Origin of the sequence: Ruminiclostridium hungatei, assembly GCF_002051585.1 — a bacterium.
Classification (GTDB): Bacteria; Bacillota; Clostridia; order Acetivibrionales; family DSM-1351; genus Ruminiclostridium; species Ruminiclostridium hungatei.
Map to the genome: position 1 here is coordinate 225,706 of NZ_MZGX01000001.1, position 49,651 is coordinate 275,356.

Annotated in this window: 40 protein-coding genes, 2 tRNA genes, 1 rRNA gene and 1 riboswitch (1 of these 44 cut by a window edge); of the genes, 34 read left to right on the forward strand and 9 right to left on the reverse strand. The window is 43.7% G+C overall.

Annotated features, from left to right (window positions below):
* The 7 genes from CLHUN_RS01195 to CLHUN_RS01225 all read left to right on the forward strand — a co-directional run.
* On the forward strand, positions 1-82 hold the 3' portion of the coding sequence (locus CLHUN_RS01195) for a hypothetical protein (RefSeq protein WP_133051076.1). The gene continues 221 nt to the left of window position 1, outside the view; the window shows 82 of its 303 coding nt (coding positions 222-303); its start codon lies beyond the left edge, outside the window; its stop codon occupies positions 80-82.
* Between the two features lie 51 nt (positions 83-133).
* The gene (locus tag CLHUN_RS01200) at positions 134-322 is read left to right on the forward strand and encodes a hypothetical protein (protein ID WP_080062742.1); all 189 of its coding nucleotides are present in this window, start codon (positions 134-136) and stop codon (positions 320-322) included.
* 27 nt (positions 323-349) lie between these two features.
* Positions 350-562, forward strand: coding sequence for a hypothetical protein (locus CLHUN_RS01205; protein ID WP_080062743.1), 213 nt, complete (start codon positions 350-352; stop codon positions 560-562).
* Complete coding sequence (locus CLHUN_RS01210) at positions 559-837, forward strand: hypothetical protein (RefSeq protein WP_080062744.1); 279 nt, start codon at positions 559-561, stop codon at positions 835-837. Before CLHUN_RS01205 ends, CLHUN_RS01210 begins: the two co-directional genes overlap by 4 nt.
* A 223-nt stretch (positions 838-1,060) precedes the next feature.
* Positions 1,061-1,885, forward strand: a complete 825-nt coding sequence (locus CLHUN_RS01215) for a recombinase family protein (RefSeq protein ID WP_133051077.1) — start codon at positions 1,061-1,063, stop codon at positions 1,883-1,885.
* 297 nt (positions 1,886-2,182) lie between these two features.
* Positions 2,183-2,374, forward strand: a complete 192-nt coding sequence (locus CLHUN_RS01220; protein WP_080062746.1) for a hypothetical protein — start codon at positions 2,183-2,185, stop codon at positions 2,372-2,374.
* Entirely contained in the window at positions 2,375-2,959 is a 585-nt protein-coding gene (locus CLHUN_RS01225) for a tyrosine-type recombinase/integrase (RefSeq protein ID WP_080062747.1), read from the forward strand.
* A gap of 35 nt (positions 2,960-2,994) precedes the next feature.
* Here the strand turns inward: CLHUN_RS01225 and CLHUN_RS01230 are convergent, their stop codons facing one another.
* From CLHUN_RS01230 to CLHUN_RS01240, 3 genes are all read right to left on the reverse strand, one after another.
* Entirely contained in the window at positions 2,995-3,258 is a 264-nt protein-coding gene (locus CLHUN_RS01230; RefSeq protein ID WP_080062748.1) for a hypothetical protein, read from the reverse strand.
* Positions 3,259-3,269: 11 nt separating this feature from the next.
* Entirely contained in the window at positions 3,270-4,517 is a 1,248-nt protein-coding gene (locus tag CLHUN_RS01235; protein ID WP_080062749.1) for a DNA polymerase Y family protein, read from the reverse strand.
* 417 nt (positions 4,518-4,934) lie between these two features.
* Positions 4,935-5,010 (reverse strand) — tRNA-Trp (locus CLHUN_RS01240).
* Positions 5,011-5,266: 256 nt separating this feature from the next.
* Here CLHUN_RS01240 and CLHUN_RS01245 point away from each other — a divergent pair.
* The 13 genes from CLHUN_RS01245 (at position 5,267) to cls (ending at position 17,317) form a co-directional block, all read left to right on the forward strand.
* Positions 5,267-6,013: a DUF881 domain-containing protein gene (locus CLHUN_RS01245; RefSeq protein ID WP_080062750.1), complete on the forward strand. Its 747-nt coding sequence runs from the start codon at positions 5,267-5,269 to the stop codon at positions 6,011-6,013.
* Complete coding sequence (locus CLHUN_RS01250; protein WP_080062751.1) at positions 5,991-6,692, forward strand: DUF881 domain-containing protein; 702 nt, start codon at positions 5,991-5,993, stop codon at positions 6,690-6,692. The genes CLHUN_RS01245 and CLHUN_RS01250 overlap by 23 nt, the downstream gene beginning before the upstream one ends.
* A 145-nt stretch (positions 6,693-6,837) precedes the next feature.
* Positions 6,838-7,764: a delta-lactam-biosynthetic de-N-acetylase gene (gene pdaA / locus CLHUN_RS01255; RefSeq protein ID WP_080062752.1), complete on the forward strand. Its 927-nt coding sequence runs from the start codon at positions 6,838-6,840 to the stop codon at positions 7,762-7,764.
* Positions 7,730-8,170, forward strand: coding sequence for a sporulation protein YqfC (gene yqfC, locus CLHUN_RS01260; RefSeq protein WP_479692011.1), 441 nt, complete (start codon positions 7,730-7,732; stop codon positions 8,168-8,170). Before pdaA ends, yqfC begins: the two co-directional genes overlap by 35 nt.
* 68 nt (positions 8,171-8,238) lie before the next feature.
* Positions 8,239-9,435 carry a sporulation protein YqfD gene (gene yqfD / locus CLHUN_RS01265; protein ID WP_080062754.1) on the forward strand — a complete coding sequence of 399 codons (1,197 nt, stop codon included), beginning with the start codon at positions 8,239-8,241 and terminating at the stop codon, positions 9,433-9,435.
* 3 nt (positions 9,436-9,438) lie between these two features.
* A complete protein-coding gene (locus CLHUN_RS01270; RefSeq protein WP_080062755.1) occupies positions 9,439-10,416 on the forward strand; it encodes a PhoH family protein in 978 nt (325 codons plus the stop codon).
* Between the two features lie 76 nt (positions 10,417-10,492).
* On the forward strand, positions 10,493-12,763 hold the full coding sequence (locus CLHUN_RS01275; RefSeq protein WP_080062756.1) for an HD family phosphohydrolase: 2,271 nt from the start codon (positions 10,493-10,495) through the stop codon (positions 12,761-12,763).
* A gap of 34 nt (positions 12,764-12,797) precedes the next feature.
* Positions 12,798-13,286 (forward strand): rRNA maturation RNase YbeY, encoded by a 489-nt coding sequence (ybeY, locus tag CLHUN_RS01280; protein WP_080062757.1) that lies wholly within the window; start codon positions 12,798-12,800, stop codon positions 13,284-13,286.
* A gap of 41 nt (positions 13,287-13,327) precedes the next feature.
* Complete coding sequence (locus CLHUN_RS01285; protein ID WP_080062758.1) at positions 13,328-13,714, forward strand: diacylglycerol kinase family protein; 387 nt, start codon at positions 13,328-13,330, stop codon at positions 13,712-13,714.
* Between the two features lie 66 nt (positions 13,715-13,780).
* Positions 13,781-14,173 (forward strand): cytidine deaminase, encoded by a 393-nt coding sequence (locus tag CLHUN_RS01290; RefSeq protein WP_080062759.1) that lies wholly within the window; start codon positions 13,781-13,783, stop codon positions 14,171-14,173.
* A 30-nt stretch (positions 14,174-14,203) separates the two neighbouring features.
* Positions 14,204-15,100, forward strand: a complete 897-nt coding sequence (era, locus tag CLHUN_RS01295; RefSeq protein ID WP_080062760.1) for a GTPase Era — start codon at positions 14,204-14,206, stop codon at positions 15,098-15,100.
* Between the two features lie 19 nt (positions 15,101-15,119).
* Positions 15,120-15,863, forward strand: coding sequence for a DNA repair protein RecO (gene recO / locus CLHUN_RS01300; protein ID WP_080062761.1), 744 nt, complete (start codon positions 15,120-15,122; stop codon positions 15,861-15,863).
* A 26-nt stretch (positions 15,864-15,889) separates the two neighbouring features.
* Entirely contained in the window at positions 15,890-17,317 is a 1,428-nt protein-coding gene (gene cls / locus CLHUN_RS01305; RefSeq protein WP_080062762.1) for a cardiolipin synthase, read from the forward strand.
* Between the two features lie 94 nt (positions 17,318-17,411).
* On the opposite strand, the gene CLHUN_RS01310 is transcribed toward cls, so the two are convergent.
* Positions 17,412-18,854, reverse strand: a complete 1,443-nt coding sequence (locus CLHUN_RS01310) for an MBOAT family O-acyltransferase (protein ID WP_080062763.1) — start codon at positions 18,852-18,854, stop codon at positions 17,412-17,414.
* Positions 18,844-19,914, reverse strand: coding sequence for a hypothetical protein (locus tag CLHUN_RS01315; protein WP_080062764.1), 1,071 nt, complete (start codon positions 19,912-19,914; stop codon positions 18,844-18,846). Before CLHUN_RS01315 ends, CLHUN_RS01310 begins: the two co-directional genes overlap by 11 nt.
* 223 nt (positions 19,915-20,137) lie before the next feature.
* On the opposite strand from CLHUN_RS01315, the gene CLHUN_RS01320 reads away from it, so the two are divergent.
* The 4 genes from CLHUN_RS01320 to CLHUN_RS01335 all read left to right on the forward strand — a co-directional run bounded on the left by CLHUN_RS01320 (position 20,138) and on the right by CLHUN_RS01335 (position 25,135).
* Positions 20,138-20,617, forward strand: a complete 480-nt coding sequence (locus CLHUN_RS01320; protein WP_080062765.1) for an HD domain-containing protein — start codon at positions 20,138-20,140, stop codon at positions 20,615-20,617.
* Positions 20,618-20,686: 69 nt separating this feature from the next.
* A complete protein-coding gene (locus CLHUN_RS01325) occupies positions 20,687-22,474 on the forward strand; it encodes an ABC transporter ATP-binding protein (RefSeq protein WP_080062766.1) in 1,788 nt (595 codons plus the stop codon).
* Positions 22,471-24,207, forward strand: coding sequence for an ABC transporter ATP-binding protein (locus CLHUN_RS01330; RefSeq protein ID WP_080062767.1), 1,737 nt, complete (start codon positions 22,471-22,473; stop codon positions 24,205-24,207). Before CLHUN_RS01325 ends, CLHUN_RS01330 begins: the two co-directional genes overlap by 4 nt.
* A 130-nt stretch (positions 24,208-24,337) precedes the next feature.
* A complete protein-coding gene (locus CLHUN_RS01335; RefSeq protein ID WP_080062768.1) occupies positions 24,338-25,135 on the forward strand; it encodes a hypothetical protein in 798 nt (265 codons plus the stop codon).
* 55 nt (positions 25,136-25,190) lie between these two features.
* Here the strand turns inward: CLHUN_RS01335 and CLHUN_RS01340 are convergent, their stop codons facing one another.
* Positions 25,191-25,802, reverse strand: a complete 612-nt coding sequence (locus CLHUN_RS01340) for a DUF2812 domain-containing protein (protein ID WP_080062769.1) — start codon at positions 25,800-25,802, stop codon at positions 25,191-25,193.
* Between the two features lie 56 nt (positions 25,803-25,858).
* Positions 25,859-26,179 carry a PadR family transcriptional regulator gene (locus CLHUN_RS01345; protein WP_080062770.1) on the reverse strand — a complete coding sequence of 107 codons (321 nt, stop codon included), beginning with the start codon at positions 26,177-26,179 and terminating at the stop codon, positions 25,859-25,861.
* A gap of 333 nt (positions 26,180-26,512) precedes the next feature.
* Here CLHUN_RS01345 and rrf point away from each other — a divergent pair.
* Positions 26,513-26,629: ribosomal RNA gene (gene rrf / locus CLHUN_RS01350) — 5S ribosomal RNA — on the forward strand.
* Between the two features lie 6 nt (positions 26,630-26,635).
* Positions 26,636-26,711: transfer RNA gene (locus CLHUN_RS01355), tRNA-Asn, on the forward strand.
* A gap of 180 nt (positions 26,712-26,891) precedes the next feature.
* On the opposite strand, the gene CLHUN_RS01360 is transcribed toward CLHUN_RS01355, so the two are convergent.
* Positions 26,892-28,061, reverse strand: coding sequence for a class I SAM-dependent rRNA methyltransferase (locus CLHUN_RS01360; protein ID WP_080062771.1), 1,170 nt, complete (start codon positions 28,059-28,061; stop codon positions 26,892-26,894).
* Positions 28,062-28,063: 2 nt separating this feature from the next.
* Positions 28,064-28,267: a DUF896 domain-containing protein gene (locus CLHUN_RS01365; protein ID WP_080062772.1), complete on the reverse strand. Its 204-nt coding sequence runs from the start codon at positions 28,265-28,267 to the stop codon at positions 28,064-28,066.
* Positions 28,268-28,470: 203 nt separating this feature from the next.
* On the opposite strand from CLHUN_RS01365, the gene CLHUN_RS01370 reads away from it, so the two are divergent.
* From CLHUN_RS01370 to CLHUN_RS01405, 8 genes are all read left to right on the forward strand, one after another.
* Positions 28,471-28,935, forward strand: a complete 465-nt coding sequence (locus CLHUN_RS01370) for a chemotaxis protein CheW (RefSeq protein ID WP_080062773.1) — start codon at positions 28,471-28,473, stop codon at positions 28,933-28,935.
* Between the two features lie 192 nt (positions 28,936-29,127).
* Positions 29,128-29,211: riboswitch (cyclic di-GMP riboswitch) on the forward strand.
* A 26-nt stretch (positions 29,212-29,237) separates the two neighbouring features.
* The gene (locus tag CLHUN_RS01375) at positions 29,238-33,152 is read left to right on the forward strand and encodes a fibronectin type III domain-containing protein (RefSeq protein ID WP_080062774.1); all 3,915 of its coding nucleotides are present in this window, start codon (positions 29,238-29,240) and stop codon (positions 33,150-33,152) included.
* Between the two features lie 51 nt (positions 33,153-33,203).
* Complete coding sequence (locus CLHUN_RS01380) at positions 33,204-36,446, forward strand: fibronectin type III domain-containing protein (protein WP_080062775.1); 3,243 nt, start codon at positions 33,204-33,206, stop codon at positions 36,444-36,446.
* A gap of 50 nt (positions 36,447-36,496) precedes the next feature.
* A complete protein-coding gene (locus CLHUN_RS01385) occupies positions 36,497-37,456 on the forward strand; it encodes a hypothetical protein (RefSeq protein ID WP_080062776.1) in 960 nt (319 codons plus the stop codon).
* Between the two features lie 17 nt (positions 37,457-37,473).
* The gene (locus CLHUN_RS01390) at positions 37,474-38,400 is read left to right on the forward strand and encodes a hypothetical protein (protein WP_080062777.1); all 927 of its coding nucleotides are present in this window, start codon (positions 37,474-37,476) and stop codon (positions 38,398-38,400) included.
* Between the two features lie 63 nt (positions 38,401-38,463).
* Complete coding sequence (locus tag CLHUN_RS01395) at positions 38,464-48,603, forward strand: RHS repeat-associated core domain-containing protein (RefSeq protein WP_080062778.1); 10,140 nt, start codon at positions 38,464-38,466, stop codon at positions 48,601-48,603.
* Between the two features lie 8 nt (positions 48,604-48,611).
* Positions 48,612-49,139 carry a hypothetical protein gene (locus CLHUN_RS01400; protein WP_080062779.1) on the forward strand — a complete coding sequence of 176 codons (528 nt, stop codon included), beginning with the start codon at positions 48,612-48,614 and terminating at the stop codon, positions 49,137-49,139.
* A 138-nt stretch (positions 49,140-49,277) separates the two neighbouring features.
* The gene (locus CLHUN_RS01405) at positions 49,278-49,628 is read left to right on the forward strand and encodes an RHS repeat protein (RefSeq protein ID WP_165755619.1); all 351 of its coding nucleotides are present in this window, start codon (positions 49,278-49,280) and stop codon (positions 49,626-49,628) included.
* The last annotated feature ends 23 nt before the right edge of the window (positions 49,629-49,651 follow it).

The window sequence follows — 49,651 nt, forward strand, 5'->3', positions numbered from 1 at the left end:
GTTTGGCGACAGCATCAAATGGTTTGCGGCTCCTATCGGAACTGACGATAACAGGCTGATTATGGAATTTAAGCTGCTATAAGGCTTTATCAGCGGCCCGGCAAATCCGGGCCTGAAAGGAGGATATAATAACATGAATATCAAAAAGAAAAACCTGAAGGACCCGCCTGATTTTTGCTTCTGCTGCGGGAGAAGACTGGAAATCACGGAATACGTTCTTGATCTCGGAACAGCTGGGTCTACATTTGAACTGTGCAGAAGCTGCCTTAATAGGCTTAAAATAAAGGCAGAAAAAGCATTAATTAAGGATGGGCCCGGTTAATTCCGGGTCTAAAAGGAGGTTTATCAAGTGGCACAAGAAAAACTCTATCATTGTTGCAATACCTGTAAGCATAAAGCGAATAATTTTTATGATTGCACTATCCCGAAAGAATGCCTTAATGGGTTTAGCGCTTACGAGCCAAACGAAGAAATGGCGAAGCAAGAAGCGGAAGAGGCTTTATCAGTACTCAAAAATATGCCGAGCCCGGCGGTAATTCCGGGCGGAAGGAGCAGATTATGATACGACAAATGGAAGTAATAAATAGATATCCATATGGAGTACCAACAGCCACAAGCTTTATCAAGGTAACAGGCGAGGATGGCGTATTTTATGACATTGTTAGGTCATTCGACAGCCAGAAACACAGAGGAATGTTGCAGGATGAAGGCTATGAAGCCGAGGTTGTGCCACCAAAGGTTGTGCCTTCCTGTACAATGAGAGATTTTACAAATGGTCTTGGAAGTTATATGCCTGTTGTGTTTAGAGATGGCGGGGATTTTTACCATAAGCCGTAATGCAGATTGGTATATATGGGCATCCAACAGGATTTACCCTCTGGCAAGTTCCCAGCTTCGGCAACTTTATCAAGCACACTGATAGAGGCGAGAGGGCAGTAATGGGTTTATCAGCGGTCCGGTTAATTCCGGGAAAGGGTATATAATAATTTCAATCCACACTTTTCCCGTGACAACCTTGGTTTACCAAATTCATAATTTTATTTCAAGGAGGAATTGCAACGTGAGAGCAGCTATTTACACACGCGTAAGCACCGAGGAGCAGGCTCGTGAAGGCTATTCCCTGGCAGCCCAGGAAAAAGTTTTGCGTGATTATTGCGAGCTTAAAAATATAGAGGTTATAGAAGTATATTCAGATGAGGGCATTTCCGCAGGAACTATGATAAAACGTCCGGACATGCTAAGAATGCTTTCAGATGCGAGGGAGTATAAATTCGATTTTATTCTTGTTTGGAAATTGACCAGGTTTAGTAGAAATTTAAAGGATTTGCTTAATACTTGTGACGAACTCGAAAGACACGGAGTTTATCTGCAAAGTTTTTCTGAAAACTTTGACGGCAAAACACCCGCAGGACGACTAATGCGCGGAGTGTTGGGCCTTATGGGGCAATTTGAAAGAGAGGTCTTATCTGAAAATGTTATTCTCGGTTTAACTGAGCGTGCATATGGGGGTGCAAGGACATGCAGTCAACTTCTTGGCTATGATGTAATCAAAGGTGGCAGTATGACTGTTAATCAAACTGAGGCAGAGATAGTCAAATTTATTTTTAGTACATACCTGAAGTACAAAAATTTAACTGAGGTTGCGTCATTATGTCGCCAAAAGGGTTTCCGTGGCAAACGTGGCAGGAAATTTGATGCATTCAAGATTGAGGTAATACTTACCCGTTTTGTATATGCGGGGTTTTACAATTGGCATAATAAGCCACTAAAAGGAGATTTCGAGCCAATCATTAGTATCAAAACATACAACAAGACACAACAATTGTTAAAGGCTCAAGGTTCAATCGTCGGCAGAAATCGTAAACACGAACTCGTATTTTTGTAGTGATGGCTTTAGATTCTCACTCATAGGTTTATCTGTGCTTAAAATAATTCGGGGCAATTCCCCACGCGCGCGTACTACACATATTTAAGTTTTTATATTTATTTTATTATATATTACTAAGGGTATATACCTTCTCCTTCTCCTAACCTACTATATTTAAATATAGTATATATTATATATGTAGGTTAACGGCGTTTTGCGGTGAAATGCGGCGTTCTTCGGTGATGTTCGGTGATTGTCGGTGATGTTCGGCGTTTTGCGGTGTTACAAATATTTACAGTGAAAGGATGTGATTCTATGACGAATGCACAGGCTCAGGGATATGCTGTTGTAGCGTTAAGCCGGTTAATTGCAGCAGGACGCATTAAAGGCAATCGGGCAGAATTATGCCGCCTGCTCGACCGGAAGATGTATGATCTGATGGATATCATGTTTGAAGAAGAGGCCGAGGAAAAAGCCGGAAGAATTTTAGAGGGGAGAGTGGTTTAAATGCTTAAACTACCAAAAATTATTGACCAAAAGTCTGTCAAAAAAATGCTGGCACAGATCAACGCCGACTGCCCAACCGGCGCCAGAAACTATGCAATAATCATTATGATGTATCGTGCTGGCCTGCGTGTACAGGAGATATGCGATTTAGGTTTATCTGACTGCAATTTTGAAACGGGGCTAATATACGTCCAGCAGGGCAAAGGTGGCAAGGACCGGTATGTGCCTATGGATGATGACATTGAAAAATCATTAAAGGCCTGGTTTGCTGTCCGGCCAGAAAGCCAGTTAGTATTTTGCACGCTTGAAGGCGGTCAGTTGATGCAGAGATACATTAGGGAAGTCTGCTACAGAATATCTGAGAAAGCCGGCGTATTTATCCAGGACGGCGCTGTAAAAAAGCCTGTAAGCCCTCATAAGCTTAGACATACCTTTTTGACAGAGGTTTTGAGAGAAGGCACTGTAAACATCCGAGAGGTGCAGGAGCTGGCCGGACACAGTAGCTTAAACACAACAATGGTATATACCCATGTGGTTATGGATGAGCTGCAGGAGAAAATTAAGAAAAGGAAGGGAATTACCTGATTTAGTCGACATGAGAGAATTCCCAACGCTTGGAATTACATTTTGTATAGAAACCACTTGCAAGAAGCAATCTCATACTTCAACTCATATATTTTTTCTGTATTGTCAACAACGCTTTGACATTTATATAAATACATACGGTTTCCTGCAATCTTCTCTTCCTCCACAGTTATGATTCTGCCCACTCTTATTATAATGCAATCATCACCGTCGGATGCAAACTTAAATTTAACAGGATTAGGTTTTCCTGCCGTTGTAAACCACGCTATCATTTCTACCGGCCTCATTAAAACTTTCATTCTGCACCTACCTATAATATACTGGTCATCATTGTATACTCTTCTGCCGGAACTCCTCCACTTACAGGAGAATATCCGGAATGTAAAAAACAGGAACGAAACACGGACCGGGTTCCATGCTGCATACGGATACTATCTATGGCAGCATCCAGTTGCTTTTTCTTCTCATCGTATTTTTCAAATAATGACAGCTGTACAAAATCATTTCCGCAAAACTCACTAACTCTTACTCCAAGTTTACGTATATTTTGCCCTTGCCATAACTGATTGAAGAGCATGCATGCAGCCTGATATATATCATTAGTACAATCGGTAGCAGCGGCGAATTTGTGCTGGTGCCCGCAGTGTACAAATTCATTACTGGTTATTGATACAGCAACCAAACGTGCACAGTATTTTGCTTGCCTGAGTCTCATACAAACGGTTTCTGTGAGGGATAATAGCACTTTATATGCATCTTCTCTGCTGTCTACATCATGTCCGATAGTTGTGGAATTTCCAATGCCTTTCATAGGCGGACGGCCGTCAGAAGCAACATCTGAGCTTTCGATTCCGTTTGCATACTCGCGCATAACTTTCCCGTAACTTTTAAAATAATACGACAGAACTGAAGGGTCTGCCTGAGCTAACTGCCCAATAGTGTATATCCCAAGTTTATGCAATTTAGGGATAGTAGCACGTCCTATTCCATACAGGTCACCTACCGGTAAGGGCCACATTTTTTTAGGTATTTCATCCTTCCACAACGTATGTACCATATCCGGTTTCTTTAAATCTCCTGCGATTTTAGCAAGCAGTTTGTTGTTGGATATACCGATATTTACTGTAAATCCCAACTCCTGCTTTATCCGGTCCTTGATTGTATGAGCAGCAGCAGCAGGGTCGGGCCAAATACGCTCCATACATGTGAAATCCAGAAAGCATTCATCAATACTAAAAATTTGGATATTAGGTGAGTACTCTTCTAAGAGCCGTATCATAGCTGCACTGCATTGCATATAGAGGTCATACCTGGGTGGAACGACGACTATACTTGGACACCGTTGCCGTACTGCATAAAGAGATTCACCAGTCTGTATTTGATAAGCTTTAGCTGGAATGCTCTTGGCCAAAACAATTCCATGCCTGGAAGTCTCATCGCCGCCCACGACAGAGGGTATCTTCCGGAGATCAACAGTATCTCCGTGTTGAAGTCTCCATGTGGCCTCCCAAGATAAATATGCACTATTAACATCGATATGAAAAATAATCCTATCCATAAAATTAGCCACCATTCCAGAACGTTTGTTCGATTTTATTATATGATGGGAAGGTGAAATTATCAATAGAATTAAATACCATAGGAATAATTACCAGAAATGAGCAAACAAAAAGCGGCAGCCGTAGCTCCGCTTTTTGCTCCCATCCCTTAAAACCTCAAGAGAGAAGGAATCCTGTTTTTGGGATAATAAAATTATAACAAAGCTTGTATTGTTTGGCAACATATAGTAGATTTATAATATAAATTGCATAAGAACAGTTAGAGAAATAAAAGAAAATTCGCAAAGGAATATTTGATGTATTCAGATGTATTTTAATGAATAGCCTGTCAACAAAGCGTCAACAAGCAACTTTATGTGAATTAAACTGATAACATAAGAAAAGCCCAGAACCATTGAAATTCTGGACTTTTTACTTGGCAGGGGAGACAGGACTTGAACCCGCAGCCGACGGTTTTGGAGACCGCTACTCTACCAATTGCGCTACTCCCCTAAGACGAATATTAGTATACAATACAGCTTGTACACTTGTCAATGGCTAAACTGAGAATTAGACTGAATTAAACTGAGAACCTGGTTTGGCGAGAAAGAGGAAGCTAATTTCCAATTTTCGACTCTGTTATTTCCAGTATTTATAAAAATATTGCTCCTTGGCTTGAAAAAGGGTATTATTAAAAGTAGAATATTTTAAGAAATAAAACGGCAGAATAAATGGTTTGGCAAATTAAGAAACTTAAAATGAGGCAGCTATGAAATTTAAGGACAATTTATTTATTCTATTTATAATATTTTTACTGCTGGGTACTCTGGCCACCATCCAGATCAGGAGTACCATGGGTATGCAGCGTCAGAACGCTGAAATCCTGGATCTGAACAAATTAATGGGACAGCTTGATTCCAGAACAAAACAGGGAGAAGCCTACAAGGCGGATATAGCCAAGCTGGAAAATGATATGGAAGCCTTTATAAAAGCTTCTTCCAATAACATTGCCAATGCTGAATCCAAGCAGGAGCTTGATAAATTGAGATTGATATGCGGCCTTACGGATGTGAGGGGTAATGGAGTGGTGGTAACCCTGAACGATGCAAATGAAGCGTATGCCGCAAGAGCAGGGGATGATTCCGTTATGGATTACATTATCCATGACCTGGATATCCTGCATGTTGTGAATCATTTGAGAATGGGCGGAGCACAGGCCATAGCCATAAATAATGAACGCATAATTTCCACCAGCGAGCAGGTATGTGCAGGGCCTACCATAAAAGTCAACAGCAATCGATACGCGGTTCCATATGAAATAAAAGCAATCGGTGATTCTGATGAGCTTTACAATACCCTTAAGGACAGCGGAATCCTTGATGAAATGACCACCCTCGGCAAGAGAGTGAGCATAACCAGGGAAAAAGATATTGAAATTCCCAAGTTTTCCAACGACATCAGCAGGTTGATTTCAAAATTGGAGGTTGTAAATAATGAAAGCAAAAAGGGTAAGTAGAAATATATCGATAGCATTAATATGCGTTATTTTGGGGCTGGCATTGTCCTGGCAGTTTCAGAGCATCAGGAACAATGCGAAGGTAATGAATCTCGAAAGCCAGAAAAAGGATGACCTTGTAGTCAAAATACTTAACGAGCAGAAAAACAACGAAAACCTGCGGGCAAAGCTTACCGAACTTCAGACGCAGCTTGACAAATTTGAAAATGCAAGAGGAAATTCCGATGAAAACTTAAAACTGCTGACGGATGAAATCCAGAAGCTCAGAACGGTTGCAGGCTTGACGGATGTCAAGGGCAGGGGTGTCATAGTGACCTTCGCAAAGGAAGACGCCATAAATGTGGAGGATGACGACCTCCTGTTCGTGCTCAATGAACTCAGGGCCACAGATGCACAGGCACTGGCCATCAATGACCAGCGGATAATTGACACCACTGAGGTAAGAGTTGCCGGAGGGTACATCATGGTTAACGGCAGGCATGTAACACCGCCTTATGTCATAAAGGCCATTGTTGACCCGGATAATGCAGTAAACGCGTTGAATATGATAGGGGGCTCCCTTGAAAAAATAAGGCTTTTTATTGATGTGAAGGTTGAAAAATCCAATAATCTTGAAATTCCCAAAATAAGTGAGGAACTCATAAGAACGGACAAATTGAAGCAGGCGGAAAAGGATTGACAGGCATAAGCCGGGGAGCTCGGGAGTGTGATAAAACATCATGCTCCCGGGCTCTTTTTTTGTTCTCAAATACACAGAAAGCTTATATAAATAAATATGAATATTTTTTTATAATGCACTAATTACGTCAATGGGGGTAATTGAATTGAGGATAAAAAAGATAATGGCCATATTTGCAGTATTGATTATATGTGCTCTGCTATTTGATTATTTTGTTATACACAAGGACAGTACGGGCATAAATTCAGGACTGTCCGACCTGGGAGGCGTATACAGTGCCAGCAGCAGGAATGTTGACTATTCCACGGAGCTGACAGGCAAGGTTATAGACGAAGTAAGTTCCGCCATGGAAGACGATTCCTCCAGGCAGACAGTATTTTCCTACGAGCAGAAAAGGTGCTGGGGAATTTCACGCCAGCCCAACGGCCAGACTCCCAGAGCCGATCCGGGTGCTGATGACATACTTAAAAAATATGGAGGAAAATACGTGGGAGATGTAACCAGGAACATCATTTACCTGACCTTTGATGAAGGGTATGAAAACGGCTATACCTCCAAAATTCTGGACACTCTCAGGGAGAATAACGTGAAAGCCGCATTCTTTATTACAGGCCCGTATCTGAATGAGCATCAGGATTTGGTCAGAAGAATGGTAGAGGAGGGCCATACTGTGGGCAACCATACCATCCATCATCCAAGCCTGCCTGAAAAGGATGATTCTCAGATAGAGGAAGAAGTCCTTGGTCTGGAAAGAGCCTTTTCAGAAAAATTCGGTGCAAAGATGAAATTCCTCCGTCCACCCAAGGGGGAGTACAGTGAACGCAGTCTGAGCATCACAAGCAAGCTCGGCTACTGCAACCTCTTTTGGAGCTTTGCGTATGATGACTGGCACAGGGATAAAATACGCGGGCCTGAATATGCGTATAAAAAGGTTATAAGCAATCTGCATAACGGAGAAATATTACTGCTGCATGCTGTATCAAAAGACAATGCAGATGCACTGGACATGATAATAAAGGGCTGCAGGGCAAGCGGCTTTGAATTCGGAAATGTGGAAGAACTGGCAGATTGAGTGCGAAGTACATAGCTGCTTTAAAATTTTAGGTTCTACTGTAAAGAGAGGCAGGAATCCCATGAAAGGTAAAGCTTTGCACAAGGGAAAGAATATGGCGGGGGCAGGGAAAAAGGATAAAAAGCTGAAACCGGTGAAAAAACCCAACCTTAAGGAAAGAGTCACCGAGGTGCTGGAGCTCCCGAAGGAAATAGTTCTGAACATGCCCAAGCTGACCATGCTGGGCAACGGAGATCTGATTGTTGAAAACTATAAGGGTATTTTGGAATACGACGAAGGAATCATAAGGCTGAACACAGCTTCCGGAATCATCAGGGTAACCGGAGCAGACATTTACATAAAAGAAATAACAATGGAAAGCATTATGATTTTCGGGAATATTCAATCACTGGAATTTACGAAATAAACGGATTTACCACTATTTGCTTGCGTGCGGACAATTTGCAGCCGGTTGGTGCGCAGATAGGAGAATACATGTTAATTTGGAGATTATGGAATTATATAAACGGATATGTTATTATTATTGTTGAAGGATACTTTTTGGAAAAGTTTATTAACATATGTACCCATAGAAATATACGCCTATGGAATGTAAAGTGGCAGAAGAACAGCAGGGTGTCCATGAAGCTCAGCATTGCCGATTACAAGCAGATAAGGCCTGTTGTCAGAAAGACCCGCTGCAAGGTACATATAACAAAACGAAAAGGAGTTCCCTTCATTTTAAACAGGTATAGAAACCGGAAGGCTTTTGTAATAGGCTCGGTTGTTTGTATAATTGCCTTTTTCCTGATATCCTCCTTTGTATGGGATATATCGGTATACGGAAACACAAATGTATCAACGGAATCCATACTTGAAAGATTAAAGGAAAATGGTATAGAAAACGGCGTCCTGAAATTCAAAGTCAATACCGATGAGGTTGCTGAAAACATGATGCTGCAAATAAACGACCTGGCCAGGATAAGCGTGGTACTTAAAGGAACCAGGGTTTATGTGGACGTTACGGAAAGGACCAAGCCTCCCGTATTGATTGACAGGCGTATTCCATGTAATATAGTGGCCGCCAGGGATGGAGTCATTTATTCCATAGTGGCCAAGGAAGGACTTGAAACCGTAAAAGTTGGTGATACTGTTACGAAGGGCCAGTTGCTGATTACAGGGAAAATAGACAATGTCAAAAATCCTGAACTGCCTCCGCTGATTGTGCATTCAATCGGAAGCGTGAAGGCCAGAACCTGGTATGAAGCAACTGCAAAAGTGGAACAAAACCTGGTGACGGCAAAAAGGACGGGTATGAAAAAGGAACAATACTCCCTTATTTTGTTTTCAAGAAAATTCAAATTATTTCATGGAAAGATTCCATATAATAATTCTGAACATGTGGAAGTTAAAAAAAAGCTGACCCTTGGAGCAAACTTTGCTCTGCCTTTTGAAATGCTGGTAGACGAGTATTATGAATATGAGCTTGAAAACAATAAGATAGACGTGGCCACCGCAAAGAAGCTGGCCTCGGAAAAGGCGGTTGAACTGGCGCAAAAACAGATTCCCATGCATGCAGAAGTGCTTAAGAAAAACATAGTGGAATACGAGGACGAGAATGGCAAAGCGGTCAGAGCAATAATAGAATGTATAGAGGATATAGGAATTACACAGGAGATTGGAGGAATGTGATACTTGGCTGACATTACAGAGAAGAGCATAGATTTTTACAGTATAGAGTACGCAATGAATATTTTCGGAAATTATGACGAAAATATCAAGATTATAGAAGACGCCTTCCAGGTGAAGGTGCTTACCAGAGGAACCTCCATTGCAATAAGCGGGGAGGCCGGGAATGTTGAGAAGGCTGAAATAATAGTGACAAAGCTTTTAAACATTGCAAAGCAGGGAGAATCCATAACAAGACAAAATGTTTTATACCTGGTTGGCCTTACAAATGAAAATAAGATAGAAAAGGCTGATGAAATCATACAGGACTATGTCTGCCTTACAGCAAAAGGAAAGCAGATTAAGTATAAAACCCATGGACAAAAGCTGTATTTTAATGCCATAAAGAAAAATGACATAGTATTTGGTATAGGGCCTGCAGGAACAGGAAAAACCTTTCTGGCAGTTGCAATGGCTGTCACGGCCTTCAGAAACAAGGAGGTTGACAGGATTATCCTCACAAGGCCGGCGGTGGAAGCAGGTGAAAAGCTTGGCTTTCTCCCGGGGGATCTTCAAAACAAGGTTGACCCGTATTTGAGGCCATTATACGACGGCCTGTACGAAATAATGGGTGCCGACCTGTATATGAAATACCTTGAAAGAGGCATGATCGAGATAGCGCCTCTGGCATATATGAGAGGAAGAACTCTTGACAATTCCTTCATTATTCTTGACGAGGCTCAGAATACAACTCCTGAACAGATGAAGATGTTCCTTACCAGGATAGGCTTCAATTCCAAAGCTGTCATAACCGGAGACATAACCCAGGTGGATTTGCCGGGAGACAAAAAGTCTGGTCTCAGGGAAGTTACCGGCATATTAAAGGATGTGGACGGCATAGAATTTGTTTACCTCACCGAAAAGGACGTTGTAAGACATGAGCTTGTACAGAAAATAATTGTTGCATATGATAAACATGATAATAAAAGCAGCACAAAGCCCTAGCCGGACAGTATTTTGTCCCGCTGAACGAAAAGAGCACGAAAACAAGTGGTAGTGGATTTTTCTGGGGGATAAGCAAATGAAGAAAAATAAGAAGAACAGCAGCAAACTTAAAAGGATTGCCCGGAATATTAATGTTCAAAGAATATTTCTGGTAATGGTCACGGTTATAATAGCATTTCTGATTATTGAATCAGGTGCTCAGCCCACAAAATACAAATTGAGCGTGGGAGAGGTTTCACGCTATGATATTACCGCGCCAAGGGACATTGTAAACGAGGTCCTTACAGAGCAGAACAGAATAGCTGCCATGGAAAACGTACAGCCTGTTACAAAGGAAGACACAAAAGCCTTTGGTGAAGTGTTTTATAAAAAGGATGATTTTTTCAAGGCTGTCAGCAGTGCCAGGTCAGGCGTTGATAAATATTTAAAAGACATGGGAGTGTCGGCAAAGGATGAGAATTTTTCTCAATACCTGAAGGATGCCCAGAACAGTGCTCTTTCATCCTTTTCGGCACAGATAAAAGGGCAGGGCATCAACCTGTCCCAGGATCAGATGAGCTATCTCATAAACAAGGCCGCCGACAGCGACCTGGAAACCTTTGAGGAGCTGACCCGTCAGCTTATTTCAGAATCCATGGCCGAAGAGGTTACCGAAAGCAATCTTGCATTGCATTTACATAGATTGCAGAACAGCTACCAGAGCGAGCAGGGTATAAGCCAGGAATTGAAGAACATAGGAGAACTGCTTGTCAGAAGCATTCTGAAGCCAAACAGGGTCATTGATGCCGAGGCTACCGCAAAGAAGAAAGAAGAAGCCTATAATGACAATGCCAATATTGTTAAAATAAAAAAGGAATCCAGGATACTAAGCTTCGGAGACATAGTTTCGGCTGACAAGCTAAAGCTGCTGGAAGAGCTGAACCTGCTTGAAACAAACGGGAGGTACGACTATCTGTTTTCAACAGGCATCATGTTTGTGATACTGTTTCTTACCGTACTGACGGCGCTGTTTCTGAAAAAGTATAACAGGGAGAGCTACAACAGACGGAAAGATATACTTTTAATATGCCTGATTGTTACTATTATCCTGGTATTGGCCCGGTATCTGGTTGTTTTTTATGACGGTCTGGTAATACCTATATTTGTGGGAACCATGCTGGTTGCTACTCTGGTGAATGTTGAAACAGCGGTTGTCATAAACTGTGTATTAGCCGTGGGCATTTCAATAATGTCCAAGGGAGATTATAAATTCCTGTACATGGGACTGGTTTGCGGGGTTATTTCAGCCTTCATGGTATCAAAGGCAAATCAGCGCAGCAGGATGTCAATGAACGGAGTACTGCTGGGCTTTATAAATGTAGCCTTTATTGTATGCCTGGATTTTATAAACAGAAGTGATTCAAGGTCCATTCTCACCGACAGCATTGTAGTCTTTTTGAACGGTTTTGTCTCAATGATTCTCACCATTGGATTTCTGCCGTTTCTGGAGAGCGCATTTAATATAGTAACACCCTTGAAGCTGCTGGAGTTGTCCGATCCCAACCACCCCTTGCTGAAAAAGCTGTTAATAGAAGCTCCGGGAACCTATCATCACAGTCTTATGGTGGGTAACCTGGCTGAAATAGCTACCGAGGATCTGGGCGGAAATGCCTTGCTGGCAAGAACAGGGGCGTATTTTCATGATGTTGGCAAGCTCAAAAGACCTGACTTTTTCAAGGAAAACCAACTGACTGAAAATCCTCATGACAGGATGACTCCGCATCTCAGCACCCTTGTCATTACCTCACATACCAAGGATGGTCTGGATATAGCCGCCAAATACAAGCTTCCCCAAGTCATACTGGATATTATCAAACAGCATCATGGAACCACGCTGGTAGCTTATTTTTACCACAAAGCCCTTAAAGCCGCTGAAGGTGAGGCGGAGGTAAAGCAGCAGGAATTCAGGTACGAAGGCCCGAAGCCACAGTCCAGGGAGGCTGCCGTAGTAATGCTGGCAGATTCTGTGGAAGCGGCCGTAAGATCCATGACTGACAAAACAGAGGCTAAGATAGAAGCACTGATAAGAAAAATAATAAAGGATAAGCTGGATGACGGTCAACTGGATAACTGCCGGCTGACTCTGAACGACCTGGATATGGTTGCAGGTTCCTTTATGCGGGTATTAAGCGGATATTTTCATGCAAGGGAACAATACCCTGAAATAAAGGAAGCTATGGCTGGAGAAAATAACAGGCATATGGACAGGGCACCGGAACAAAGCTCCTCCGTTGAAGCGGCAGATTCCTCTGCTTCGACCCGTGACACGGAACCCGGGGCAGCGAGGGAAGCGGAGAGACCCAGATAAAACAAAGGAAGATTTGAAAAGGAGAAAGCAGGTTTTGATAATAATTGAAAATGAGCAGGATAAGGTTGATATTACAGAAACTATGAATAAATTGATTGAAGATACCATAGAGCGTTGTATGAAGGCTGAAAAGCTGGACACCGCCTACGAGGTAAGTGTTTTAATAGTGGATGACCGGGAAATAAGGGCCATCAACAAGGAACACAGGGCCATAGACAAGGCCACGGATGTGCTTTCCTTTCCTATGGCGGAATTTGTCAAGGGCGAACTTGTTTCGGACGAAGGCGATTATGATCCGGAGTTTGATGAATTGATGCTGGGTGATATAATTATATCTGCTGAAACTGCAAAAAGGCAGTCACAGGAGTACGGACACAGCTTTGAAAGAGAACTGGCCTTTTTGACGGCACATTCCTGCTTCCATCTGCTGGGCTATGACCACATGGAAGAGGATGAGGAAAAAATCATGATAGGCAAGCAGGAAAGTGTACTTTGTCAGATGGGCTTGATGAGAGGTGTTTGATTTAGCTGCGTGAAATATAAATCGCAGATATGGAGAACTGTATGAAAAATAGAAATCTGTTGGAGAGCTTTAAGAACGCTTTTCAGGGCGTGTGGCATACTTTGGTGAATGAAAAGAATATGAAAATCCATCTGGCTGCTGCTGCAATGGTGATTATAGTTGCTCTCTGGCTGGGAGTAAGCAAAATAGAAATGACCGTACTGTGTGTCACAATTGCAATGGTTATTTGTTTTGAACTGATAAACACGGCTATGGAGGTCATGGTCAACATAATAGTTGATGTATATCATCCCAAGGCCAAAATAATCAAGGATGTATCAGCAGGCGCAGTTTTTGTATCGGCATTATTCAGTATTGCAGTTGGGGTAATAATCCTGGGAGATAAGCTCCTGATAAGGCTCCAGAGTTTGTATGGCCTTTTGAAATAAGTGTCAGGCGTTTTTGCTCTACATACCGGCAGTATAGATGCTGGAAATATGGAAAGGACGTAATATATGATTACAGATGAAGCACTGATTGAGCAGGCCAGGCAGGCTATGACAAATGCATATGTACCATATTCAAAATTCCATGTGGGGGCTGCCCTGCTTACAAAGACAGGAAAGGTATATACCGGCTGCAATGTGGAAATCGCCTCCTTTGGAGCAACTAACTGCGCCGAACGGACAGCGGTATGGAAGGCGGTATCTGAAGAAGGCAGGCTGGAGATTGAGAAGATTGCAATAGTGAGTGATGATCCCGGCTACATATATCCCTGCGGTATATGCAGGCAGGTGCTTGCTGAATTTGCCGATGATGAGATGCAAATAATAGCCACGAATAAAAGCGGAGAATACAGGGTTGTCCGGTTTGGAGACATCCTTCCCAATGCGTTCCGCAGCTTTTAAATATAAATTACCATTTTTGGAGGATATATAATGTCGTTTAAGTCAGGTTTTGTTTCAGTAATAGGAAGACCAAATGTAGGAAAATCAACGCTGTTGAATGCCTTGACAGGGCAGAAAATAGCTATAATGTCCGATAAGCCTCAGACCACAAGGAATACCATCAGAGGTGTAATCACAGAGGAGGAATACCAACTGGTGCTTATTGATACTCCGGGTATTCACAAGCCAAAGACCAAGCTGGGGCAATATATGGTGAATGTGGCTTCCGAAACCATGAAGGAGGTAGATTTGATACTGTTTATTGCTGATGCCACAGAGTCTGCCGGAAATCTTGATACTGGCATAATTGAACAGCTAAAGCAGGCTAAAACACCGGTATTTCTTATTCTCAACAAGGTTGACATAGTAAGTAAGGACAAGCTTTTGTCCATCATAGAAAGCTACAGCGGCTTGATGGATTTCAAGGCGGTCATACCGGTATCAGCGCTGAAAAAGGACGGAACGGCTATAATCATAAAGGAAGCCTTGCAGTATATACCGGAGGGGCCCAGGTTTTTCTCGGAGGATACCTTGACTGACCAGCCTGAAAAGGTCATAGCTGCCGAAATGATAAGAGAAAAGGTGCTGCTGAACCTTGAAGATGAGGTGCCCCATGGTGTGGGTGTGGAGGTAATGTCCTTTAAGGAGCGGGAGGACGGTCTTATCAGCATTCAGGCTACAATTTATTGTGAAAAGAACTCACATAAGGGAATCATAATTGGAAAGCAGGGCCAAATGCTCAAAAAGATAGGAAGTGCTTCCAGATATGAAATTGAGAGGTTACTGGACACTAAAATATTCCTGGAATTATGGGTCAAGGTCAAGCCGGACTGGAGAAACAATGACGGCATGCTTAAAAATCTCGGTTATCAAAGCAAGAGACAGTAATTCGGGGGCTGAATAGCAAATGGGTAATGTACATTATAAAGGCATTGTTATAAGAGAAGTGAATACGGGAGAGGCAGACAAGATAGTTACGGTTTTAACTGCGGAGGAGGGCAAGATTTCAGTTGCGGCAAAAAATGCGCGGCGTCCGAAAAACTCCTTGGGCGGCGGTACTCAGTTGCTGTGTTTCAGCGATTATATGCTCTTTAAGGGCAAGGAACTTTACAATATGTCCTGCTGCGAGGTGATTGAGCCCAATTATGAAATCCGGAACGACATATACAAGCTCACCTACAGTTCGCATATTCTTGATCTGATTTCGGACAACGTTCAGGAGGGAGAGCCTTCAGAAGACATTCTGAAGCTTTTGCTGAATACGCTTTATGTTATTTCAAAAACCGACCGTTCGCTGGAGCTGATAACCAGGGTTTTCGAGCTCAGGCTGATGGCCTTGCTGGGCTATGAGCCGCAGGTTTCCGGATGCATAAACTGCAATTCCATCCAGGATGAAAATATGTACTTTGATTTGGACAATTCGGGTATTGTATGCAAGGAATGTGTAAATCCTAACGGAAGAGTGATTCCCCTTTTACCGGGAACAGTAAAGGCTTTGAAATATATTATGAAAATCAGTCCTCAGAAACTCTTCAGCTTTACCCTGTCACAGGAGTCGGTCAAGGAGCTGGGGATAATAGCAAAAGGCTATATAAAAGAGCATTTGGGAAAGGAATATAATAAACTGGATTATCTGAAACAGTTAATGTGATTAATAAAAAAACTCTGGAGTGATATATGAACAATATAGTTTCAACTATTTCCATCATAATCATTGTTATAAATGTTGCATTCATTATCACAGCCGTGTTCTTTGAACGCAAGAAACCTGTCCAGGCTTTGAGCTGGGTCATTACCCTGTCCTTACTGCCCCTGATAGGTTTTTTCCTTTATCTGCTGTTCGGAAGAAGGTCTTACAGGCAATACAGCCACAAGGTATTTAAAAGTTCCGGCAAGATTCCCTATGGGAAAGAAATAAGGGTTCCGGAATATTCCGGTGAGGAGATGAAGCAGTTGATGAGGCTCAATGCTGCAACCTCCAGAAGCCCCTATACCGACAATAATGATGTAATCATATTTACAAGTGCCAGGGATAAATATGCAGAGCTGTTCAAGGATTTGGAGGAAGCCAGGGAGTCAATACATTTGCTTTACTTCATCCTTCAGAATGATAACATAGGCAAAAAGCTCATTGACCTGCTGGCAAAAAAGGCAGGTGAAGGTGTGGAGGTACGGGTTTTGATAGATCATGGCTCTAACCTGTTTATGCCGTTTAGAGCATATTCCTCCATAATTAAAAATGGAGGGGAAGTCTTTAGCTACTTCTCCAATACAATAAATAATTATCTGAAGATAAACTTCAGGAACCACCGTAAAATAGTGGTAGTAGACGGAAAAACAGGCTACACGGGAGGAATAAACATCGGAGACGAGTACCTGGGCTGCCACAAAAAAATAAAACCCTGGAGGGATACCCACCTGAAAATAACCGGCAGCAGCGTCCTTGACCTTCAGCTCAGGTTTATTGAAGATTGGCTGTATGCATCAAAGCAGGCTTCCGAAAAATTTAACAGCCGCAAATATTTTCCTGAGATAGAGAGCCGGAAGAGCACAACAGGAACAACCGGGGTACAGATAGTATCCAGCGGCCCCGATACCAACGGGGAGGAGATAAAGCGGGGGCTGCTGAAATTGATTAATTCCGCAAAGCAGAAAATCCTGATTCAAACCCCCTACTTCGTTCCTGATGCGGCATTTCTGGAAGCTCTTCAGAATGCGGCTTTATCGGGTGTGGAGGTGAGTATTCAGTTGCCTGGAGTGCCTGACAAGCAATACGTATACAAGGCTACCATGTCTTATGTTGCCGATGTGCTGGACTATGGCATAAATATATATATCTATCCAGGATTTCTTCACGCCAAAATGCTGGTGGTGGATGATTTTTGTGCTGCCGTAGGAACGGCGAACATCGACATGAGAAGTTTTTCCCTGAATTTTGAGATAGATGCCTTTATGTATGGGGAGGAAATAGCCGGAAGGTGCACAAATATCTTTAATGGAGATTTAGAAATTTGCAGACCGCTGACCAGAGACGAATTCAACAAAAGAAGCGTTTTTTCCAGGGTGGCCGAAAGTACTTTCAGACTGTTTTCACCAATCTTGTAAAAGGGTGCTGCCATTGTCAGGCAGCACCTCTTCCATAGTAGTTGTATTTTCAGCTTGTTGTTTGTACGGACGCAATTTTCACAGCTCCGCTTTGTTAAAACTGAAAATAAATAAACGAACTGGTGTTAAATACCCCGAACAAAATGAGAAGGATCAGTCCTGCGTAGTATAAGCCCCATCTCACTGCCAAAGGCTTTTTTTCTATTTCCTCGCTTAAAGTTCTGGAACGCTGCAGGAGCTGTACCGCAGTCAGAAAAGCGACAACACAGCAGCAGAGCGCCACCTGATATCTTGTAATACCTGCGCTGCCGAAATTGATGCTCAGGCTGAAATCCGTGAAAATCTTTTTTATGATAAAACGTGCATTGGTAAAAGAGGTGGCTCTGAAAAATATCCACGAAAAGCATATAAGATTAAAGCTTACAAATACCTTTACAAACTTTTGAAGAGCCGGTAGCCTGTCAAGTCGTACAGCATGTGAAAGCTTCTCTCTCAGGCTTCTGGTCAGAAGTGCAAAAACCAGGTAGAACCCGTTCAGCGCACCCCAGATGACATAAGTCCAGGCTGCGCCGTGCCAGAGCCCGCTGAGCAGGAAGACAATCAGCAGGTTTCTGTGCCATTTCCATTTCGCACATCTGCTGCCTCCAAGAGAGATATACACATAGTCGGAAAACCAACTGGACAGGGAAATATGCCAGCGTCGCCAAAATTCAGATATGCTTTTTGAAAAATAGGGGAGCCTGAAGTTCTGCATCAGCTCAATACCCATGATTCTTGACGCACCTCTTGCAATATCCGTGTAGCCAGAAAAGTCGCAATATATCTGAAAAGCAAAGAAATAGGTGGCAATAACCAGGGTCAGCCCGCTTACCGCTTCGGGAGACTTATAGGCGGCATTAACTGCAAGGGCAAGATTATCCGCTATGACCAGCTTTTTGAAAAAACCCCAGGCCATAAGCTTCAACCCATCTACCGTTCGTTTTGTATCAAAGCTGTGTTTCGTGTGAAACTGCCAGAGCATATTCTGAGGGCGCTCTATGGGCCCTGCGACAAGCTGGGGATAATACATGACATACAGGGCGTATATGCCGAAATGCTTCTCGGACTTGTGCTTGCCCCGGTATACTTCAATTATATAGCTCATACTCTGGAAAGTGTGGAAGGAAAGTCCGATGGGCAATATGATGGTCAGGCTGCTGACAGGATAATTCCACCCCAGCATGTGCGCCAGCCTTTCGGCATTTTCATTGAAGAAGTTGAAGTATTTGAAGACAAAAAGTATGCCCACATTGGTCAATATGCTTATAATAAGAAATATACGTTTCCTGCTGCCTTCCAGCTTATCTATCAGTATACCTGCAATATAGTCTATGACAATGGTAAAGCCCAGTATCAGTATATATCTGGGAACAAAGGCCATGTAGAAAAGGCAACTGCTCACCAGCAGCAGGAACCATCTGAGCTTGTGAGGCAGGAGAAAGTAAAGGATAGTTACCACCGGAAAAAATATCATAAATTCTACAGAGTTAAACAGCATCTGGATTCTCCTTGTTAAGCATTATTTTTTTCCATAAATCCTGTGCCATGAATTCATAGCCTTCAGGAAGCAGGTGAACATGGTCTGAAAAGTATTCATATTTGACTTTCTTGTTATAATCAATATAATTTAGCTTTCTATCGCGGAAACACCGGGCTATGCCTGACAGGTTGCTTTGGAATCCGGGTTTTTCTGTAGCTCCGTTTAAAAGCCTGTCATTCATTGCGTTCATAAAATACAGTGTATTTTTCTTCTTCTGATGCTCTGCAATTTTATTCAGGAAGTATATCTGGGGGCTGCTTTCACTGAGGTTGAAGGTCTTGTCGGAATAATACCACCTGTTCTCGGGCAAATTCAGAGTTCTTGGGAGCTTGGGTTTCTTGCTCCAGACCATGATTTCCGATGAGGGCTGGTTCAGCAGGGAATTTGCATTTAACTTTATCTTATTGCTGATGAATCCACTGTAACCTATGGCGGCAAAATAACTGTTAAGTCTGTGGTGAAGCTCTGCTTTGGCAGCAGCCAGGGGGCTCTCCTGCTGGATATGTCCTCTGCTGACCATGGCATCGTAGCTATTCCTGTCCAAATCCTTCAGGTAATGCTTCAGCCAGTAGGCAGGTGTTTTTGCATTTATTTCCCAATAACTGAAATTCAAGATAAGGTTTTCAGTGGATATGCCATATTTGTCAAGCAGCAGCAGCACCGTATAAAAATCGCCGAACATGGAGGAGGGTATTCCCAGGTTGAAGACCCTTACCCTGCTGTTTTTTCCGGCGGCAAGCAGGTTCATGTAGGAACTCATGGTTTTGTCGGGAGGACAGGGAGTACCATAGCCTACCGAATCTCCCACAAAAATAATATATTCCTTCAAGTCCTGTTTATCAATAGTGGCCTTTATCGCTTTCACAGTGGGCTCGATGGCATGCACATTATCCTTGAAGACATCGTAATTCAGCCTGTTATTATAAACAGTACTTTGGGGAAGCAGAAAAATAAGGGATAGCTGCGTCAGCAAGTAGAAAACAGCCAGAAAAAGAAAAAGTTTTTTAATTATTTTCAATGCCGCACCTCGTAGTATATTACAATTATTAAAATTTTTGTAAAATCAAATTAAACCTTACATATTATACTATAATATTTGCCAGGCAGAAAGAATATTTTACATTTCTTCGCATAGTTATTGTCTTAAAACGCCTAATACAATATAATTGATAGAAAATAAACAATCTTTGTGTGGACAGCTTGGACATAATACATTAATAATAGGCAGGAGATGAAAAGATATGGATAAAATCGTGAGAGAAATGATCCTCTATTTTAATAAAGATGTGAAAAGAATTAACCATGCCCTGAAGGTGCATGATTTTTGCGCTGTAATAGCGGGACTTGAGGGACTGGATGAAAAAACCAGATCCATAGTTGAGCTTTCGGGAATACTCCATGATATAGGCATTAAGGAGGCAGAAAGAAAGTACAATTCTTCGGCAGGCCCCTATCAGGAAAAGGAGGGACCGGCTATTGCAAGGGAGATAATGGAAAAACACGGAATTGAGGCCGGAGTGATGGACAGAGTGTGCCATATAGTCGGAAATCATCACAGCTACGGCAGAATAGACGGAATTGATTTTCAGATTCTTGTAGAAGCCGATTTTATGGTTAATATATTTGAAGACGGGCTGGAAAGGTCTTCAGCGGCAACAATAAGGGAGAAATATTTTAAGACCGGAGCCGGCACGGAACTGCTTGAACAGATGTATCTTTAGGCACCGGGCAGCGTAACGGAGTATATATGTATATATAATCTTATTGTCACAATAAAAGGAGTTTTTTCTTTGTTCAGACTTGTAAAGTACTTAAAACCATATATGAAGCAGGTTACACTGGGGCCTGCCTTCAAGCTTCTGGAAGCAATTCTTGAGCTGCTCATACCGTTTATGATGGCAAAGCTCATTGATAACGGTGTTAAGGCAAACAATTCCACATTCATTTTGCAGATGGGCGGGTTAATGCTTTTAACAGCTATCATAGGTGCAGGCTCGGCATTTGTTTGCCAGTATTATGCATCGGTTGCTTCCCAGGGCTTTGGCACCACCATGAGAAATCTTTTATTCAAGAAAATTCAGGGCTTTACCTACAGTGAAATTGACAGAATCGGAACGCCCTCCCTTATAAACCGTATTACCAGCGACGTAAACCAATTGCAGTTTGCAGTGGCCATGCTTATACGACTGGTCATAAGAGTGCCTTTCCTTTGTATTGGCGGGCTTGTAATGGCCATTATAATCAGTCCCCGGCTGTCTCTCATATTATTGGTCATCATGCCGGTATTCGCAGTTTTTCTCTATCTGGTAATGTCCAAAAGCGTACCCTTGTTTAAAACCGTACAGAGGAGGCTGGACACCCTCTCAACAGTCATCAGGGAGAACCTGTCCGGGGCCAGGGTGGTACGGGCATTTGCAAGGCTGGATAAGGAAAGGGAGAGATTCAAAAAGAGCAATAAGGAATACGCCGATAACTCCATCAGGGTGGTCAGGATATCGGCCCTGCTCAATCCTGTGACAACGGTGGTTATCAATTTCGGCATTGCAGCCATACTTTGGTTCGGGGGCTTTCAGGTGTATGAAGGAAATATGACCCAGGGAGAAATTATTGCATACATCAACTATGTCAATATGATATTATCGGCTCTGATTGTTCTGGCAAACCTGGTGGTTACCTTTACCAAGGCGGCTGCTTCTGCTGTGAGGGTAAATGAGCTTCTGGACATCCGGCCTTCCATTGAAGACCCGGACAAATATGAAGAGCTGCTTCCGGCAGGCAGCCCGGAACCGTCTTTCGCCATAGAATTTAAAAATGTAAGTTTTTCCTATGACAACAGCTCTGGAGAAAATGTACTGCAGAACATTTCGTTTAAGGTTTTAAAGGGGCAGGTGGCAGGTATTATCGGTTCCACGGGTTCGGGCAAAACAACCCTTATAAATTTGATCGCCCGCTTTTATGATGCCACTGAAGGAAGGGTTTCTATTGGAGGAAAGGATGTTAAAGCTGTAAAACAGGCAGAGCTGAGAAATAAAATAGGTATGGTCCCGCAGAAATCCGTTCTGTTTACAGGAACCATAGAGGACAACCTCAAATGGGGGAAGCCTGATGCGACCTTTGACCAAATGCTGGAGGCGGCAAAAATCGCCCAGGCCTATGAATTCATAATGAAAAAGCCCGAAGGCTTCGCTGCGGAAATTACCCAGGGGGGAAGAAACCTGTCCGGGGGACAGAAGCAAAGACTTGCCATTGCCAGGGCCTTGATAAAAAAACCGGAAATATTGATACTGGACGACAGCTCAAGCGCCCTTGACTATGCCACTGACGCCGCTTTGAGACGTGAGATGAAGGACAGGCTGGCAGGAATGACCGCTGTTATTGTGACTCAGCGTGTGGCCGCAATTCGAAACGCAGATATTATCATAGTAATGGAAGAAGGAGAAATCGTGGGCATGGGCTCAAATGAAGAACTTCTTGAAAGTTGTCCGGTCTACAAAGAATTATACAGCAGCCAGGGCCTGAACAATTCCGCAGCAGAACCGGGTGCCAGCCCCGTGGGTAAGGGAGGTGGCGGACAATGAAAGGCAATATTTTAAAGAGGCTTCTGAAATATATACTCAGACACAGGCGGTTTGCCGCCGGTGCCTTGCTGTGTGCGCTGTTCAGCAATATCCTTATGATTGCGGGACCCTATATAATAGGTATGGGGGTTGACAATATTGCAGGTAAGGGCCGGGTGGATTTTGAAAACATTCTTTATATTGTTCTTGTAATTCTGGGACTGTATATTGTCAGTGCAATTTTCCAGTGGACCCTTCAGGTGCTTACGGGAAAGCTTGCAAACAGAGCAGTGGAGGAATTGAGAAATGACGTTTTTGTTCACGTGAGCAAAATGCCGCTGGAGTATTATGACAGGAATCCTCACGGGGACATCATGTCAAGGCTGACCAGTGATATGGAATATATATCGGAAGGAATATTCCAGGCGGTGACACAAATGGTTACAGGAATAATTTCAATCATAGGCTCCCTTGTATTCATGTTCATACTGAATCCTGCCATAACCCTGATAGTGCTTATTATGACTCCGGTAACCTTTTTGATAGCATCCTTCATAACACGGCGTTCTTCAAGGCTTTTCAAGGAGCAGTCCAGGTTGGGCGGAGAACTGAACGGCTTTGTGGAAGAGCTGATAGGCAGTCAGAAGGTGGTAAAGGCCTTTAACTATGAGGCTCGGGCACAGGAGAGGTTTGAAGAAATAAACGGAAGGCTGTACAAGGCTGGCAGATGGGCTCAATTTTATTCTTCCCTGGTCAACCCTTCAACACGCCTGGTAAACAATATAACATATGTCTTATTGGGCTTGACCGGCGGCCTGGCCGCTGTGGCAGGCAGATTGAGCGTGGGCTATATTTCAAGCTTTCTGACCTATTCCACATATTTTTCCCAGCCCATAAACAACATAACCAGCGTAACTACCCAATTGCAAACTGCAGTTGCATCCGCACAAAGAGTATTTGCCGTACTGGACAGCGAAACCGAGCAGACGGACAAGGGTCTGATGGAATTCAAAAGCTCCGGGGGGAAGGTAAGCTTTGAGGAAGTGACTTTTTCATATACGCCTGATACCAGACTCATAAGCAATTTCAGTCTTAATGTGCAAAAGGGAACCAGAATTGCTGTGGTGGGTCCTACCGGTGCGGGAAAAACAACCCTGGTGAATCTCCTGATGCGGTTTTACGATGCAAATAGTGGGAATATATATATTGATGATATCAATATCCGTGCTATGACCAAGGATAGCCTTAGAAAGTCCTTTGGAATGGTATTGCAGGATACCTGGCTGTTTTCGGGCACCATCAGGGAAAATATTGCATACGGAAAGCCCGATGCCACCGACGAAGAAATTGTAAATGCTGCAATATCCGCAAATGCGCACAGTTTTATAAGAAAGCTTCCCCTGGGCTATGATGCTCTGGTGACGGAAGGTGGGGGGAATCTTTCACAGGGACAGCGCCAGCTCTTGACAATAGCCCGTGTAATGCTTATAATTCCGCCTATGTTGATTCTTGATGAGGCCACCAGCAGCGTGGATACAAGAACAGAAATAAAAATTCAGAAGGCCTTCAATAAATTGATGGAAGGCAGAACAAGCTTTATTATTGCTCACCGGCTGTCCACCATCAGAGAGGCAGACGTGATTCTGGTAATGAATAACGGGCAGATAGTGGAACAGGGAAACCACGAGCAATTGATGGCAAAAGGTGGCTTTTACAGCAAACTGTATTACAGCCAGTATGAAACCGCAGATTAGCCTGTATGGCTGGGGAGGTTAGCGTGAAAGATACATGTGGTAAGTCAGAGTGTATTTCACGCAGCGAAAGCCACTACGTGTCTTTCATTACTATTTGTGTACACGCTATGCGCGTAGATGGGAGGTTAATATGGAAAATTTGTTTGAAAATTATAGAACTCAAAAGAAATTGCTGATGGAGGCACTGGTGCAGAAGGATTATATGGAAATTTACCAGTCCAGCCTACTGAAAAACGATTTCATTCTCAAGCTGGGTGAGCCCAGGTATGAGCTTCACAAGCTTGAGCTTAAGGTTGCCAGAACGAAATTGAAGCTGGATATGATGCAGACCTGCATACAATTTCAAATTCCTATAGACAACGAGCACATTGACCGAACTCTTGAAAAGGAGTTTGAGAAGCATTTCGACATGTTGAGGATTATGAAGAAGGAAATTGAAAGCGTACATAATATGAACGTATCAAATTGGGAGCTGGAAAAAGCTGCAATGCACTTGAAGGATTTATATGTTTCCATTGCAGAAAAGATTCATCCCGAGCTCAGTGTCATTTCCGACAAAAAGTCTGCAAGGATATGGAACGCGGCAAAGGCAGCATATGAAAGCAAGGATGTAAAGAAATTAAGAAAACTTCAAAAAAGGGTTCTATTGGAATATCAAGATGTTCCCGAACTTCAGGAGGAAGCTCAACAGGATATGAAAAAGGTTGTGAAAAAAATGAGATACAAAACAAAAACCGTTTTATCTGATATCGAGAATCTTAAAAAGCAGTTTCCTTTTAATGAAGCTGAGCTCCTGGAGGATGAGGAGGCCTTGGAGAGATTTAAAAGGGACATATCAAAAGATATAAAAGTGGCCAGAGAACTGCTGGATAAACTTGAAAAGCAAATATTGGAGAAACTGCCGCCTACAAGCGACTTGCTCAATTAAGGGATTCCGTGCCGTGACAGGATTCCCTTGAGGCGGCAGCTCAGCCGGACTGACTTTAACCGGCCAGCTTCTTTTTGTTGTAGAGGTCTCTGGCTTTAAAGGACCAGTATGCATATATCACGGTTAAAGTAAGCATTAGTATTAACGGCAGGAATCTGAAAATTACAAAGGGCGTTTCAAAAAGGAGGGCAAACCAGAAGGCGTTGCCGCTTTTTTTCCACAAACCCGGTGTCAGATACCCAAGCTTGCCAAAATTAAAGCCATTCATTGAAAAGAATGCGGTAAGATAGCATATGGTAATGGTAAATGCAAATATGCTCTGATTTGACAATCTCTTAAATCTTGCCGCCTTTGATTCAATGTCGGAAAAGATTTCAGCGGAATACTTGTTGTTGTTTGAGGGCAGGAAATACTGTCCGCCGGAATAAGTACTCCCGCAAACATGTATCCAGCCTGAATCCTGAAACAACTGCCTGTATTGCTGAAAATCACGTTTGTTTTTAAATACCCTGTAGTCTATTTTATAAGGAAGCTCCTGGGGCTTTCCCGGCTCGAAGGTATAGAAGCCAAGGGAATTATAGGACTTGAGCATATACCCCTTTTTTGCCATGGAGCGCAGATACTCTTCTTCCTTGTCCATATCTACAAAAATTTTTAATTTAATCATATAATCAACAACCTTTCATAATATTTTAGTTAATATTGCGTGATTATCCTGCCGGATCATTTTTCACCGGCTGTCACATTTCCCGAAATATTCACAAGATGCTTCAGACGCCGGATTTCCAGTTTTAGCACTTCCTTGCCCTCAGCGGTGAGCACGTATACCTTTCGCCTTGTATCTTCGGTAGCTACGGCTTTTATGAGCTTTTGCCGGACAAGATTTTCAAATGCTCCGTATAAAGTACCGGCAGCAATTTTCACCTTGTTTTCGCTTAACTGTTCTACATTCTGCATTACCGCATACCCGTGGGAGGGCTCCAGCAGCGAAAGCATTATATAGAAGGTGGTTTCGGTAAGAGGCAGGAACCTGTCAAAATTCATTAAAACATCTCCTTTTCTGTCAGTGTACAATCTTATAGACCGGTAAAACAAAAGCTGTTATACAGGACTGCTATATACAGGAAAACTTTATACAGGTTAACTGTACAGTTAAAGTATATACAGTCTGACTGTATATGTCAAGGTTTTATTGTAAAATTTATGGAGCTGCTGTGGAGGGACGTAAACAGGGTTTGAAAAAGATATAAAAAAGGTTAAATAGCTGAAATGGAAAAAACTGCGAAGAAAACTGTTGACAGCCATGCAGAGGCATGTTAATATAATCAGGCTGACGCAGCAAGCGGAAGGCGATACACTTTTATTCAAGTTTAATTTTCCGGTGGAAATAACGAGATGGATACACCCGTTCCCATACCGAACACGGCAGTTAAGCATCTCCGTGCTGATGATACTTGGCTGGAAACGGCCCGGGAAAGTAAGTCTCTGCCGGATTTATATTCCTCAATAGCTCAGTCGGTAGAGCATGCGGCTGTTAACCGCAGGGTCGTAGGTTCAAGTCCTACTTGAGGAGCCAGAAGAACTGTTTTTGATGGAATTTAATTCCAGGTAGGGACGGTTCTTTTTTTATACTTAAATTTAACCACATTTTTAACCGGCACCGCAGGTTTAATTTACTGATATAAAAAACCTGCGGTGCTTGGAGAAGCCTTATCCGCAGGTTACTATATTTTCATACAGCTTTTATATATCCTTGCTATACCACTTGCAGTATGGCGCATTTCAAATATTCCGTTTCGGGAGAAGCCAGCAAAACGGGGTGGTCCTTGGCCTGAGACCTGTATTCCACAACCCTGACACGTCGTCTGGAGTCGGCGGCGGCGTCATATAAAATGTCCATGAACAATTCAGAGTCAACATGCTGTGAGCAGGAGCAGGTAATGAGATAGCCGCCTTTTTTAATTATTTTCATTGCCCTTAGATTGATTTCCTTGTAACCTCTGATTGCTCCCTGTACGGCATTTTTGGTCTTGGTAAAGGCAGGCGGATCAAGGACAATGGTATCAAAGGTTTCACCCGTATCATAGAATTCCCGCAATATATCAAAGGTGTTGGCTGCCTGGAATTTTACAACCGAAGCCAGACCATTGATTTCAGCATTTTTTGTAGCGCAGCTTACCGCGTGTTCCGATATATCAATGCCCAGAACGCTGGAGGCTCCAAAAAGCCCGGCGTGCAAAGCAAAAGAGCCCGTGTGGGTGAAGCAGTCCAGAACCTTCACGCCTTTTACAAAGGGGGCAATGGCGGCCCGGTTTTCCTTCTGGTCAAGAAAAAAACCGGTTTTCTGTCCGTTTTCCACATCCACAAGAAATTTAACGCCATTTTCAGTCATTTCCACAAGAGTATCAAAGGGTCCTTTCAGAAAGCCCTTCTGCATTTCAAGCCCTTCAAGCTGTCTTACAGGCACATCGTTTCTTTCATAAATGCCCCTGGGTTTTATAATTTTATCCAGAATACTTACTATATCTGCCTTAAACCTGTCAATTCCCAGTGCAAGGGTCTGAACCACCAGAATGTCGGAGAACTTGTCCACCACCAGTGCCGGCAGAAAGTCCGATTCGGCAAAAACCACACGGCAGCTTTCAACGTCGGCAACCTGCTTCCTGTAGTTCCAGGCATCGCTTATCCGCTTATAGAGGAAATCATGATCTATTTCTTCATGCTCGTAAGTAAGCATTCTTATGGTTATCTGAGACTGAGGGTTATAGAAGCCTCTGCCAAGAAATTTGTTTTTGCTGCTGTATACATCAACAACATCACCTGGAGTTATGTCACCGTCAGTATGTGAAATGTCGCTTCTGAAAATCCAGGGATGACCGTATTCCACTCTGCTTTCCTTGCCCTTAACAATGTAGGCTTTTGCCATGTCTAGTTATCCTTTCTCAGACTTCTTCTGTTCCCGTTTTTGTCTACAATAACCGTATTGTCCAGTGTAGCCTTCAGATTTGACCTGAAGGAGGCTATATATTCTTTTCTCAACAGTTCCCGTTCAGCCAGCTCAGCCTCGGAAAGGGAAGAAGTTTTTGCTTTTTTGGCCAGTTCATTCAGTCTTTCAATTCTGCTCTTTTCCATAACAACCATCCTGTCTTTATATGATATTAAACTTATATCAGGTAATCTGTATATGGTGCTTATTTTATTTTACATAAAATATACAGGCTTTATGATTCCTGAATAGCACAGCTTGTATTATATCAAAAATTATGTCCTTTAAAAAGCGTGTATTGTGTGATATTATTAAAAATAAAGATACATATATTTGGGAGGTGGAGGGAATGGCTGACATACAGGTTGTTGTATTTACCTTAAATAACGAATTGTGCAGTGTTGAAGCATCTATGGTATTTAAAATAGAAAAATACGGCGAGGTGTCTCATATTCCAGAAATGCCTGATTACATAAAGGGACTTTATGACCTCAGAGGAAGAGTAGTTCCCATAGTGGATTTGAATAAGAAATTCAATATGGGTGCTTCTGAAATAACAAAGAAAACAAAAATCATTATTTCTGAAAAAGACGGGCAGCTATTTGGATTTATGGTAAACAATGTTCTTGAGATAATTAATTTAAACGAAGCGTCCATTGACAGGTCTGATGCCATAATCAAGGTCAACAACAAGAAATACATTACCGGAGTAGGTAAGAAGGATGAAAAATTATTCTCCATAATCGATTTGAATGAAATTCTCCGTCAGGACGAGGTGGAGCAGGTAACAGAAGTGATTACCGTCAAGGAATAAATTGAGAATACAGTGATTGACAGCTTATATGTTTGTTCATATAAGCTGTTTTTTGTTGTCTGAAATGGAAGTAAGCAGAGACAAGAGCTACATATTAGGTAAACATAAAATTAATATCAATTGTTGACATAAATATCCATTAAATGATAAAATATTGCTACTTGTAACTTTTTATAACAAAAACTACAGCATCTGCAAAATTGAGGGGTTGACACATGGCTTATATTCGGGCACTTGAGTTATGTTGAGCCAGTGGTACGACCGGCTTTTTTGTCGCTATTTTTTATCATTCGGGGGTAATTATGAGGAATACAAAAAGGTTTCTTTCGTGCTTATTATGTTTGATTTTATTGTTTGAACTTGCATTCTCAGAGATTGGCATTGCTGATGCTGCAACAACCGACAAATTAAAGGACATGAAAAGTGTAAGTCAGACAAGTGGCACTGTGAGTAAAAAACATCTCCTTGTAAGTGCTGCCGAGGAATTTTCCACAACTTCGGAAGCAGTATCTCTTAAAGTTCAAATGTATAATTCCAATAAAGCTTCTTCAAGCAATACTATTTTTCCTTATTACAAAATATACAATGCAGGGGAGGCCCCTGTTGCCTTAAGCACACTGAAAATCAGATACTATTACACAGCCGGCGGCAATATGGAGCAGAACTTCTGGTGTGATTGGTCCGGCATAGGCAGCTCCAATGTTGAAGGAGCCTTTTTCAAAATGGCTGAAAAAAAGAAAGATGCGGATACCTATCTGGAAATTTCCTTTAGAAGTGAGGCTGGCAGTCTGGAGCCGGGTGCGGACCTTGAAATCAAATGCAGAATTGCCAAGGTTGACTGGTCAAATTATGAGCAGTCGGATGACTATTCCTTTAACAATACAGCAACAGAATATTCAGACTGGAACAAGACAACCGGCTACCTGAACGGAAGACTGGTCTGGGGACTGGAGCCGGGCACAGAAGGACCTGCCGATATCACTCCGCCGTCAGTGCCGGAGAACCTGTCAAGCTACAGCATCTCAGATAATGAAATATCACTTGTCTGGTCACCGTCTGCTGATGACCAGGGAGTTTCAGGATATGTTGTCTATAGAGAAGGTATGGAAATCGCACGGGTTGAGGGAACCAGCTTCAAGGATTTGAGTATTCAACCGGGTATAACATATACATATGAGATTGCCGCGTATGACTATTCGGCTAATTTTTCAGGCAGAAGCCGTGCTGTTATGGCAAAAGCCGGAGAGAATATCAGCGCAGCTATTAAGCTGCAGCTTAACAATGCAAATAAGTCAAACAGCAGTAATACGATTTTCCCCTGGTACAACGTTGTAAACACAGGAAATGTGCCTGTTAACCTGGACACCATCAAGCTCAGGTACTATTACACAGTAAACGGTGACAAAAAGCAGAATTTTTGGTGCGACTGGTCAAGTGCCGGAAGCAGTAATATTACAGGAACATTTATTAAAATGCCCTCTGGAGTGGACGGGGCGGACTATTGCCTGGAGATTGGCTTCAAGAGCGGGTCTGGAGTGCTTCAGCCTGGAAAGAGTGTTGAGCTGCAGTGCAGAATTGCAAAAGAGGATTGGGCAAATTACAGCCAAGACGACGACTATTCCTTTAAGGTTAATAGTGCAGGATATGCCGACTGGAGCAAGGTAACCGGGTATATAAACGGCAAGCTGATATGGGGTCAGGAGCCCATAGCCCCAATATCAAACTTCAGAATAACGGCGGCTTCAAGGGAAATTGCTCTATTCTGGGACCAGGTTCTGTCAGCAGCGGAATATGAACTTGAGACAGACGGAGAAGAAATTGTAACTGTAACAGGTACATCATATATTCATACCGACTTATTGCCCGGGACAATACATAAATACAGAATCAGGGCGAAAAACCAGATCATGTACGGACCTTGGAGTGAATACCTTACAGGGATAACCTTGCTGGATATGCCATCGGGAGTATTGAAGGAAGTCTCGGAAAGCAGTATAACTGTTTCCTGGGAACCGGTGGAAGGGGCTGTAAGCTATGACCTGGAGGTGGACGGAGTACAGCTTGCTAATGGAACAAACACCTGGTATACCTTGGAACAGCTTGAAATGGGAACACTTCACACCATAAGGTTCAGAGCGGTGGGAAGGGATGTTGCGGGAGAATGGACCCGGTTAATGCAAATCCGGACACTGCCTCAGGTTCCGGAAGGCATAAAGACCACTAAGACCAGTAATTCCATAACGCTGGAATGGAGCAGTGTGGCGGGAGCCTCGGGCTATGAGGTGGAGGTGTACGGAAATATTGAGGATAACGGCAGCAGCACTTATTATACCCTGAGCGGACTGGAACCAAATACCCAGCGTACCTTCAGGATAAGGGCAAAGAATCCGGACGGTACAAGTGCATGGAGTCCTGTAATAGCGGCCAGCACGCTGCCCGGCGCCTCCTTCAATGTAAATGCGGAACCGGAAGCACGTTCAATAACTGTTTCCTGGGAAAGACAGCCGGGTGCGGTTTATTATGAAATAGAAATTGACGGTACAGAAATAAGAAAGGTTGATGAAAACCTTTTTGAGCATAAAAATCTTGAGCCTAATACGGAACACGCCTATAGGATAAGAGCCGGAAACAGTGACGGAGTCACCGGATGGAGTCCTGTTTCTAAAGCCGTAACCTTGCCCGATGTACCGGCTAACCTCCTCATTTCATCAGTTGCCAGCAATGGGATTTCGTTAAAATGGGACAGGGTTACAGGTGTAACAGGTTATGATATTGAGGTTGACGGCAGGATTATAGACAATGGTGAAAGCACCGGCTATACCCATACGGCTTTGACTCCCAATACCGAGCACAATTACAGGGTCAGGGCCCGTACCGGCAGTGTGGCGGGAGCTTGGAGCAGCTATGTGAAGGGCACTACCTTGCTTCCGGCTCCGGGCAACTTAAAGGCAACCTCCTGGGGAAATGAAATAAGGCTTACCTGGGACATGGTATTGGGCGTGGCCGGCTACGAAATAGAAATAGATGGCACGACAGTGGACATAGGATTGAACACGGAATATGTCCAGTCGGGGCTGAATCCAGGACTGTCCCATGTATACCGTGTCAGGGCCAGGAATGAAAATGGCCGGGGAGACTGGAGCACACTTGTTACCCAAACCACCCTGCTGGCAAAGCCATCAAATCTTATGGCAATATCAAAAAGCAATTCAATAATACTTAGCTGGAACAGTGTGGATGGGGCGTCCTCATATGATGTAATGGCAGACGGCAAGCTTGTGGGAAATATAGGCGGTACAACATACACGCATAACAACCTGGAGCCCAATTCCATGCATACCTACAGGGTAAGAGCGGTTAATAGCCAATCTGCAGGTGAATGGAGTGATATGACTGCTGCGTTTACAACTGTGGGAGTGCCCGGAAATATTGAGGCCTTTGCAAAAAGCACTGAGATATCAATAACCTGGGATGAAGTGGACGGAGCAGAGGCCTATGACGTAATGGCGGATGGGAAGGTAGTGGCTAATGGTGCCGATACGGTTTACACACATAAAAAATTACTTCCCAATACCGTACATAAGTATTCGGTAAGAGCCAGGAACAAGAACGGAGAAAGTGCCTGGAGCAGTGAGGTGTCTCAATTGACGGGGCCTGGTGTTCCGGTCAATATAAAGGCTATACCGGAAATAAGCCAGATTTCCTTGAGCTGGGAAAAGCCGGAAGGAGCCGCAGCATATGAAGTGGAAGTTGACGGAGAAATTGTTGAGGACATAAAGGCTTTAAAGTTTATACATAAGGAGCTGGATCCCAATACAAGGCATGAGTACCGGCTCCGGGCTAAAAACAAGGAAGGTGTTTCCGGGGACTGGAGTGAGCTGCTTGAAGTAAACACGCTCAATGAATTAATAATCGATGTTGAGAAGGATAATTGCTTCAATTTTGTAATTGCGGTGCCTAAAAAAGCAGGTGTGGACAGCTATGAAATAACAGTCAGCTATGTTCCGGAGGATGTGGAAATAGTTGACCTGTACGCAGCCACACCCAAGCTTGAGCTGGAAACAGGCAGCATAGCGGGAACCAATATAACCATAGAGGAAATAGAAGAGGGCAGGATAGTATACAGGGTTGAGAATGCGGATAAATCAGTAGTTACAATAATTAAGTTTATCTCAAAAACCAATGCTGAAAGCAGGTTGTCATATACGGTTAAGTAAGGATATTAAAATATATTTTATTCTTTGTTTTTTAGAGGGAGGCAGCCTGTGATGAGAAAAATCTTTAAAGCAATTACTTTTTTCCTTATATTGGTACTAATGTCCAATATGTATATTTCCTTTGATGAGAAATCTGTTTTAAATACTATTCAATATGGAGAAAAGGTAAGTGCTCAGTCAAATAAATGCTATTACGATAAATATACGGTTGAATATTCACCTTGGAGCGAGGAGGTTTATACATACAAACATTGGGTGATTTCATCATTAGGGCTTAATTGGGGTTTTACACTTCATACGGGATGGGCAGTCTGGGATGGAAGCCAGTATGTAAACAACTCACCGAAACAATACAATCTTACAGTATATTACGACCAATATAACGATCCGCTGTATGCCCGCAGAATACAGGTAATTTATACAGGTAACTACAATAACATGATGATGTGGGACATGCATGAATATTCAAGGTCAAGAAGTGAGAGAAAAGGAAGTCTTGTTGCCGCCAATATAATAGCGGTGGAGGGGACATATCCTGATAATGGAAAAGCCCCGGACGGGTATTGGTATGTTAAAAAGGGTACAAACGAAATTCCGGAATTATCGGCATACTACCCAATTCAAAATCAGACGTTAAGTAATGAAGATACAAGTATTATTCCTTATATGACAGTTTCAGACAAGTTCGGAGACACACTGACCTGCAAGTACTACATAGACTCGGTTGAAAAAGAGTCAAAGCAGATATCCAATACGGCAACTCCCCAAACAGTGAATTTTAGTGCAATAGATACCGAGGGCCTGTCTGACGGAGTCCACACGGTCACATTCGAAGTGATCGACGGTATGTCCGACCCGGTAATAAAGACTGTAAGCATTATAGTTGATAAAACCCCGCCGGTGCTTGTGGCTGTGAGCTTTACAGCAAATGACTCAGATATAACCATTTCCGGCAGTGCCACTGACAGCGCCACTGATGCCGGAGCATTGCTGTATAGATATACTGCCGGGAGCACTGTCTCCGGCTGGGTAAATAACTCATCATATAGCATAGAAGCCTTATCCCCGGATACTGAGTATTCCTGCAAGCTTGAAGTAAAAGACCAGGCAGGCCATGTGGCGTCAAAAGAGCAGAAGGTAAGAACCAAAGCCCAAACGCCTATAATTAATACAGGCAGTATAAACAAGGACTCCATAGAGCTGCGGTTTAATGACAGGAATCCGGAAACTGTGAAATACCAGCTTATGGAGGGCTCCCGCTATGTAAATGAGAGCGGGGAATTTACTGCTTATCCGGTTTGGCTGACTGCTGCGGACAAGAAGATAGTTGTCAGAGGGTTGGAGCCAAACAAAGGGTATAGCTTCAAGGCCAAAGCCAGGAACAGCGAGGGCCTTGAAACGGAGCTATCTACCCCACAGGCCGTAACAACCACAGCCCAGGCGCCCGGGACAATCAGCCCGGAAAAGGGAATTAATTTTATAAAGCTTTCCTGGGAGGCAACAGCAGGAGCCACAGGCTATGAGGTGGAAGCAGACGGAAGGACAATAAATACGGGAACGGAAACCTATTACCTGCACGAAGGCCTGGAGCCTGAAACCACGCACATATACAGGGTGAGAATAATAAACGCTGGAGGAAGCAGTGAATGGAGCTCCTATACAAACTGCACCACTTTGCCCGAGCCTCCTGAAACGCCTGAGATAAAAGAGACAAACACAGCCCGGACTGCCGTTACAATAGCCTGGGATGCGGTGGACAAAGCAGAGAGCTATGAAATAGAGGCAGACGGAGTAATAATAGCAGTTGGGGCAGTCACTGAATATACCCACGAAGCTTTGCAGCCCGATACGGTGCATACATACAGGATAAGAGCTGTAAATGCAGGGGGAAGCAGCCAGTGGAGCAATGCGACTGAGGCAAGAACCCTTCCCGAGCCGCCGGATATACCTGCGGGTTTGGCAGGGAACCCCGCAAGAACAGAGATAACACTCACCTGGAATAGGGCGGCGAGAGCCGAAGGGTATGAAATAGAGGCTGACGGAACCAGAATAAGGCTTGAGAACATAACGGAATACCTGCACAAGGAACTTACGGCAAACAGCACGCATACATACAGGCTAAGGGCCTGGAACAGGGGAGGCAGCGGCGAGTGGAGCGAGCCTCTGACAGTAACCACCTGGCCCGATTTACCGGTTGCCCCTGAAAATATAATAGCCACGGCGGAAAAGGATTCCATAACCCTGACCTGGTACAACGTGGAATGGGCGGAGAGCTATGATGTACAGATTGACGGTAAAACCACGGAAAATGTTAAAGGAAATACCTACACAGGAAAAAATCTTGTACCCGGTTCAAAGCACGTATATAAGCTCCGGGCAAAAAATATAGGCGGAAGCAGTCCGTGGAGCAAAGCCATTGAGCTGTCCACCCTGCCCCAGGAGGACGAAAGTCCTTCAGCACCGGAGACTGCCGTGCTCTCGGACATAGTGGCGGTAGTGACAAACAAGACGATACAGATAGCCTGGCAGGCGGTGGAAACTGACGCACAATATGAAATAGAGGTTGACGGAACCGTATATGACAACGGAAAGGAAACTGCATATAACCACCTGGGGCTTAAACCCTCAACCTTTCACACCTACAGGGTGAGAACCGGTGATAAAAACGGGAAAGGACAGTGGTGTGCAATACTGTCTCTGTCAACTCTGCCGAACCCTCCGGATGCACCCAAAAACATAAATATGGCTGTAACCAATACTCAGATTGAACTCAGATGGGACAGGGAAGAGGGAACCAGCTATGACGTGGAAGTGGACGGAAAAATTGTGGATGCAGGCGGAGCAGCGGAATATATAGACGAAAACCTTGCTCCCGGGACTTCGCACACCTACAGGGTAAGGGGAAGGAATATGTCAGGCGTGACAGCCTGGAGTGATTCCGTAATAAAGAGTACCACAAGCCCGTCCTATGTTCTTTCGTGTACCAAAGGGCAGAGCTTTGACTTTGCATTGCTGGCAGCAAATGTAAAGGATTTTTCCGGCCTGAAGTTTGTAGTGGAATATAACCCGGAGGAACTTGAAATACAGGATGTATGCGATATTACCACAGTGAAGGAAACCACTTCGGGAAGAATAGCCGGTACAAACCTGACTGTGACAATAACCACGGGAAGAATAGAGTTTACGGTAAATGAAAGTATTCCCGCCGGAAGCACCTGGTCAGGTGAAATATCAACGGTGGTATTCAAGTCAAAAGCCACAGGAAAGGCTTACATTGACTACAATATAGAATAGTTGACAAGTGCAGCTTTACCAAATGCAGCAACTGAGGGGGGACCTTTTTAATGAATTCAAAAACCAGACAGTACAAATTTAAATTTATAGCTTTAATATTGGCGGCGGTTGTTTTAATAACTTCCGTACCGCTTGCATTCTGGGGCTTTGGGAAAAAAGATGCAAATGCAATGAATTCTGCAAGCCAGGAGGATAAAAGGATTGCAACCGAAATATCCAACGAGACCGGCTTCAGCGTAGAGGAGGTTTTCAACTACAAAATTGCCGGCCGCTCCTGGAGCCAGGTGCTGGACATATTGAGGACAACCTCCCGCCTGACCGACGCAGGAGGGAAAAGCGACAAGAACAGCGTCTTGCTGAGCAACGGCTTGGACGATGAGTTTATATCCAAACTGAAAAAGGAGGGCTTTTCCCAGCAGCAGATAATAGATGCAAAAATGCTGGCAGAAAGAGTAGCCTTACAGCTTCAGGACATAGCCTCCTATAATGCCCGGACACAGGCAAAGCCGGCGGAAGCGCCAGGTGCAGACAATAATGAGAGCAATAAGGATAAAATTGAAGCTTATGCCGAACTGGCAAAAAAAATAGATTATAAAAATGCCATATACTTTATGCTAAAGCTGAAAAGTGACTTTGGAAGCTATGAGAGCGCACTTGACGAATATTTGTGTTCCTTGCAGCTTGAGCTGGATATGGAGGAATACATAAAAGACAAGAAGGCTTACCTGGATAAAAAAGAGGATAAGAGCCTGCTTTTAAATGGGAAGGAAATAATAACTCTCCGGAAAATTGAAGAAAAAAATATAGAAATCCTTCAGAAGGATAATATGGAAGTCCAGAGTGAAATATTCCCGTCCCTGGATAAGAAGGCCGGTGAACAACATGCTGCACAGGACAGCCGCAATCCATTGCCTGATGTTCCGCAGGCGGACGCCGGGGCTGTAAAACCCAAAAATCCCACTGCCGAAGTAATGGATGAAATAAACAAAATAAATCCGGTTGGGAAGTAAATACAAGGAGAGCTAACATGAAAAAATTGCGAAATTCAAAAATACTGGTGTTTATTATTATAGCTGCCCTACTGCTGCAAGCCGGGTATATTGGCTATTCCATGCTGGGAGAGAACCTGTTCGGCGGCAAAACCCCCATTTCAGAAAATGCTGCTCCGGATGCAAGAAACCAGATTTCAAATGAAGCCGGGGCCTCGGGAGTCGATAAAGCTTCTGGAGGTTACAGCAACTTGAAGGATGAAACAACTATAGAGATATCTCCCGACATACTGGCATTAATAAAAAAAGCTGACCCTGATAATTATTCAAAAAATATCGAAAATTATAAAACACTTTTAAAACAGTTGAATGTACATATAACCTTTAAAAATGAGATGGAAAGACTTGTGATAAGCAATTATAAGCTTCCCGACATACTTACAGCCTACGCCTTTCTCAATGACTGCTATGGCAGGATGACAGATATTGAGCCGCTGGTTAAGGCCAGGTCGGAAGGCGGGAAATGGCCTGATATTTTTAAAGAATACAACGTAAAAAATCCGGAATTTGTACCCAGTAATTTTGATTCGGAATATCTGGAAAAATTGCTTCAAAACCCCGGATTGGATCAGGATGCGGTAATGATAGCGGACAGAATCAGTCAAAAAGCCAAGGTTAAATTTGCAGAGGTCATAAATAAAAAGCTTGAGGGTTCCACATGGAGATTCATAAATGCACAATATGGAATTGTGAACGGACAGGAAAGCTCCCCTCATTTGTCTGTTACGGGAGACCAACTGGTTAAATATGCAAATAAATGGAAGCTCACGGAAAAACAGGTGATTGAAGGCATGACTATGGCAAACAAGCTTGGGAAAACCGAGGACTATATTCTTTCTCTTGTTAAGCAGGGTCAGACTAAAGAAGAAATTTATTCCTTTGCATACCAGGAAAAGTATTATTAATAAAAATATCCGGACTTTTTTCATATGGAAAAATAGGCAGTCCATTAATGAGGGGGCTTGAATTTGAAAGCAAAGACTTTATATAGAGTATTAACCGTATCAACCATACTTGCAGCCACTTTAACATTATTTTCCCAGGCAATATTTGCCGCAACCCTTGAAGAACAGCTGAACAATCTCACAGGGCCAAAGCAGCAGTACAATACAATGCTTTCTCCCGCGTATTTGAGAAATAACACCTCAGAGGAAGCCATAAGCCCGCAAAGCGGTGATATATCCCTGGCTCAGACGGATTATGTCCTTCCCGGAGTCAATGGGCTGGATTTGGAAATAAAGAGAATATATAAAAGCGGCTCGGCAAATGTAAGGGAAATGAAAGCCGAATATATAAACGGAGTATGGGTTGACCAGGTTTATTCCGACAACACCACCAGCTCTTTTTATGAGGACAGGTACAATCTGGGAATAGGCATGAGATTTTCTTTTCCGGCCATGGAAATAAGGAAGAACCAGGACGGCACCAGCTATAAGTTCCTGCATACCGAGGCGGGAGATGTCTACAGGCTCAATGAGTCGGTTACTGATGACGGTGTTAAGGCATATATGCCGGATAATCAGACAATTAAGGACGTGGTAATAAACGAGACCGGTGAATTCAGCAACGGGCAGGCTGACGGCACCTCCTGTTATGTCATGTCAAATAAAACCGGCAAAAAGACATATTTTGCTGAAGATGGCAGAGTTCTCGGTATTGTGGACAGGTACGGCAGCAAAATAACCTTTGAATACCTTACAAATACATACACGGTTGACGGAACCTCAAAAACCCGGAAATTGATTTCCAAAATAACAGATACAGTCGGAAGGGAGGTTTCCATAGAGTACAAGCAGGATCAGAGCTTTACTGTGGGTCCTGTACAAAACAATACCTATACTGCCAATGACAGCTACAAGGCATCACAGAACCCAAATACCACCGATTCGGGAGATTTGAAGGAGAAATTTCAGGTGGTAATAAACCTTCCCAATGGTCAGAAAATAATATATGACAAATCTGCAGTGCTGGTGAGCAGTTCAAAGCACGTTCTCAGAACCAGACTACAGAGGGTTTATGACATAGATGGGAAACCGAAATATCATTTCTGGTACGATCAGCCTGAACTGGGCTTTACCTATACAAACGGCACAAGCTATTCGGCATATAACAGGTATGAAAACCTTACACAGATAGATTACTGCAAGACCAACAGGCTGGAGCGCTTCACCTACAGCTCCTATGCAAGGCAGCTTTCTGAAAAGGGCAGCATGCAGTACCGCAAGGTGTTCGAGAAAAAGGAGCTGGAGAAAACAGGTTTTGACTCCTCAAAGACCGGCTTTCTGGATGCCTTTATTTGCACTGTAAAGGACAGGGATACCTATAAATATACAAATGAAGCCGACGGCTTTGGCTACAGCGGCTACGACTCAGACAATGATCAATATCTTGAGAATACCTACCGGTACTACACGGAAAAGACCGACTTTAAAAATACCGTAACCCAATATACCTTTAACGGAATCCATGAGCAGGTCAATACAGAGGAGCTGGGAGCTGACCACAGAAGTGTATCGGTAACGGAATATGATGAAATGAAATTTCCTATGAAAGTTGAGAAAAACGTTACCAGCATGGAAAATGGGCAGGTAAAGGGACAGCCCGTGAAAAGGCTTGAAAATTTCAGATATGACATGTATGGAAATATGACCAGCTATACCGGGCCTGTTGCCCAGCGTGACGAAAAGGGCTATCCGGTTAACGATGAAAATACGGTCAATTACACCTATGACTATGACAAATACCATGTTCTGAGCTCCAAAACCTGGAGCCAGAGCAAGGGCGTAAAATCCCAGATAATATATACAGTTGATGACAGGGGAAATGTAATAAAGGAGCAGAGGGTACATTCCAATGACAAAACCCAATGGCTTGTAACTGATTTTGAATATGACAGCTACGGAAACATGACCCGGAAAACAGTACACTCCCAGGGCAAGGATTTTATTACGAATTATGAGTATGGCGTGGATGCGGACGGTGTTGACCAGAAGGGGGCATACCTCACCCGGCAATACAGCGTTGTAGAGGGGACTGGGGTTTCCAAAAGCTTTGCATACGATTTCCACACCGGGAACCTGAAGGCGGAGCTTGACGGGAATTCCAACAGGTCAAGCTATGAATACGATGCCTTGAGCCGTATCCAAAAAATAACCTATCCCGACAAAACTGTAAAGCAGTATACCTATAACGATTACAACAATAAGAACAGTGAAATTGAATATATTGATCCCTCTGGAACCAGGTTCAGGTATGAATACGACATATCCGGGCTTCAGGTGGAGTACGGCGTGTTCAATCAGGGTTCATGGAAGCTGCTCCTTAAGGATGAATATGATTACCGGGGCAACAAGCTGAAGGAACTTGACGCCAACGGCAACAGTGCCAGGTTTGAATACGACAGTCAAAACCTGCTGATAAAAAAGGAATACTATGAGCAGGATACTGCCAAAAAAGAAGCTCTTACACTGGATTATACCTATGGACCGGATGCAAAGACCTATATGCTGGCGGTTATTACAGACGAAGACGGCTATGACAGGCGGCTCTATTATGATGCCTTGAACAGGCTTATCAGATCCGAGGCTACTGCCGACAAGGAAAATTACCACGCCTCTGCCTATGTATATAACCTTGCCGGCGGCCTGGAAAGCGAAACGGATGCCAGGGGGAACACCACAAGCTATACTTATGATGATCTGGGCAGACTGACAAAGAAAAAGGATGCCCTGAATAATGAAACCCTTTACACCCACAACAGCCTGGACAAGGTTGAAGCAAAGGAGGAGCCGGGCGGCAGGATAGTTTCCTACAAATATGACACTGCGGGCAGGACAGTTGAAGAAAGGGTATTTGAAAAGACTGCTCCTGAAAATTATACCTATAAAAGCTATACCTATGACAATAACAGCAATGTGCTGTCAATTGAGCAGGGCAGGTCCCAGAGCGGAAAGGCGGAGGTCTCAGCCTTCGTTGAATATGTCTATGATTCCATGGACAGGCCTGTGGAGCAGTGGGGAAAAATTGATGAGGCCAGGAAGGCGCATGTCAGATATACTTATGATGTCAGGGGCAATAAAGAGAGTGTGACCGAATATATTGATGAAGCCGGAACCAGCACAATCAGGCAGCTTTTTGACTATGACTTCGGTGACAGGGTTATACGGGAAGAGGCTGTAATGAATGTGGGCCCGGAGGAAAAGGGTCACTATATCAGAAGGTACGGCTATGATATGGCCGGAAACAAAACCCTGGAGGAGATATTCAACGGTACAGGCTATGACGGCACAACCATAAAGTACGATTATAGGAACAGACCGGTGGAGAAAAAGGAACCCTTTGAGACCGGCAAATACAAGACCACAAAATATTCCTACGACAAAAGAGGAAATCTGGCTTCTGAAAGCCTTGCCGTTTCAGGCGGGGAGAGAACCAGCCAGTACAGGTATGACGGTATCGGAAAGCTTGTTGTAAAAATCGACCCAATGGGGGATATAAGCAAATATTCCTATGACCAAAACGGAAATCTTGTGAAGGAGGCAGATCCCAGGTATTCCTCACAGGCCTTTGACACTGCACCGGGCATTGAGTATGAATATGATGCCCTGAACAGACTGGTAAGGACGTCCGTATATGACGGAGGCACCAGGACTGTAACAGGCTATAAGGAATACGACGGGCGGGGAAATGTCATTAAGACCACTGACGGAGAGGGCTATAACCGGGAGAACCCTTCGGCCTCCTATGGAGAGCTATCCCAATATGACTACAACAATAATGTCATATTGCACACCTCTGCCCAGACGGCATATGACAATGAAAAGCAGGGAAAAAACAACTATTCAAAAAAGTATACCTATGACGGTTCGGGCAGAATGCTCACCGAGACGGATGCCTATGGAAATACTACCGGATATGCGTATTACCTCAGCGGACTTCTGAAGCAGACAACCTATGCTGACGGAGCCACAGAGAGCTTTGAATACGACCTGACGGGAAAGCAGCTTTCTGTCAAAACAGATAAGGCGGGCAACAAGACAATTGCATATTCTAATCTGTTTGGGAAGCCCTACGGAGTGGAATACCCGGATGCTGCAGTTGAAAACATGGAATATTCCCCAAGGGGAGAGCTGGTAAAAAGCGTTGATAAGGCAGGAAATGCCCATTATTTTACATACAATCCCGGGGGAAATCTCACAGACACAAAGGAATATGTGGGTTCGGATGTTTCCTTTGACTATTACAGGCATCTGGTTACAGATTATGATGAGACAGGCAGGGCCACAAGTACCGAGACCTTCGAATACAAAACGGCAAAGGGAACTCTGAACCAGGGACAGGACAGATCCTCCGGTGACAGGGTAACGTATGCCTATGATAAAAACGGAAAAATAATACGGACAGAGGGTCCTGACGGACGTGAAACCATTAATGAATATGACAAAACAGGAAATTTGCTTGTTAAAAAGCAAAAAATAGATGAAGAGGCCTATGAGATAACCAGGTATAAATATGATATGCAGTCACGGCTGACAGAAGAGTCCTTGCTGGTGGATACCTCCGATTTGGAGCCAAATTCCATGAGGAATGTTGAGTTTGACACTGAATATTCTTCAAGGGTAAAGGCCAAGACCGGCTATACCTACTACAAAAACGGGCAGTTGAAAACCCGGCAGGATGCAAACGGGAATTCCAGTATTGTGGAATACAATCTTGACAGGCAGCCCATAAGGAAAACAGACGCGCCAGGCAACTCTGTCACCTATATTTATGACCTGAGGGGCAGCCTTTTGGAGGAAAGGAATGCCAAAGGCATATCCACCTTTTATGACTATGACGCAATGAACAGGCTCATAAGAAAGAAGGCTCCGGCTGCCGGAGAGGGCACCGCAACCACAAGATATATCTATGATGTTATGGGAAATCTGAAAAAGCAGATAGAACCCAACAGCTATGAGGCCGCAAAAGATACTCCCGAGCTGGCTGAAACCATGGAAGGCAGGGCATATACCTACGACAGCATGAGCAGGCTGCTTACCACACTGCTGCCCGGAGGAAGCATAGTTGAATACCTGAAATATGACGCCCTTGGAAATGTTGTAAAAAGAGTTGACGGGCTCAGGTTCAACGGCAGTATTGAGACCTCTCCCGGTACGGTATACCGGTACAACGCCGCCGGGAAGCTCATAAAAACCACTGATGCGCTGGGCAGCAGCAAAAGCTATGAGTATGATATCCTTGGCAATCTCACAAGGGCGACCGACCAGAGGAATAACTCCACGGCCTATACCTACAATGCGGATGGGACTCTCTCCGGCGTACACTATGCCGATGGCGGGGAAATTGCATATACCTATGACCTTCTGGGGAGAATGCTGTCCCAGAGGAATCAGCTTGGAAACATCACAAAATACGGCTATAACAGCTTCGGAGGCAAGAAGTCTGAAACGGATGCCTATGGCTATTCACTGGAATACAGGACCGACCTGAAGGGAAATGTGGTTACAGCCAAGGATAAGGCGGGGAGCATTACCTATGTAACCTATGATGTGCTGGACAGACCCGTAAGGAAGAGAATACCCCTGGAAAAGGACGGCAGCGGAAATATACAGTATGCCGTTGAAAGCTATACCTATGACCAGCTGGGAAATATATTGACTAAAACCTATACCGGCACAAAGGACAAGCTGTCCTCAAGAACCGAAAGCTATACATATTATGACAACGGCCTCACAAATACCGTATCAAATACGGGAGGCGCTTTTGCCAGAAGCCATTACGACAAGAATGGAAATGTTATAAAAACCGAAAGCCTAAGGGCGGAAGGCGTATATGACATACGGAAATTTGAGTATGATGCCCTGAACAGGCTGTTAAAGGACATCCGGCTGGCAGATGCAGAGGATATATACGAGGCTTCAAGGCTGCCAAATATTGAGGCTTTAAAGGATCCGGAATATGCAGATAAGCTCAGGCTTGTCACCCAGTATGAATACGATATGCTGGGGAATAAAATCAAGGTATACAGCCCACAGGCCTTTGCTTTCGGTGAAGAGGATATTGCCGGCATGGCCGCCTATACCACCGCATATGCCTATGATGCCTTAAGCAGGCTGGAAAGGGTGTCCTGGCAGCAGGAGGGCAGAGAGGTGTCCACCCGCTACAGCTATGACAGAGCAGGAAACAGGATAGCTGAGACAGACGGGAGGGGCTTTACGGCAAAGAGCACCTATGACGCCCTAAACAGACTGGAGACCCTGACGGACCCCGAGGGAAATACTATGACCTATACCTATGACCTGGCAGGGAACAAGCTTTCGGAGAAAAATGCAAAGGGCGATACCGTGTCCTATGCCTATGACAGGCTGAACAGGCTGAAAACCGTCACCGACGCCTATGACCGGGTGGTAAGCGGCAGGGTATACGATGCAAACGGCAATGTGACAAAGGAGACAGATGCACAAGGGTACAGCTCAGGCGGTGACGATACGGCAAGATACGGCACCGTATATACCTATGACCTGGCAGGACGGCTGACCTCAAAGACCACACCGGAGGCCGCTGCCCAGGGAAAAACAAGTGCAAAATATGAATACAATCAATACGGAGAATTGACAAGGCAGACAGATGCCCTTGGAAACTCCACCGCATACGAATACAATACAGGAGGGTATCTGGCAAAGGTGACGGATGCCCTGGGAGCAGCGGTAAAATACGGCTATGACAAGCTGGGAAACAAGCTGTCCATGACTGACGGAAGGGGCAAGCTTACCCGCTATGCCTATACGGCTCTTGGAGCCTTGAAGAGTGTTACAAATGCAGAGAATAAGGCTCAAACCTACAGGTATGACCTGGGTGGAAACCTGGCCTTGATAACCGACAAAAATGGAAACAATACGGTATATACCTATGACAGCACAGGAAACCTGCTGGAAAGAAGAGTAAAGGAAACTGGGGACCGCATAGGCTATACCTACGACGAAGCAGGAAACCGCACCTCCATGACGGATGACAGCGGCAAGAGCACCTACAGCTATGACAAAAACGGCAGGCTCCTTGAGATAAGGAAGGGAGCGGCTGTACAGCTGAGCTATGAGTACGACCGGGCAGGAAATATATCCAGGGTGACCGATTTAAAGGGCAGAGCAGTCAGCTACAGCTATGACAGGTCCAACCGTCTGGAAACAGTTGCCTCCAATGGAAAGACGACTTCCTATGCCTATGATGAAAACGGCAGGAGGACAGCCGTAGCCTATTCAGGCGGGGTCACAGAGGTCTACTCCTATGACAGGGACAATCAGCTGGTAAGGCTAGTGAACAAAAAGCCCAACGGTGCAGTGCTGTCGGAGTACAGCTACACATATGATTTGGCAGGAAGACAGACCGCCAAAACAGACAGCTTCGGAACCACGGAATACACCTATGACAAGGCGGGAAGGGTGCTCAGGGCAGCAGCCCCGGGAAAGCTGACGGTATATGCCTACGACAGTGCCGGAAACAGGGTGTCCCAGAACGAAACCTATACCTCCCAGCAGACAAGCGGCTATGTTGACGGGGGAACGGGAAAAGACATACAATATATATTAAAGAAAAGCGACTATGCCTATTCCTCAGCAAACCTTCTACTGAGACTGACTGAAAGGCTGCTGGACTCAGAGGGCAGGGAGCTGGCACGAAAGCTGACCAAGTATGCATATGACGACAACGGAAACCAGCTCAGGCAAAGCGTGAGCCATATACTGCCCGACAGCACCAAGCTGCGCCCCTCCACCAAGGGAACAGCTTACGGTGACGAGCTGGAAGGCGAGATAGACAGCCTCATAGAAAAGACCAGCTATACCTACGACGGCTTTAACAGGCTGACAGACACGGAAACCATAAAGGCCGGAGAGAGAACTGCGGCGGAATACACCTATGACGGTGACGACCTGAGAGTGAGCAAGACAGTAAGGAAATCCGGCAGCGGCTACAAGGCAGAAGTGACAAACTACCTTTACGACAGGCAGAATGTAATACTGGAAACTGATGCAGAGGGCAGCACAAGAGCCAGTTATGTAAAGGGAATAAACTACATATCAAAAACAGATGGAACAGGCAAGGACAGCTACTACCTTTTCAACGGCCACGGAGATGTGGTGCAGACAGTGGATGCGGCAGGAAACACCCAGAACCAGTACGAATATGACATATGGGGAAATCCTGTGCTGACAATAGAGGCTTCTGAAAACGCCATCCGCTACGCAGGGGAATTCCTGGATTCCGAAACAGGACTCTATTATCTCAGAGCAAGATTCTATGCCCCCTACCTGGGACGCTTTACCACAGAGGACAGCTATTGGGGCGAGGATGAAAACCCCCTCAGTTTGAACCTGTACACCTATTGTGCCAACGACCCGGTAAGGTATGTGGACCCAAGCGGGCATGTGTGGATGTACAATGCGGGAGGAAGGCTTCAGGATATAGAGCAAAAAGACGTTAGCGGTGCAACACAGGTAGGCTATTCTTTAGCCAAAGATGTGACAATGTATAATTCAGGAGGACTTTCCTCCCAGGTAGCTGTTAACGACATCAGCAGAGCGGAGCAGGTGGGCTTTGTACTTCCCCAGCTTATATATAACAGCACAGACACGGTAAATGTCAGCTCCGGGGTGGTTATAAACTACTCAAACATTCAGAACATGAACATAGCTGCAAACGCACAAGTGTTTGTAGAAAACAGAGGCTTTATAGATACCCTGTTTTCTGATAAAGGAAGCAGCATGACGCTGGACAACTACGGGAAGGTAAGGGCTGTCAATATTGCAGAACGTGCTGTAGCAAATATATTTAACTATAACCAGGAAAAAGACCCTGAAACCAATGAGTACATAAAGAGCATTGAGGTAATAACGGGAGGCTTGAAAAGCAGCATCAACCTGTTTAATTATGGCGGTGTGGGGGAGATACATACCGGGGATTACAGCGAAAATCTAGTTTATAATGAAAATGAAGAAGCATATGTAAATTGGCTGGAAACAGGGTTAGGCAATAGTTCTTCCACTGATCAGGGTACAAGGTATTACTCAGGACGGGGTAGTATTAAAGTTATTAGTGATTTGGATAAACTTAAAGCCAATCTGTATAAGTTGGGCTATATTAATGTTTATAAAGACTATGCTTCTGCTCGGAATCAATTTTTAAAAGATTATTTAGATAATGGGCACTCTTTAGATGCTGATTTTAAAAGGATGGGTAGCGGAGATCATTATAGTTCATTACTGAATTGGACTAATAAAGCTTTAGCTGGAAAATATACGCATACAACAGCTGGGAGGAATAAAGGGAATGCAAATGATTTTGTAAATGGTTTTATAGAACACTTTACAGATAAAGTTGATGCCGCTAAAAAGTATTATTCAGAATTATTCTCTAATCCTTTAGAAAAAACTATTGAAGTGTATACTGACCCACGAACAATTGCTAAAATGAATCCAAGTACAGATATGCTATTACAAGCATATGATATGGGAATAATTGCATACAGTGACTATAAACTACTGTTATCTGGAGATAAACAAGCACTTTTAAAAAGGGCAGGAGATGCATCTGGAGAATTATTAGAAATCATTGCACTTAGTTTAGTACTTAAAAAATTTGGTACTTCTGAGGGAGCGGGTAAGGTTGTTGAGGGAGGGACAGGATTCTTATCAAAACCTGCTACAAGTAATGGTACGCTAAACATTGGTGCAGGCTCAAAGCCTATTTCGGGTGCTTATAATATTGATATCAATCCTTCAGCAACTGGTGTTTACGCAGGGGATGCCGCAAACTTAAGTGGAATTGTTTCAGGAAGTCAAAGTAGGATTGTTATACAGAATCCATATAACTTTAATGCGCTAAATTCAGAAATAAGCCGTGTCTTAAAAAAAGGTGGAACCATTGAGATATCAGGTGGTATGTCTAATAAATGGTTTAATAGCATTTACAAAATGAGCGAATCAGAATTAAACTCTTTGGGATATTCAACAGTATCGAGAGGCCAGGCTACCAGTGCTGGAACAGGCTTTACAATACAAGGAGAGGCAATTAAAAGTAATATTATGGAGATTGTACTTAAAAAAATAAAGTAGGTGAGATTATGAAATGTATAATTGATTTAACTAATGCTCATTTTGATAGAATTGATTTTACTGAAGCTAGAATTATAGATTTTTACTGCAGACAAATTCTACCAAGTGAATTTGATTTTACGGTTTGGGGAGCCACTCTTTTGTTAGGTTCTAATTGGAATCATGACAAGAATTTTTTGCTGGGCTATGAAGAAGATATGTATGTTTCGGGTATAGGAACTGTAAAAATGAATGGAGTTGTTAGCGGCAATATTGAGGTATATGCATATGATAATATTAAAGACAAACAAAACAGATCAATTTTTGTAAAAAATCAAAATGGTTCCGAACTGACTTATAAGAAACATTGGGGGAAGCAAGAATTTGATGATATGTCAAAAGAATACATATGGGAATGCGTTATTACTTGGCCGTACGGATTTTGTAACTTAAAAATTAATTGCAAGGGAAGTGTATTCTTTGAATTTGATGTAAAGAATTTAGTTACAGTAAAAGATTACTTAAAAAATCCAAAGTTATATACGTTCCAAGAATGATAATTATTATAATAGAGTTTGAGAAGAGTATATTGCTTAACATACCACCTACCTGTTACATTAAGGGATATTTTGACTATCTAAGTCTAATCTTTACACCGCCGGCATTGTCTGCGGTTATGCTTTAGTAGGGGGCACTTGCCACCACTTGCTTATGACCTGGCAGGACGGCTGACCTCAAGGACCACACCGGAGGCAGCAGCCCAGGGAAAAACAAGTGCGAAATATGAATACAATCAATACGGAGAAATGACAAAGCAGACAGATGCCCTTGGAAACTCCACTACATATGAATACAGTGCGGGAGGGTATCTGGCAAAGGTGACGGATGCTCTGGGAGCAGCGGTAAAATACAGCTATGACAAGCTGGGAAACAAGCTGTCCGTGACCGACGGAAGGGGAAAGCTTACACCGCTATGCCTATACGGCCCTCGGAGGCTTGAAGAGTGTTACAAATGCAGAGAACAAGGCTCAGACCTACAGGTATGACCTGGAAGGAAACCTGGCCTTAA

Excerpts from the sequence above, each read along its gene's own strand:
- CLHUN_RS01285 (WP_080062758.1), top strand. The coding sequence starts at position 13,328 with ATGAAAAATAGAAATCTGTTGGAGAGCTTTAAGAACGCTTTTCAGGGC.
- CLHUN_RS01230 (WP_080062748.1), bottom strand. The coding sequence starts at position 3,258 with ATGAAAGTTTTAATGAGGCCGGTAGAAATGATAGCGTGGTTTACAACG.
- era (WP_080062760.1), top strand. The coding sequence starts at position 14,204 with ATGTCGTTTAAGTCAGGTTTTGTTTCAGTAATAGGAAGACCAAATGTA.
- CLHUN_RS01365 (WP_080062772.1), bottom strand. The coding sequence starts at position 28,267 with ATGGAAAAGAGCAGAATTGAAAGACTGAATGAACTGGCCAAAAAAGCA.
- CLHUN_RS01340 (WP_080062769.1), bottom strand. The coding sequence starts at position 25,802 with ATGATTAAATTAAAAATTTTTGTAGATATGGACAAGGAAGAAGAGTAT.
- CLHUN_RS01375 (WP_080062774.1), top strand. The coding sequence starts at position 29,238 with ATGAGGAATACAAAAAGGTTTCTTTCGTGCTTATTATGTTTGATTTTA.
- CLHUN_RS01345 (WP_080062770.1), bottom strand. The coding sequence starts at position 26,179 with ATGAATTTTGACAGGTTCCTGCCTCTTACCGAAACCACCTTCTATATA.
- recO (WP_080062761.1), top strand. The coding sequence starts at position 15,120 with ATGGGTAATGTACATTATAAAGGCATTGTTATAAGAGAAGTGAATACG.
- CLHUN_RS01275 (WP_080062756.1), top strand. The coding sequence starts at position 10,493 with ATGAAGAAAAATAAGAAGAACAGCAGCAAACTTAAAAGGATTGCCCGG.
- CLHUN_RS01220 (WP_080062746.1), top strand. The coding sequence starts at position 2,183 with ATGACGAATGCACAGGCTCAGGGATATGCTGTTGTAGCGTTAAGCCGG.
- CLHUN_RS01290 (WP_080062759.1), top strand. The coding sequence starts at position 13,781 with ATGATTACAGATGAAGCACTGATTGAGCAGGCCAGGCAGGCTATGACA.
- CLHUN_RS01335 (WP_080062768.1), top strand. The coding sequence starts at position 24,338 with ATGGAAAATTTGTTTGAAAATTATAGAACTCAAAAGAAATTGCTGATG.
- CLHUN_RS01235 (WP_080062749.1), bottom strand. The coding sequence starts at position 4,517 with ATGGATAGGATTATTTTTCATATCGATGTTAATAGTGCATATTTATCT.
- CLHUN_RS01385 (WP_080062776.1), top strand. The coding sequence starts at position 36,497 with ATGAATTCAAAAACCAGACAGTACAAATTTAAATTTATAGCTTTAATA.
- CLHUN_RS01330 (WP_080062767.1), top strand. The coding sequence starts at position 22,471 with ATGAAAGGCAATATTTTAAAGAGGCTTCTGAAATATATACTCAGACAC.
- CLHUN_RS01210 (WP_080062744.1), top strand. The coding sequence starts at position 559 with ATGATACGACAAATGGAAGTAATAAATAGATATCCATATGGAGTACCA.
- CLHUN_RS01370 (WP_080062773.1), top strand. The coding sequence starts at position 28,471 with ATGGCTGACATACAGGTTGTTGTATTTACCTTAAATAACGAATTGTGC.
- CLHUN_RS01250 (WP_080062751.1), top strand. The coding sequence starts at position 5,991 with ATGAAAGCAAAAAGGGTAAGTAGAAATATATCGATAGCATTAATATGC.
- CLHUN_RS01390 (WP_080062777.1), top strand. The coding sequence starts at position 37,474 with ATGAAAAAATTGCGAAATTCAAAAATACTGGTGTTTATTATTATAGCT.
- CLHUN_RS01200 (WP_080062742.1), top strand. The coding sequence starts at position 134 with ATGAATATCAAAAAGAAAAACCTGAAGGACCCGCCTGATTTTTGCTTC.
- CLHUN_RS01245 (WP_080062750.1), top strand. The coding sequence starts at position 5,267 with ATGAAATTTAAGGACAATTTATTTATTCTATTTATAATATTTTTACTG.
- CLHUN_RS01360 (WP_080062771.1), bottom strand. The coding sequence starts at position 28,061 with ATGGCAAAAGCCTACATTGTTAAGGGCAAGGAAAGCAGAGTGGAATAC.
- CLHUN_RS01310 (WP_080062763.1), bottom strand. The coding sequence starts at position 18,854 with ATGCTGTTTAACTCTGTAGAATTTATGATATTTTTTCCGGTGGTAACT.
- cls (WP_080062762.1), top strand. The coding sequence starts at position 15,890 with ATGAACAATATAGTTTCAACTATTTCCATCATAATCATTGTTATAAAT.
- CLHUN_RS01225 (WP_080062747.1), top strand. The coding sequence starts at position 2,375 with ATGCTTAAACTACCAAAAATTATTGACCAAAAGTCTGTCAAAAAAATG.
- CLHUN_RS01320 (WP_080062765.1), top strand. The coding sequence starts at position 20,138 with ATGGATAAAATCGTGAGAGAAATGATCCTCTATTTTAATAAAGATGTG.
- CLHUN_RS01380 (WP_080062775.1), top strand. The coding sequence starts at position 33,204 with ATGAGAAAAATCTTTAAAGCAATTACTTTTTTCCTTATATTGGTACTA.
- CLHUN_RS01400 (WP_080062779.1), top strand. The coding sequence starts at position 48,612 with ATGAAATGTATAATTGATTTAACTAATGCTCATTTTGATAGAATTGAT.
- yqfD (WP_080062754.1), top strand. The coding sequence starts at position 8,239 with ATGTTAATTTGGAGATTATGGAATTATATAAACGGATATGTTATTATT.